Below are 55,970 nucleotides of genomic sequence, written 5' to 3'. Positions count from 1 at the left end.
TGGAGGAGGCGGGGCGCACGTTCAGGACGTTCAGCACCGAGCCCGCCCCGGTCTGCAGGCCGCACCCCAGCGGGCCGAGCAGCTCCAGCGGCAGCGACGGATCGACGCGGACCAGGTTGCGCTCGGTGGCGACGGCGTGGGTGGCGAACGCGGACTGGCCGAACCAGCGGGCCGCGACCGGCGCTCCGGTCGGGTCGGTGGCGCCGCTCGTCCCGTCCGTCCGCAGGCCCGAGGCGTTGCGCATCAGGAACTCGTCGCAGTAGGAGGGGGCGCCGGCCTGACACTGGCGGCACCAGCCGCAGGAGTCGAAGCTCATCACGACGTGGTCGCCGGGCGCGACGCGGGTCACGCCGGGACCGACCGCCTCGACGACGCCCGACCCCTCGTGCCCGAAGATCATCGGCATCGGCAGCTCCGGGAACATCCGGAAGAGCACGTCCGTGTGGCACATGCCCACGCCGACCACGCGGACGAGCGCCTCACCGGGCCCGGGGTCGCTGAGCGAGACGTCCTCGACGGTGAAGGGCTTGCCGGGGTCGCGCAGGATCGCGGCTCGGACTCTCATGGCTGTCAGCCTCCGATCTGGGATGGAGCGCTCGGCGCCGGGCCGGCTGCCGGGCGGAGGCCACGCTTTTTGGACGAATATCGTCTGTTTGAAGCGAAGCTAGAGTCGTTCCGTTCGCGTGTCAAGGTCATCGGCGGGCCGGGCGCCCGCCGGCGTGCGGGCCGTTTTCCGGACATCGCCGGCGCGCCCCTACCATGCAGCGGTGGAAGTTCTGGAGCCGGAGGTGTGGCGGGCGCGGGCGGAGGCCCACCGCCGACGAGTCGAGGCGTGGACGGCGCCGCACCTGGAGCGCAGGCTGCGCGGCGAGACCCATCCCGTCGAGGACTTCTTGTTCAGCTACTACGGGCACCGCCCGGCGCGGCTCCGGCAGTGGCACCCGGGCGCCGGGGTGGTGCTGGCGGGGGCGCGCGACTTCGGCCGCGGCTACGTCGACACCCCCGAGGGGGCCACGCTCGACACCGCGGCGCTGCTGGACCGGCGCGGGGCCACCGTCGAGTGGATCGCCCGCCTGCTGTCCGCCACCGCGGCGCGTCCGGCCCACTTCGGCTGCTTCGGCCTCCACGAGTGGGCGATGGTCTACCGGGCCGCCGAGGTACGGCACGGCGCCTGGCCGCTGCGGCTCGGCGGCGAGGAGATCGCCCGGGTCGTGGAGGAGCGCGGCGTGCGGTGCAGCCACTTCGACGCCTTCCGCTTCTTCACCCCCGAGGCGCGCCCGCTCAACGTGCTGCAGCCGACGCGGGAGCGGCAGCGGGAGCTGGAGCAGCCGGGCTGCCTGCACGCCAACATGGACCTGTACAAGTGGGCGTACAAGTTGTCGCCGCTGGTCAGCGGCGAGCTGGTCGCCGACTGCTTCGCGCTGGCCCGCGACATCCGCGCCGTGGACATGCGGGCCAGCCCGTACGACCTGAGCCCGCTCGGCTACCGGCCGATCCGGATCGAGACACCCGAGGGGCGGGCCGAGTACGCCGCCGAGCAGCGCGGTTTCGCCGAGCGCGCGCGGCTGCAGCGGCGGCGCCTGCTCGACGCCTGCGAACGGCTGCCCGCCGCCTCCGGGTGATCGGCGGGGGCCGGTCCGCTCCTGCCGGTGCTCAATCCGGAGGGCCGGCCGGTTCCAGCATGGGCACGAGGAACCGCCGGGCCACCGCGGCCAGTTGCTCGTCGTCGTCGAGGTCGACGATGTGGCTGGGGATCGCCAGGAAGGAGGCGGAGATCCGGACCATCAGCTCGGCCACGAGGTCGGTGTCCAGGTCGCCGGAGACGGTGCCCGCGCGCTGCTCGTGGCGGAGCTGGCCCGCGACGAACTGCCGTACGGTGGCGAGGGTCCGGCCCTCATCGTTGATCATGGAAGGCACGATCAGGTCCGGTTCCGCGGCGATCAGGCCGCCGATCAGCGGGTTGCGCCGGATGGCGCGCAGCGAGCTCACGAAGCCCAGGACCACCCGGTCGGCGGCGGTGCGGGCCTGCTCGATGTCGATGAGGAACCGGTCGAAATATCTGCGGAACTCTCGGCGCACCACGTGTTCGACCAGCGCGTCCTTCGTGGCGAACCGCCGGTAGACCGTGATCCGCGAGACCCCGGACCGGCGGGCCACGTCCTCCATGGTGGATCGCCGGATGCCCATGCGGCAGAACTGCTCATAGGCCGCGTCGAGGATGCGGGCGCGGGTGCCGTCGGTGTCGTCGACCCGTTCGACGGCATCGGTGTACGCGCGCTCCAGCAGCGACTCCGAGTCCGGCGGGCCCATGAGCGCGGACAGCGCAGCTTCCACGATCACCTCCTGTTCTTGATTCTGCCTCAATCGCCAACAGTCGCTGTCGCGGTCTTGTGATGCCCGACACGGTGTGCTGTATTGATGATACGCAGATTCGTTATTTGTTTCACCGTACCAGCACTGCTCTCGACCTCACGAGGAGAAGGGACGAAGGCATGGGCGAACTCAGCAGGCGCGACATGCTGAAGGCGGGCGGGGCCCTGGGCACCCTGGGCGCGCTGGGCATCGCGGCGCCCGCGCAGGCGCGCGTGTGGACGTGGTCGCCGAGCGGCTCGGTGGCCGGCGCGGGGGCCGGCCTCGATCCCCGGTGGGTGTGGGACGAGGAGGCAGACCCGCTGGTCGCCTCGCTGATCGACCGGGGGGACGTGCCCAGGGTCAACGCGCTGTTGCGCACCTGGACCAAGAACGGCCAGCCGCTGCCCGACGGGCTCCCGGCGGACCTGCGGGACTTCATGGAGCGGGCCCGCCGGCTGCCGCCGTGGGCCGACCGGGGGAAGCTCGCCACCGCGGTCGCGTTCAACGACAAGCGGGGACTCTACCTCGGCGTGCTGTACGGCTTCGCCAGCGGCATGATGAGCACGGTCATCCCCAAGGAGGCGCGCGCGGTCTACTACTCCCAGGGCGGTGCGGACATGAAGGACCGCATCTCCAAGACCGCCAAACTCGGGTACGACATCGGGTCCCGGAAGGCCTACGACGCCGACGGCGAAATGATCGTGACGTGCGTCAAGACCCGGCTGGTGCACGCGGCCGTGCGCCACCTGCTGCCGAAGTCCCCGTACTGGCAGAAGTCCGCCGACGAGGAGATCCCGATCAGCCAGGCGGACATGATGGTCACCTGGCACAGCCTGCCCACGACCGTCATGAAGAACCTGACCGCGTGGAAGGTGCCGATCCCCGCCGGAGAGTCCGCGGCCTTCCTGCACTCCTGGCAGCTGGCCGCGCACCTGCTCGGCATCAAGGACGAGTACATCCCCGCGTCGTGGGAGGAGGCCGACTCCCAGGCCCGGCAGGTCCTGGACCCGGTGCTGGCCCCGACGCCCGAGGGCGTCAAACTGGCCGACATCCTCCTCAACCTCGGCGCCGCGATCGACGCCGGCATCCTCAGCAAGCGCGTGCTCGGCGCGTTCACGCGCTTCCTGCTCGGCGACCAGATCGCCGAGTGGCTGAAGATCTCCAGGTACCCGTTCTGGGACGGGATCCTCGACACGTTCTGGGAGCCCTTCATCGCCGTCCGCGAAGGCGTGCTCGAGAGGTTCCCGGGGGCGGGCAACACCTACTGGCTCTTCGACGAGCTCCTGCGCAAGGTGGTCCTGGTCTACCTGTCCGAAGCGCGGCGGATCAGCATCGAGATCCCGCTGACCAACAACCCGGAGCACTGATCGCGGCCCGGCTCCCGCACCCGCGACGCCGCCGGAGCCGGTGCCGGTGCCGGGAACACGTGAGACCCGTGTGCGCCCGGGACGACGTCACGGTCATCGCGGAGGTCACCGCGCGGTGTACTCGAGGGCGATCTTGTCCATCTCGGCTGCGGGGCCCTCGGCGAGGACGCGTACGGCACGGCCCCGGAGGTCGAGCATGACCACTTCCTTCTCCTTCCCCCCGGATTCCTTCCTCTTCCCGGATTCCTTCTCCTTCCCCCCGGACCTGACCGCGAGCAGGTTGCGCTCGCCCAGCCAGCCGGCGAAGGCCGTTCCCCCGGGCATGGGCACCGTGGCCTTCTTCACGCCGGTGACGTAGTCCCATAGGCAGATGTTTCCTGATTTATCGGGACAGACTGTGGTGACGACCGTGCCCAGCGGGCTGACCGCGACGTCGTCCCATGTCATCGTGCCGACCGAGGACAGCGTGCGGACGAGTGTGCCGTCCAGGTTCCTGACCCGGACCGCGCCGCCGGGAGCCTGCTGGATCACGGTGGTCCCGTCGGGGCCCCAGGCGTATACGTGCGGTCCGTCGTTGTCGTCGGCGACGGCGACGAACCGCCCCCTGCGCTCCGCCGCGTCCACGATCGTGAAGCCCGTGCTCCGCCCGATCAGCTGCTCCGCCCCGACCGACTCGAAGACGGTCAGCAGCACCCGGGAGCCGTCGGGCGACCAGCGCGGGTAGCGGCTCTGCGCCGGTCGCCCGACGGTCCGCACGACGGACTGCCGCCCGGTGGCCCGATCGACGACGCGGACCTGGTCGAAGTCGAAGAAATCGGTCTTGAACTGAGGGCTGGCCACGAAGAACGAGCCTCCCGGGGACACGACGAGGTCGTGCCGGCCCTCGAACTCCTCGAAGGCGTCCCCGTCGGCGGCCCTGACGGACGAGGGGCCCGACGCCATGACGTTCCGGTTGTCCTCATAGGAGGTGACCCGCCAGGAATCCGCGGGGTTCTCCCGCAAGGTGATCCCCGTTCCCGGGATCCGCACCGACGTGGTCGACTCGGGGGCCATGGTCCCGCCGGTCCTGCGCCGCGCGAGGGGGGTCGCCGTACCGCCATCCGCCGTACCGCGACCCGCCGCGCTGTCGCCCGTGCCGCTGCCCGCGCCCTCCGGCCGTTCGCCCGAGGTCCGCGCCAGATGGATCCCCACCCCGGCGGAGAGCGCGAGAGCCACCGCGGCGAGGCCCGCCACGGCCGCGCGGCGGGTCCGCGCCGGCGGGCCGGAGCCCGGCGCGGGAAGCGTGTCCTGGAGCCCGGAGGGGTTCCCCCGCACGCCGGTCTCCGGCCCGGCGCGATCCGGTCCGGCGCGATCCGGTCCGGCGCGATCCGGTCTGCCGTCGTCCGGCCCGCCGGTCTCATGCCCTCCCGCCCGGGCGCGCCCCTCGGCCAGCAGGCGCGGCGGCGGCACGGAATGGCCCAGCAGCCGCAGCAGCGCGGTCGTGGCGCTCGGCCGCGCCGCCGGATCCTTGGCCAGGCACTGCAGGACCAGCTCCCGCAGCTCTCCCTCCAGATCGCCCAGCTTCGGCTCGCCGGACAGGATCCGGTGGATGGTCGCCGGCATCGGCCCCGTGCCGAACGGGGGTGTCCCGGTCGCCGCGCAGGTCACCGTGGCGGCCCAGGCGAACATGTCGGAGGCCGGTCCGGCCGGCGCCCCGTTGAACTGCTCGGGCGCCATGTAGGGCGGAGTGCCGACGAGGTGCTCGGTGGTCGCCTCGGAGTCCGCCGCCCGGGCGATCCCGAAGTCGATGACGCGGGGCCCGTCCCTGGCCAGCAGCACGTTGGCGGGCTTCAGGTCCCGGTGGACCACGCCCGCCTGGTGGATCGCCGACAGCGCGGTGAGCGTCCCGATCGCCAGCCTGCGCAGTTCGGTGCCGCGCAGGGCCCCGCGCTCGGAGATCACTTGCGCGAGGCTGGGGCCGTCGACGTACTCGCTCACGATGTACGGCGCGCCGCCGAACTCGCCGTGCTCCAGCACCTGCGCCGTGCAGAAGGCCTTCACCCGCAGCGCCAGCTCGATCTCCCGGTCGAGCTCCGCGAGCTCCGCGAGCTCCGCGCGCTTCGCCGGCTCCGCGAGCGCGCGGGATCCGGCTGCGGCGGAGTCGACGGCGTCGGCGCGCAGCAGCTTGACCGCGACCCGCTCACCCGAAGGCGACTCGGCCAGGTAGACCACGCCCTGCCCGCCCGCGCCCAGCCTGCCGACGATGCGGTGGCCGCCGATCCGCACGGGATCGGCGGCGCGCAGAGGATCGACCGGCATCAGGGGGCCGACCTTCGGGTGAAGCTCAGGATCGCGGCGATGTCCTTGCCCTCGGCCTCGGCGTCGACCCTGCCCTTGATGTCGGCGAGCACCCGCTGCGTCCCCCCGACGAAGTCGATCACCTGGGCCTGGCGGTTCTTCCCGACGTTCTTCACCACCAGCAGGTGGTTCTCGTTGAACCAGCCGAGGAGCTCGTCCACGTCGGTGATGGGGACGGTGTGGCGGCGGTTGCCGGTCGCCGTGTCCCACACGCAGATGCCCTTCTCCCTGGGGCAGACGGTGGTGAAGAGCTTCCCGGACGGGGAGAACCAGTTCACGCTGCGGGGGGAGCCGACCCAGTGCATGGTCCGGACGACCTGCCCCTGGAGGTTGTAGAAGTCGGCGCCGGAGGTCTTGCCGTCGAAGTAGCGCCGGGCGACCGATCCGTCGGGGGCGAAGGTGAAGGGGTCGGTGGAGGAGCCGACGACCTCGGTCACCACGAGGGTGGACTTCCTGGCGGTCACGTCCACGACCACGAAGCCGCCGCTCACCGCCTTGTCCTTCTGGATGACCGTGAGCAGCACCTTGGTACCGTCCTTCGACCACACCGGGAAGGCGGTCTCGAACGGCTTCTTCACGGTCGGCACCGTGAAGGCCTCGCCGGTCGCGACCTCAGTGATCTTCAGGTAGTCCATGTCCGACTGGGTGAACTTCAGAGTGGGGCTGAGGGCCACCCGCCCCTCGTCCGGCGACAGCGCCGGGGACATCAGGGCGTCCACCTGGCGGTAGGCGTCCTTGCCCTTCTCCCGGACGAAGGTGTTGAAGGGCTTCTTCACCCACGTGTAGCCGCTGAGCCTGACCGGGTCCTCCGGATGCTCGTGCAGGGTGATGCCGATGTCGGGCAGGGCGACGTCCTCGGACGCCTTCTCCACCTCCTCCAGCGGGGAGAGCACGACCTCCGGCCCGGTGGCGGCGGGGGCGGCGGAGGGCAGGAGCTCCCCGGCCGGGGACGGCGTGCTCGCGGCGACGGGCGCCGAGGCCGCCGACGGGGACGTGAACAGGTACACGGAGCTCCCGGAGAGCAGGGCGATGGCCACCGCTGCCGCGCCGAGCAGCAGCGGCCGGCCGCGCCGTACCGGGCGGGTGGCGGCGGGTGGCGGGCCGAGGTCGGTGGTGAGCAGCTCGCCGACCAGCTTGAGCAGGACGTCGCTCGCCGCGGGGCGGGCGTGCGGGTCCTTGGACAGGCACGCCGCGACGACGCCGCGCAGGTCGTCCTCCACCGCCTCCAGATCCGGTCCGTCGTTGAGGATGCGGTTGACGGTCCCGGCCATCGAGCCGCCGTCGAAGGGGGAGCGGCCCGTCGCGGCGAACGCCAGGGTCGCGGCCCAGCCGAACAGGTCGGCCGCGGGCGCGGGCTCCTCGCCCCGGAGCAGTTCCGGGGCGGTGAAGGCCGGGACGCCGACGCTGCGGGTGTCGGCGGCGTCGGTCGTGGAGAGGGCCCTGGCCACCCCGAAGTTGATCACTCGCGGCCCGTCGGGTCCCAGCACCACGTTGTCGGGACGGATGTCGCCGTGCGTCATCCCGGCCTGGTGGACGGCGACCAGCGCCGTCATCATGCCGACCGCGAGCCGGTGCAGCGCCGCGCCCCGCAGGACGCCCCCGGAGGCGACGGCCTCCTTGAGACTGGGGCCGTCGATGTACTCGCTCACGATGTACGGCCGGCCGTCCGCCACCCCGGTGTCCAGGACCTCGGCGGTGCAGAACGCCGAGATCTCCCGCAGCGGCCCGGCCGCGGCGAGGAAGCGCTCCGGATCGAGATCGGCCGGGAGCAGCCTGACGACGACCCGGGCCCCGGCGGGCGAGCGTCCCAGATAGACCGCGTCCCCCATCCGGCCGACGATCTCGTACCCGTCCACGCGTCCGGGATCCCCCGGGCCGATCGGTCTGACATCCGGCATGATGGCTCCCCCTGCGGCGGTCATTGCGGATCACCAATTATGGGGATCAAGGCTGACAGAGAGCAGTCTTCCGGCCAATATGACCGAAATCACCAGCCGGCCAGCCGTCCGAATGCCCGAGGGAGGTCCAGGGACGAGACAGCACGCTCGAAGGTGAGACGGCGCCGCGAGCCGGGACATCCTGAGGCGGAGATCCCCCACTTCCTCGGAGAGGCCATGAGGCATGCCGTCGTCATCGGGGCCAGCATGTCCGGGCTGCTGGCCGCCGCCGCGCTCAGCAGGATCGCGGAGCGGGTCACCGTACTGGACCGGGACGAGCTGCCCGAGGAGGACGTCCACCGTCGCGGCACGGCGCAGAGCAAGCACGCCCACGGCCTTCTGGCCCGGGGCCTGGAGGTCATGGAACTGCTGCTGCCCGGGCTCACCGCCGACCTGACGGCCCGCGGGGCGTTCGGCGGGGATCTCCAGGCGGACTGCCGGTGGATCAACGAGGGGCGCCGCCTGGCGCCGGCGCCGGGTGACATGCCCGGACTCCTGGTCAGCCGTCTTCTCCTGGAGGGCCAGGTCCGGCGACGGGTGGCCGCGCTCCCCGGAGTGACCGTGATCGGCGGGAGCCAGGTCTCCGGTCTCACCCACAGCGGCGACCGGGTCACCGGCGTCCGGCTCGTCTCCGACGAGACGATCACTGCTGACCTGGTCGTCGACGCGTCGGGCAGGGGGTCGCGCACTCCCGCCTGGCTCGGCGAGATCGGTTTCCCCGCGCCCGAGGAGGAGCGGGTCGAAATCGACCTGACCTACACCACCTGGGTCCTTCGCCGGCGTGCCGACGACCTCGCGGGGGACCCGGTGGTCATCATGGCCGCCACCCGGGCGATCCCCCGCGCCGGGGTGGCGCTGGCGATGGAGGGCGACCGGTGGATCGTCACCGTCGGCGGATACGGCGACAGCCCGCCGTCCGACTACGAGGGCTTCGTCTCTTACACGAAGACTCTGCCCGCGCCGGACATCCACGAACTGGTCTCCTCCGCCGAGCCGGTGGAGGAGGGGCGCCACCACCGCACGCCGGCCAGCGTGCGGCGGCGTTACGAGCGGCTGTCCCGCTTCCCCCGTGGTCTGGCGGTCGTCGGCGACGCGGTGTGCGCCTTCAACCCGATCTACGGCCAGGGCATGAGCGTGGCCGCGGTCGAGGCGTTGCGGCTGGGCGAGTGGGCCGGCCGCGGGAGGCCGGCCGGTGAGCTGTTCCGGTCGATCGCCCGGGTCGTCGACGGGCCGTGGGACATCGTGGTCAGCGGTGACCTCCGGCTGCCCGGGGTCCGCGGGCGGCGGACGCCCAAGATCAAGTTGATCAACGCCTATCTGGAGCGCTTCCACCGCGCCGCGGAGCACGACGCCGAACTCGGCCGCCGTTTCCTGCGCGTGGCCAATCTCATCGATCCGCCCTCCGCCCTCCTGCGACCGGCCTGCCTGTTCCGCGTGTTCCGCGGCTCCGGCCGCGGCGCCGCCGTGACTCCCGCCGCGAACACCCGGGAAAGGGTCGCCTCATAGGCGGGTGATCCCGCCCGGTCCGAGCGATTCCGCATCACCCGTGTCCCGGAGGGGGCCGATACTCCCCTCCGGATACGGGGCCGATACCCCCTCCGGCTACTTCGTGGGCACGCTCCCATATCCCGAGAGAGCGCTTCCTCCTATCCTTGCCCAATGGAGCTAGCGGAGATCCGCACCTACCCCCTCAAGTCCACCAAAGGCATCTCCCGCCCGTCCGCCCAGGTCCTGCCCTGGGGGCTGGAAGGCGACCGCCGCTGGGCCGTGGTGGATCCGCTGGGTGAAGTGTTCTGGGTGGGCGAACACCCCCGGCTCCTCTCGGTCTCGGCCGCCGAAACCCCCGAAGGCGGCCTCCACCTGTCGGCCAAGGGCATGGGCGAGCTCAAAGTCCCCCCGGCCACCGGTGACACGATCCCGTCGGGCCCCTCCGGCCTCGACCGGGCCGTGCTCGCCCACGCCGACGCCCACGAATGGTTCACCCGCCTGCTCGGCAGGCCCGCCCGCCTCATCCGGCGGGACGACCCCGCAGGCCGGACCGTCACCGAGGAGAGCCGCGGCCTCTGGGACGGCCCCCTCCTGCTCGTCTCCAGGAGTTCGCTCCGGCGCCTGGACGACTGGATCGCCGAAGGCGCCATGGAACGCCGGGAGCGCCCCCCGGCCCCCCTCGACATCGCCCGCTTCCGGCCCAACGCCGTCATCGACGGCGCGGAACCCTTCGCGGAGGACGCCTGGACGTCGGTCCGAATCGGCGGGATCGACTTCCGCGTCTCGGAGCTGTGCGACCGCTGCGCCGCCACCGTCTGGGACCCGTCCACCCAGGACCGCGGCAAGGAACCCCTGAGAACTCTGGCCGGACACCGCCGCTGGGACGGGAAGACCTGGTTCGGCCTCCGCCTGGCGCCCGAGAACCTCGGCGAGCTGAGAGTCGGCGACGAAGTCCGGCCGGGCTGACCGCTCACACCCTGGCCGCGTCGCGACGGTAGAGGCCGATCACCAAGGTCAGGGCGACCAGGAACCACGCCGCCATCACCCCGACGCCCAGCAGGTCGAGCGCCGTCCCGGTGAGCCGGTCGCGGGTGATCTCCGCGAGCCAGTAGCTCGGCAGCGCCTTGGCCAGCGAGGCCATGAAGCCCGGCAGGATGTCCACCGGCATCCACAGCCCGCCGAGCATGGCCATCGGCAGATAGACCGCCAGGCCGAGCGGCTGCGCCGACTCCGGCTTGACGGCCATCCCGATGAGCAGGCCGAGCACGGCGAACGGCAGCGAACTGATCCAGCAGGAGAGGACGATCGCCAGCCACTGCCCGGCGGTGAGTTCGATGCCCTTGACCAGCAGCCCGGCCAGGAAGACGAGCAGCACGGCCGGAAGCGCCAGGATCATCGCCACTGTGATCTTGACGGCGACGTAGCCCCAGCCCGGCAGGGGGGTGAGCCGCAGTTGCCTGTTCCACCCGGCCTGTCGCTCCAGGCCGACCCGGGGTCCCACGGCGAACGCCACCGACATGGCGCCGAACGCCGCCATGCTGATCATCATGTAGGTGTTCATGTCCAGTCCGCCGGCTCGATCCGAGCCGAAGACCTCCGACATGACGAGGAAGAACACCATCGGGAACGCGATGGTGACGACGAGGAACTCGACCGACCGGGAAAGGACCTTGAGCTCGGTCCAGATCAACGCGCCCACGGTCACACCTCTTCCATGGCCGGCTCGTCGGCGGTCAGCGCCACGAACGCGTCCTCCAGCGACATCGCCGTCACCGAGATGTCACGCGCGTGGGGATGCTCCGCCAGCAGCGCGCGCAGCGCGGCGTCGGAGTCGGAGCAGTGCAACTCGACGTGCTCGCCGCGGAGCTGGGCGGTGCCCACTCCCGGCAGGGCGGCCAGCGCTTCGACGCCGGCCCCCTCGACCGTCGCCCTGATGGTGCGCCCGTCGACCTTGGCGACGATCGCGTCCACCGAGCCGTCGGCGACGATCTTTCCGTGCCGCATCAGCACCACGCGGTCGGCGAAGTCCTGAGCCTCGGCCAGGTAGTGGGTGGCGAACACGACAGTGCGCCCGCCGGTCGTGTAGTCACGCATCGCCGCCCAGAACTCCTGGCGGCTCTGCACGTCCATCGCCACGGTCGGCTCGTCCAGCACCAGCAGGTCGGGGTCGCACACCAGGGCCGCGGCGAACCGCGTCCGCTGCTTCTGGCCGCCGGACAGCCCGCTGTATTTGAGCCTGGCGTACTTCGTCACCCCCGCCCGGGCGATGGCATCGTCCACCTTCATCGCCTTCGGGTATTGCGCGGCCATCACCTGGACGATCTCCCGGCTGGTCATCTCACCCAGGAAACCGCCCGACTGGAGCATCGCACCGACCAGCCCGTCGGCCGCGGCCCGGCGGGCGGGCCTGCCGAACAGCTCGATCTCCCCGCTGTCCGGAGTGGTCAGACCGAGCAGCATCTCCATCGTGGTGGTCTTGCCCGCCGCGTTCGGCCCCAGCAGGGCGACGACTTCGCCCGGTGCGATGCGCAGGTTCAGATCGTCGACCGCCCGCACTTCCCCGAAGGTCTTACGTAAGCCTCTCAGGCTCACTGCCGCATCTATTGTCACCGTTTCAGCCATGACTCCGACTATCGCAAAAACGCCGGATCATGTCTGCCGCCGTATGTCTCGATAAAGAAACACTGAGCCATTTTCATTCGCCCCGTCGATCCCCGCCGCCGCGTTCAGGAGCCCTTCCGGTGTATCAATTATGTATCCGTCGCCGCCGAGACGGGCGGCCACCTGTTCGGGTGCGGCACGGATGTGGATGAAGCCTTAGCGCTCCTCGGTGTATTCGCCGCAGAGCAAAATATATCGAGGACTGCATATTCATGTCGCGTGCTGTCGGCCGTCACCGGCTTCGGCGTCTCGTGGGCCACGGCGTGGCGGCATGAGGAGGAGACGATGGAGCCGCCTAATCAGACAGAGAACCTCAAACGCCTGACGGAGGCCGTTCCTGTGTTTAAGCGCCCCTCCGTCATGTGTTTTGACCTGTCCTTACAGTTCGGGCTGACATGAGAGACCGGACAAACCGAAAATAGATAAAGTCAGCACCGGGAAACCGCCCCGACCGTGAGCCCCGATCGTCCGGGAACTCCGACCCCGCGCAGAACCGAGAACGGCCGGCCGATCCAGAACTACGTCAGCACCGGGGAATGGCTTCCCCGGCAGACAGCAAGTGAAGTCCGACTGGGAAAGCACCGTTACGGGCCTCGCTGCGCCGTCATTCACACCAGGCGACATCCGACCGTGCGGATCCGTCCGACTCAGTTCATGATCGTCCGTTCGGATGGCTTCCACGAGGTGAGTGGATCGTCTGTTGAGGGCGGGCTCAGATGTGGGTGACCGAGTAGTAGAACCAGTAAGCGAGGAGCGCCATCAGGCCCACGCTGGCGATGAAGATCCCCAATGCGATTCCGAAGAATCCGCCGCCCGGTCCGCGGACTCTCAGGAAGGCTCCGAGGAGCGCCCCGAGCGCAGGAAGACCGATCAGGGTCAGGGCCGGAACGAGAAGCTGCCGCAGGCCGTGCTCGTTCACCTCAATCACAAGGCGGCGTACCGGCATGACCATGAGGGTCATACTCAAGAGAAGGAGGAGGGCTGCCACGGGTCTGTAACTGTGCCGGTCCGGATCGGAGGAGTCGGCGGTCATAGCGCTGGATGCTGGCATTGCTACGGCGCAGCGTCAAGATCGACCACTGTTGGGACAGGCTCAACCGGTGGAATGCTCGCCTGTCAGCCTGGGAATCATCGACTGACCTCGCTGCTCCGAGCCGGGAGCACGCGGGGGCAGGTCAGGATGGGGTGAGTTCCCGTGGCCCCCTATGAGTGACCGTATTCCCCCCGCTTGTCCTGGCACGGATCTGGCACACGATCATGGACATGGCCTTTTCCTCATCAGCACCTGCCCCCGATCCACGATCGGGCAAGAGGGACAGCTTCTCCGGCAGGCTGTGTCGCTGAGTTCTGCCATGATCGCTGCATGATCACACCTCCTGACGACTACGCCTGGTTCACCGGCTCGGGCCTCGCGGAGGCTTACAGCTTCATCTTCGTCCGCGGGCTCACACCAGAGCAGCTCGTAGCCCGGATGGGGGGCCGGGCAGAAGACTTCTCCCGGATGACGCTCGATGACTCGATCAATGCCGGTGCCTCCTACGACTACAAGACTCAGTTCGTCGGGGTCACGGCCGTCGGCGACTGGGCGTTCGTCGCGCAGTACAACAGTTGGCTCGGCGCCGATGACAAGTTCATCGTGCCGTTGTCGGCGGGCACCCGCCTGGTTTTCCTCTACCGCCTCGACATCAAGGGGCTGGAGGACTTCCGCTGGGTGGAGGACGGGGAGGTCCGGTTCGGTTTCTGGGCCCAGGAAGGCTATTCCGAGGAGGTTCCCGACGAGCTCGTGGAGACCATGCAGCAGATCGATCACGACTATGGGGAGGACAAGTATGAGCTCTACCGAGGGCCGGGGCTTGTCCTGATCGAGCGCCTCACCGGAATCAAGCTGACCCCCCAGATCCTGGAGGGGTCCGCTTACCTGTCCGGAGTCATCTCCACGCCGCCGACCACCACGTAAGCGTTCCGGTTAGGACTGCGAAAAGTCCTGGAAATGACTAGGACACAGGCCGGGAATCCATCTCCGACCTGGGCCTCGATGTGTGAAGCGGGTGACGGGAATCGAATCCGCGCTCTCGGCATGGGAAGTGTGCGGACTTCACCCCAGTCACCTACGGTCCCGCCCACCGCGCGGCGATCATTCCGGAGTCCCCGCCGGAGATCCGTTCTTCAGGGGTGATGAGTGCTGTGTCTGACCTGCTATGGGATGACGTGAAGGTCCTTTTCGACTCTGAGGTCAACGGGGCGTTGCCTGACGTGGTTGTGGAGGGGACAACTGTCGAGGACCGGCGGGTGCTGCTGGTAGATCCGGCTGACCCGGGCGTGTGGCAACTGTTCAGGGATTGAGACGTACGTGGGACGCTCGCGCGGACCGATGCTGGCGGCCATGTTCGATGTCGGTCCGGACGGCAGGTCGTTCCGAACCCGTACGGGCGGGCTGATCTCCGGATCCGCCTACGCCAAGGCTTGGAAGGAGGTTCGAACCTATTCCTTCACACCCGAACAGGTCACCTCGCCACTGGCGGCCCGGCCGTACGACCTGCGCCATGCGGTGGTAGGGGATAGAAGGAGCGCTCGTAGCATAAATGGCCAGGCCAGGGATACTGATGGAGTGGAATTCTCAGCTGAGCTGAGGGGGCGTCTGGCCGCGCTAAGGGTGATCTCCTCTGGGAACGACGCTTGCAGGGGACCGTGCCGGAGGCCGGTTGGGTGGCTTGCGATCTGCTGGAGGCGGGTCTCGATACTCCTGCGGTTCAGGCTCCGATCGAGCAGACGCTTTCCATCGGACCGATGTCCGAGGTGGAGGCGCTGGTTCGCCAAGTGCTGGCTGACGCTGGTTTCCCGCCCATCGATGTTCAGGGCGATCCCTGGTCGTCGCCCGCGAGGTGGCGCAGGGCATCGTGGAAGGTTCGCTGCCCATCTCGCAGGGCGCGAGCTTTCTGATCTGGGAGTCGATGGGTGAATGCGGGCATCCGAGTGAGATCACGGAGTTCATGATCCTCATAGAGGATTGGCAGACATGGCGTCGTAAAGAGCCGCCGACCGACGACGAGCTTCGTGAACAAGCCGCGAAGATCGTTAAGGCGGCGAACAGGCACCTCCGTATGAGGGCCGGTGGTGAGGCGTAGCACGGTAATCCGGGTTGGGCACGAAGGGCCCCGGTTCGCAGCCGGGGCCCTCCGGCGCTCCCGGCCCCAATCACCGAGCGAACCTCTGAAACTCCCCGATTCACCTGGGCGAATGTGGCCAAGAGCATTCCGCGTATGTTCCGCCAACAGTGACATGCGGCTGCATCCGGCTGCAGGGGAGGGGAGCGGTGGCATGAAAAGACCAGGTCACAGCATGAATGGCCTGGTCTGAGAGGCGCGCCCTGCAGGATTCGAACCTGCGACCGTCGGATTAGAAGTCCGGTGCTCTATCCAGCTGAGCTAAGGGCGCTTGAATTTACTGCCTGACCAGCATTTTAACTGGCTATGTGAGACGGTAGCATAACAGCACACCGGTCGAACAGTATCGGATTTGGAGGGGGTCATGGCGCGATCCCGAAGACAGGTCCCGGCCTCGCCCCTCCTCGTCGACATGATCGTCTCTTGGGAGCTGTCCCTCCAGGCGGCGGGCAAGTCGCCGGGAACGGTCCGCAGCTACCTCGACAGCGTACGCGCCCTGATCTCGTTTCTCGCCGAGCATGAGTCGGCGGCCGACGTCGAGACGGTCGACTCCCGGAACGTCCAGGCGTTCCTCGCCGCCAGCCTGGAGGCGACCAGCGCGGGCAACGCGCACAAGCACTTCCGCAACCTGCGGGTGTTCTTCAACTGGCTGATCGCGGAGGGGGAACGGGCCGCCGCGACCCCGATGGGCGGCGTCGATCCGCCCAGGGCCGTCTCCCGCCCGGCCGATCCGCTGACCGAACGGGAACTCGGGGCACTGCTGGAGACCTGCTCCGGCAGCACGTGGGTGGACCGCCGGGACACCGCGATCATCCGCATCCTCATGGACAACGGCATGCGTGTGTCCGGCCTGGCCGGGCTCCGCTACAGCCCCGACGACGAGCAGGTCAACGATGTGTGGCTGGCCCGCCGGACGCTGAGGACCACCCTCAGGGACGGGGACGTGCACCTGGCGCCGATCGGCAGCGGGACCGCCGCGGCGATCGACCGTTATCTGCGCTCGCGCGTCCGGCACCCGCACGCCGCCTCGCCCTGGTTGTGGCTGCCGGTGCGCGGCATCACCGCTGAGGGGGGAGAGCGGCGGCTGACCGTCACCGGCATCCAGCAGATGCTGGAACGGCGCGGCCGGGAGGCCGGGATCGCGGGGCGGCTGCATCCGCACCGGTTCCGCCGCACCATGGCGGACGACTCCTGGAGGCGGGCGGCGATCCGCTGAGCCTGATGCGGGTCGTCGGCTGGAAGAGCGTGGAGACGGCGCGCCGCCGCACCGGAGCGCGCCGACGAGCGGGCGCGGGGGAGATGAAGGCGGCGGTACGGCATTCCGCCGACGGGTTGTGAGCCCGCCGCCTGACAACGGACGGTTCCTTCGGGACAATGAGGGAGCTTCTTCGCCTGGAACATTGTGCCGACTGTGCTCGATCGAGCGAACCCGTAGAACGGGGTGACACCGGGCCCCGTCTCGATCGGCAGGGAAGGGAACTCCCATGGACGCGGTGTCGGTCAACCCGGTGTCCGACGGCACGCTGCACGTGGTGCTGCGCGGTGAGATCGATTTCACCAAGTCGGCGTGGGTGAGGAAGGTGATCTGCGACGCGGTGATCGAGCAGCGTCCGTCGGCGGTGCGGGTGGAGATGGCCGAGGTGGCCTTCCTGGACTCCTCCGGCATCGGGGTGCTCGTCGAGGTGATGAGAGCGGCTTGGGAGGTGAACGCGGCCTTCCAGGTGGAGCGTCCCACCGCGAGGGTTTACGACCAGCTGCGCACGGCCGGGCTGCTGGCGGCGTTCGGGCTCACCTGAGCCGCGCCGGCGGGGCGGACGTGGGCCGTGCCCGTCACGGCGGGCAGGCGGGCGGGCGGGCGGGCGGGCGGGCGCAGGACGTTGACAGTGGTCAAGGGAGATGACTGGAGCGGCTGATGGAGCCACATCGGGACTATCTGAGCCGCCTGGCTGACATCGACGCCAAGGTCGAGCGGGCCCGCGTCGATCCCGAGGTCGTGCTCGGGCGGGCCGCCGGGCTGCTCGCCGGGCGGACCGGGTGCCGGGTGGACGAGGCCCATGCCCACCTGCTGCGGCTGGCGGCCGAGCGGGGAGACGACCCGGGGGAGACCGCCGCCGACGTGCTGGAGGCCCTGGAGGACTGTACGCCGCAGAAACCGGATCGGCTGGGCTCCCTGACGGAGACGGCCCTGCGCCCCCCGCCCCCCGCCGGCCGCCGGTCGTCCCCCGGCTCCTTCCCCTCCTCCGGACCGGCTGCTCCGTCCGGTGTGCCGTCCGTGGTGAGCGGGTGGGCGGACATCGTGCAGCAGGTGCTCGACGCCGTACCGGGCAGGCACATCGTGCTGATGCCGGTGCGGGACCGGAACGGGCGGATCGAGGACTACACATTCGCGGCCGCGAGCCCGTCGGTGGTGGACCTGTCCGGGCGCCGCGGCACGCAGATCGTGGGGCGGAGGGTGAGCGAGACCTACCCCACCCTCGTGAACGGACCGATATGGGAGGCGTGGGGGGAGTCGATCGCCGACGGTCTGTCACGGGAGGTCGGGCCGGTCCCCTACGCCAGCCCCGCCGAACGCGCGCCGGTGGACGTGACCCTCACCGTCCGGGTACGGCCGGTCGGCCTGGGGCTGCTCAACAGCTGGGTCCGCCACGACGAGGAGGACCGCCTCGCCGAGCGCATCGCCCAGACCGAGCAGCTGGGCAACCTCGGCTGGGGCGAATGGGACCTGCTCACCGGGAAGATCGTCTGGTCCGAGGGGCTGTACCGCATCTACGAACGCGACCCGGCTGAGGGGCCGCTGCCCAGCGAGGAGAGCGACGCGCTCACGGTGCCCGAGGACATCCCCCTGCGGCAGCAGGCGGTCGAGATCTTCGGTCGCGGGGAGACCGTCGACGTGAGCTACCGGATCCGCGTCGGCGACCGGATCAAGCACATCCGCACCATCGTGGACGCCGTGCGCGACACGGACGGCAGGCCGGTCAAGGTCTACGGGATCGTCCAGGACGTCACCGCCCGCGAGACCAGCCGCGTCAGGCTCGCCGAGGTCGAGCAGCAACTGCGCGAGCATCAGCGGAGCCTGGCCGCCGAGCACCGGCTCACCGTGCAACTGCAGCAGATCGTGCTGCCCATCCCGGCGGCCCCGTTCGATCTTCCGGGGCTGCGGGCCGCGGTGCGCTACCTGCCCGCCGAGACGGCCAGCCGGGTCGGCGGGGACTGGTACCACGCGGCGGCCGCCGACGACGGCAGCGTGGTGCTCGCCGTCGGCGACGTCGCCGGGCACGGGCTGCAGGCCGCCGCGGTCATGGCCCAGCTGCGCCACGCCCTGGCCGCGCTGTCCGTGACCACCACCAGCGACCCCGCCGCGCTTCTGACGCATCTCAACCAGCTGCTCTACGCCGGCCGCTCGGCGGCCGATCTGATGCCCCTGACCGCGACCGCGGTGGTGGCCCGTTACGACCCGCCCACCGGCACGCTGGTGTGGGCCCAGGCGGGGCATCCGGCCCCGCTGCGCGCCCGCGCCGGCGTCACCACCGAGCTGGACCGGCCGGAGGGGGCGCTGCTGGGCGCGTTCCCCGAAGTCCGCTACGGCACCGCCGCCGCCACCGTCGTCCCCGGCGACCTGCTGCTGTTCTACACCGACGGGCTCATCGAGCACCGCGACCGCACCTTGGAGGAGGGGCTGGCCCCGGTCCTGGTGACGCTCAACCGTCTCTCCGGCGAGCGGAACCAGCAACCCCTCGCCGAGCTCCTGGCGCAGCTGCGCCATGCGAACCCCGACGACGACGCCTGTATTCTCGCCGTCCGCCCGTTGCCCGTCGCGTCCGACCCGGGAGGCGACGATGGCTGAATCTTCCGATCCCGCCCCCAAGGCCGAGACCGAGCTCGGGTCCGGGTCCGGGTCCGGGGCTGATCCCGTGACCGAGGCCGGGTCTGATTCCGGGGTCGAGGCTGATCCCGTGACCGAGGCCGGGTCTGATTCCGGGCCCGAGGACGAGGCCGAGCGGGGGCCCGGTCCCGGTCACGCCCCGGTCGACGGGACCGGTCCCGGCTCCGACCTTGACGACGACTGCCAGGATCCGCCCGCCGACGACCACGTGGACCTGCTGGTCCGCGACTTCGACCTGGACACGCTGGTCGCCGTCCGGCACGAGGTGGAACACTGCGCCGAGCAGCACGGTCTGACCGGCCTGACGCTGTACCGCTTCGTCGTCGCGATCAACGAGATCACCACCAACGCGGTGCGGCACGGCGGCGGGACCGGACGGCTGAGGCTCTGGCGCGCCGGTGACCGGATCTACTGCGAGGTCACCGATCGGGGACCCGGCCTGTCCGTCTCGGCCGGCAACCGGGCCGCGCCGGTGGAGAGCGCCAACGGCCGCGGGCTCTGGCTCGCCCGGCGCGGCGTCAGGCGCTTCACCATGCGCACCGGTGCCGGGGGTACCAGCATCACCCTGGAAGCCACCTGATCATCGTTCTCCCGCCCAGCGACACATCCCGCCCCGTGGCCGACCGTTCCGCCGCCTCGCCCTGCGACCCGACCGTTCCGCCACCTCGCCGCCCCGCCGCCCTCCGCTTCTCCGCGAGGGTTTCCCGGCCGGGCCTTGCGATGCATCTCATTTAGCCGAACACTCGGATTCGGATATCCGACAGGAGGCGGCTCATGACGCGCGGGCGCGGCAACCCCTTGGCGCTGGCGGTGCTGGCGCTCCTGTTCGAGCGGCCGATGCATCCGTACGAGATGGCCTCCACCATGCGCGCCCGGCGCAAGCAGGAGAGCATCAAGCTCAACTACGGCTCGCTGTACTCGGTCGTGGAGAGCCTGGTGAAGCGCGGCCTGATCGAGGTGGCGGAGGTCATCCGCGAGGGCAGGCGGCCCGAGCGGACGGTGTACGCGATCACCGAGCCGGGCAGGCTGGAGCTGTTCGACTGGCTCAGCGAGCTGATCAGCACGCCGACGAGGGAGTACACCTCCTTCGAGGCGGGGCTGTCCCTGCTCGCCGTGCTTCCGCCCGAGGAGGCGATCCGGCTGCTGGAGGAGCGTGTGCTCCGGCTGGAGGAGAACCTCCACATGGAGGGGGCGCTGGAGGAGTTCACGGCCAAGCAGGGGCTGCCCCGGCTGGTCCTCGTCGAGTGGGAGTACACGATGATGCTCCGGCGGGCCGAACGCGACTGGGTGAACGCGCTGATCGGCGAGCTCCGCGAGGGCACGTTCGACGGCCTGGACCACTGGCGGGTCTGGCACGAGCGGTGCGCCGCCGGTCTCGATCCGCTCCTCCCGGGAGAGCCGGTCCGCGATCCGGCCGGCCCGGGGCCGCGCGACTGAGCGTCTGGGCGTCTGGGCGTCTGGGCGTCTGGGCGTCTGGGCGTCTGGGCGTCTGGGCCGTCAGCGTGTACCAGAAATCCGTGTAATTCATGTAATAGATCTCATAAAGGGTGAACCGGTCCGCCCGAAACGGTCCCGACCACCGGGCGGATCGGTTTAGGCTCACGTGGCATGTTCGTCACCACGCTCCACGAGGAGATCCCCTTGCTGGGCGGTGACGTGACGGACGGGGTGGTGCGCGTGGGCGACACCGTGCGCAGGCCGACCCGTCCGTCCACGCCGTCCGTCCACGCGCTGCTCCGCCACCTGGAGGCGGCGGGCTTCGAGGGCGCCCCCCGAGTAGTGGGCATCGACGAGCGGGGCCGGGAGATCCTGACCTATCTGGAGGGGGAGTCGGGCCTGCGCCCGCTGCCGCCGTACGCGGTGACCGACGAGGCCCTGGCCGCCCTCGCGGGGCTGCTGCGGCGCTTCCACGACGCCGCCGCGACCTTCCGCCCGCCCCGCCACGCGGTCTGGGAGAACGGCTCCAACGACGACCTGGCGCCCGAGCTGGTCGGCCACTGCGACGTCAACCTCGACAACGTGGTCTTCCGGGACGGCCTGCCGTACGCGCTGATCGACTTCGACCTGGCCCGGCCGACGACCCGGCTCTTCGACGTGGTGACCACGTTGCGCCACTGGGCCCCGCTCGCCGACCCGGTGGACCTGGACCCGGTCCAGCGCGAGCTGGAGCCCGGCCCGCGCCTGCGCCTGTTCTGCGACGCGTACGGCCTGCGCCCCCGCGACCGGCGCCGCCTGCTCGATCTGGCCCGCCTGCGCTTCAGCCGCTCCTACGTCGCCATGCGCGCCAGGGCGGCCACCGGGGGCGGCTGGGCCCGCATGTGGGCCGAGGGGGCGGGCACGCGCATCCGCCGGGCCGGAGCGTGGCTCGACACCCACCATGATGAACTTCATGCCCATTTGGTCTAGGAAAGCTTGGTCGCGGAAAGCCTGGTCGAGGAGAGTCCCCCACGGAGGAACGCCCTCAACGGTGATCTCTCCCGCGATCTCTCCCGGGGTGTCCCCCGCGATCTCTCCGGGGGTCTCCCCGGGTGCCGCCGACGCGCTCGGAATGCTCGCCGGGGTCGCCCTCGACGCGATCTTCGCCGACCCGCGCCGGGGACATCCCGTCGCGCTGTTCGGCCGGGCCGCCGCCGCGCTGGAGAAGCGGCTGTACGGCGACGCCCGCGCCAACGGCGCCGCCCACGTCGCGATCTGCGTCGGCTCCGCGGCCCTGCTCGGCGTCGCGGCCACCCGGGGGCGCAACCCGCTGGCCCGGGGCGCGGTGAGCGCCGCGGCGACCTGGTCGGTGCTCGGCGGGACGACCCTCGGGCGCGAGGGCGCCGCCATGGCGGCCTTCCTGGAGGCCGGGGACCTGGCCGGGGCGCGCGGGCGGCTGTCCCACCTGTGCGGGCGGGACCCGTCCGAGCTGCAGGAGGCCGAACTGGCCAGGGCCACCGTCGAGTCGATCGCGGAGAACACCTCCGACGCCGTGGTGGCCCCGCTGGTGTGGGGGGCGGTGGCCGGGGTGCCGGGGCTGCTGGCCTACCGGGCGGTCAACACGCTGGACGCGATGATCGGCCACCGGAACGCCCGCTACGGGCGCTTCGGCTGGGCCGCCGCCCGGCTCGACGACGTGGCCAACGCCGTACCGGCCCGGATCACCGGGCTGCTCACGGTCCTGGCCGCCCCGCTCGCGGGCGGCTCGGCCGGGCGGGCGGCGGCCGTGCTGCGCCGGGACGGTCACCGGCACCCCAGCCCCAACGCGGGCCGGTGCGAGGCGGCGTTCGCCGGGGCGCTGGACGTCACGCTCGGCGGGACGAACGTCTACGGCGGCCGGGTCGAGCACCGGCCGGAGATGGGCGACGGGCGCAAACCGGAGGTGCGGGACATCCGCCGCTCGGTACGGCTGGCCCGCGCGGTGGGTCTCGCCGCCGCGGGTCTCGCCGTCCTCACCGCCCTCCGCGTGGGCAGGGGCCGGGCATGAGGGGATCGCTGCTGGTCGCCGGGACCACCTCCGACGCGGGCAAGAGCGTCGTCACCGCGGGGATCTGCCGCTGGCTGGCCCGGCGGGGGGTGAAGGTCGCGCCGTACAAGGCGCAGAACATGTCGCTCAACTCCTTCGTCACCGCCGACGGCGCCGAGATCGGCCGGGCCCAGGCGATGCAGGCCGCCGCCTGCGGGCTGGAGCCGAGCGCCGACATGAACCCGATCCTGCTCAAGCCGGGCAGCGACCGGCGCAGCCAGGTCGTGGTCATGGGCAGGCCGCTGGCCGACGTCGACGCGATGGAGTACTGGCAGGTCAAGGAGCACCTGCGCGAGATCGCCGCCGGCGCGCTGGAGCGGCTGCGGGACCGCTACGACGTGGTGGTCTGCGAGGGCGCGGGCAGCCCCGCGGAGATCAACCTGCGCCGGGGCGACATCGCCAACATGGGCCTGGCGCGCGCCGCGGACCTGCCCGTCGTCGTGGTCGGCGACATCGACCGGGGCGGGGTCTTCGCCTCGCTGTACGGGACGGTGGCCCTGCTGGAGCCCGCCGACCAGGCGCTGATCGCCGGGTTCGTGATCAACAAGTTCCGCGGCGCCCGGGAGCTCCTCGAACCGGGCCTCGACATGATCAGGAACCTGACCGGCCGCGAGGTGTACGGCGTGCTGCCCTGGCTGGACGGCCTCTGGCTCGACGTCGAGGACTCCCTCGCCCTGGACAACCGGCCCGCCGCCCCGGCGCGCACGCCGTACGGCCGGCAGACCCTGCGCGTGGCGGTGGTCAGGCTGCCGCGCATCTCCAACTTCACCGACGTCGACGCCCTCGCCTCCGAGCCCGGCGTGGTCGTGCGGTTCGTGACCTCCCCGGCCGAGCTGGACGACGCCGACCTGGTGGTCCTGCCCGGCTCGCGCGCCACGGTCGCCGACCTGGCCTGGCTGCGCGCCACCGGCCTGGCCGAGGCCCTGCCCGGCCGGGTCGTGCTGGGCGTCTGCGGCGGCTACCAGATGCTCGCCCGCACCATCGACGACGACGTCGAGTCGGGGGCCGGGCGGGTCGAGGGGCTCGGGCTGCTGCCCGCCACGGTGCGCTTCGCCCCGGACAAGACGCTGGGCCGCCCGGTCGGCGTCGCGTACGGCTGCCGCGTCGCCGCCTACGAGATCCACCACGGGGTGGTGACCGCCGAGGGCGGCACCCCCTTCCTGGACGGCTGCCAGGTCGGGACCGTCTGGGGGACCACCTGGCACGGGGCCCTGGAGAACGACGACTTCCGCCGCGCGTTCCTGCGCGAGGTGGCCGCCGCCTCCGGCCGCGACTTCACCCCCGCGCCGGACACCTGCTTCGCCGCGCTGCGCGAGGAGCGCCTGGACGCCCTGGGCGACCTGATCGAACGGAACGTCGACACCGCCGCCCTGCTCCGCCTCCTGGAGAGCGGCGCCCCGCGAGACCTTCCGGTTCTGCCGCCGGGCGGACCCCTGCACGGGGCTCCCGATTTTTCGCAGAATGGGGGTATGGACGGTGAACGATGATCACCCGGATGCTCCTGGTCCTCCTCGTCATCGCCGTGCTCGCCGCGGTGATCCTCGGTGTCGCACTCGTGGTCCACACCTCCCGCAAGCGCGGACAGCTCCCGGACCCCGACGACCCCCGCGAGATCCTCAAGCGCCGCTACGCGGCCGGTGAGATCGACGAGGACGAATACCTCCGCCGCATGTCCGGCCTCTCCCAGGACTGGTAGGCCCCGGAGACCTCCGCGATCCGGGAAGCTGTGCCGCTCCGGGCGGGACACGGTTTCCCGGGTCGGAGACCTGCTCGTCCAGAGGCGTGGCGCTCAGTCGCTCAGGCGTCTGCACAGGTCCGGGGCGGGGCTCCACGCGTGACCACGGCCATGCGGCGACCGGATGAGCAGACCGCGATCCTCCAGGCCGCGCAGGTCGGTGCGGGCGGTCTGCGGGGTCACATTGTGACTGGTGGCGTGGGAGGTCACGGTGTAGAGAGCGCCGGGGTGTTTGATGGCGTGCTGGAGTACGGCCACCTGCCGGTGGTTGAGCTCGCTCGCCTTCCCGGAGAGTGCCTGATACATCTCCTGCGTTTCGGCGGCTTTGCGGTCAAGGTAGGTGTGAAGGTCCTCGATGGCCCGCTGCAGGATCTCCAGCTGGAAGATGATGAAGTAGGTGAGGTCGCCTTCGTCGTACTCGCTGTGCAGGAAGCTCCGGCCGTGGCGGGCGGGCGCGGGTTTGAGCAGGCGGGAGATCGAGAGGAACTCGGTGAGCCAGTAGCCCTGGTTGAGCATCGACCAGTAGAAGAGAGCGCGTGCCGTACGGCCGTTGCCGTCCTCGAAGGGGTGGTCGTAGGCCAGCATGAAGTGCACGATGATCGCGCGGATGACCGGTGGGACGTACGTGGTCTCCGAGACCGCGTTCGCGAAGTCGCAGAGCCGCGCCAGTCGTTCTGGGAGCTCCTCTGCGGGAGGCGGGGTGTGGAGGACGTCACCGTAGTTGTCCGAGACGAGCACGCGTTGCTCGCCAGGGAGTTGGAAGCGTCCGGCCGAGGCCGGGTTCGCCAGGGTATCCGCGGTGACGGTCCGGTGGATTTCGCAGACGAGTCCGGGACTGAGGGGGGTGTGGCGCAGCTCGCCGATCCGGCGCATGGCATGGAAGTTGTTGACGATCATGCGCTCGTCGTGCGTCCGCGGTTTCCGGCCGGTGCGCAGCATTTCTTTGGCCACCTGACGGGTGGTGGCCGCGCCTTCGAGTTGGCTGGAGGTGATCGCCTCCTCGATGAGCGAGCTCACGATGTAGCGGTCTCTGGTGTTTTCGTTGGTCACCAGCGCTGAGGCTCCGATCTGCCCGCTCAGATGCCTGTTCACCGTCTCGACGCCCCGGAGGACCTCATCGGGAAGTGCGTAGCCGAAGGATCGGCCCGTGACGTCCGTCAGGGGAAGGTCGCGGCGCATGCCGGCGCGTGCCAGTTTGACCGCAGCCCACCAGTCTTCGTGGCCGAGGCCCTCCGGTGGGATGCGCCAGCGCAGCTCGTCCCAGGGGAGGTATCGGTCGGCCGGGCTGAGTGTGCTCTGCATCCCGAGGATGAGCGGCAGGGACTCCGGACGAAGACGGTCTGTCCAGGCCGGTGGCTGACGAGGCTTCTTCATGCGGCACCTATAAATTTAGCAGTTGCTAGCAGCTAATTAGCTGCTAGCAACTGCTAATTTAGCAGCTAGGTCGGAAGGTGGACGGGAAGTCGGTCGTACGGCTCCCCTCGGTCCCGAGGGGACGAGATCCGGCTCGTCGTGCCGGAAACGCCGGGCTGCCGGGGATGGGTGGCTTCCGGAAGCGGGAAGCGAACGGGCGGGCAAGTGTCGTGATCGGGGCATGGCCCGGGTGATCGGTGCGGGAGCACCATCGGGGGCATGACAGCGGTAGTTGAGACCGAGGGACTGACCAAGTTCTACGGCAAGCGCCGGGGGCTCGAGGATCTCGATCTGGAGATCCGCCCCGGAGAGGTGTTCGGGTACCTCGGCCCGAACGGCGCGGGCAAGACGACGACCATCCGGCTCCTGCTCGACGTCATCCGCCCCACCCGGGGCCGGATGAGCGTGCTGGGCATGGACCCCCGCGACCCGGCCGTGCGCGGCCGGATCGGCTACCTGCCCGGGGAACTGGCCCTGGAGGGCCGGGAGAAGGCGATCGACTACCTCGACTTCCTGGGACGGGCCCGGGGAGGCGTGCCCAGGGACAGGATCACGGCGCTCGCCGAGCGGCTGGACGCCGACCTGTCGGTGCACATGGGCAAACTCTCCAAGGGCAACAAGCAGAAGGTCGGGCTGATCCAGGCGTTCATGCACGAGCCGGAGTTCCTGATCCTGGACGAGCCGACCGGCGGCCTGGACCCGCTGGTCCAGCAGGAGTTCCTGGCCATGGTCCGCGAGGTGCGGGCCGGTGGGCGGACCGTGCTGATGTCCTCCCACGTGCTGGCCGAGGTGGAGCACGTCTCCGACCGGGTCGGCATCGTCCGGAGCGGCCGGCTGGTCGCGGTCGAGGACGTCGCGGCCCTGCGGGAGAAGGCGGTGCGCCGGGTCGAGCTGCACTTCGACGCGCCGGTGCCCCGTGAGGCGTTCGAGGACCTGCCCGGCGTGCGGGACCTGCGGGTCGAGGGGGCGGCCGTGCGCTGCACGATCGACGGCCGCCCGGACGCCCTGGTCAAGGCGGCGGCGCGGTTCACCGTGGTGCACCTGGTCAGCGCCGAGCCCGACCTGGAAGAGATCTTCCTCACCTACTACAGCGAGAACGAAGAGCAGGAGGGGCGTCATGCCCGCACTGGTGTCCAAGAGCCTGCGTGACTACCGCAGGTCGCTGATCCGCTGGGCGATCGGCATCGGGGCGTTCTTCACCCTCTACCTGTCGCTCTACCCGAACATCTCCGAGAACAAGGAGATCTACGGCGCTCAGGCGCTGGCGAAGTATCCGGGAGCGCTGCGCGACTTCATGGGCGGCCTGGAGGACTTCACCTCCGGGGCCGGCTACCTGAGCGGCGTGGTCTACCAGCTGTTCGGGCCGATGCTGTTCGTGGTGTGCGCGATGATCCTCGGCAACCGGGCGATCGCCCAGCCGGAGGAGGCGGGCACGCTGGAACTGACCGTCACGCTCCCGATCGACCGCAGGAGACTGGTCTTCGAGCGGTTCACGGCCCTGGCCCTCGGCCTGCTCGCCGTCGCGGCGGCGACCTTCCTGCTCGTCTGGCTGCTGTCGATCTCCTCCGACATGGGCGTCCCCGCCGACCGGATCCTCGCCGCGCACACCGGCGTCTTCCTGCTCGCGCTGCTCTTCGGCGTGCTGTCTCTGGCGGTCGGCGCGGCCACCGGGCGCAAGGGAGTGGCGACGGCGGTCGTCGGAGTGGTCGCGGTCGGCGGCTACATCGTGGAGACCATGGGCAAGGGCGTGGACTGGATCTCCTGGCTGCGCTGGGTGTCGCCGTTCCACTACTACCTGGACGGCCGGCCCGTCTACGAGGGGTTCCCGGTGGGGGACTACCTCGTGCTGGCCGGGGCGGCCGTCGTGCTGCTGCTCACCGCGATCCTCGCCTTCGACCGGCGTGACGTGGGAGTCTGATGGACCGGATCGCGGCAGCGGGCGGCACGCGATTGAGTGAGGGCACGGTCGGACGAGGACACGGAGATCGCAGGAGCCGACATGCGGTCGAGCGAAGGGACAGCGGTGACGACGGTGCCCGCTGATCTGCTCGGCGGGCACCGCCGGGTGCTGGACGAGGCGGCCGCCACCGGGCGGCTGCCCGGCCGGGAGGCGCTCGACGCCTACCGGGTGGTGGGGGCGCGGGCCGCCGAGCTGGGAGTGCCGCTGCGAGACCTGATCGACACCGCCCTGGCCATGGCCGAGCCGATCGGGAACGGCGGGTCCGGGCGGGCCGGAGGCACCGGTACGGCGCCGCTCCCGGTGCTGAGGCGAGCGGTGTCCGCCCTGATGGAGGGCTACGAGAACGCCCAGCGGCTGGCCATCCGTCAGGAGGAGGCGGTCCGCAGGGAGTTCGTGGACGACCTGCTGCAGGGCCGCTCCGACCGGCTGGCCGAGCGCGCCGAGCACTTCGGCCTCCGGCTCGCCGAGTCGTACGTGGTCGCGGTCGCCCGCCCGCCCGGACCGGTGACCGGCGGCACGGCGCCGCCGCGGGACGGCGACCCGCTGGCCCGGCGGATCGAGGATGCGCTGATCACCCGGTTCGGGTCGCACAACGTGCTGATCGCCGTCCGGGACGGGCTGCTGGTCTGCGTCGCGCCGGGCAGTCTCACCGCGGCGACCGGGGAGTTCACCCACCATGTGCGGCAGGCGTTCGAGCCGGGCTGGCGGGTCGGGGTGGGACGCCCGCACCGGGGGCCCGGCGGGGTCGTCGCCTCCTACCGGGAGGCGGGGAACGCGATCGAGCTGGGCGACCGGCTGGGGTTGCGGGCCCCCGTGCTCAAAGCCGCCGACCTGCTGGTCTTCCCGGTGCTGCTGCGGGACAGGGAGGCCATCGACGACCTGGTCACGACCGTGCTGAGCCCGTTGCTGGAGGCGCGGGGCGGTCCGGAGCCGCTGCTCCACACGCTGGAGGCCGTCTTCGCCGCGCAGGGGAACCAGACCGCGGCCGCGCGCAAGCTGGGCGTCAGCACCCGGGCGGTGACCTACCGCCTGGAGCGGATCCGCCGCCTCACCGGCTTCTCGCCCGACGATCCCACCCAGCGTTTCACGCTGGAGACCGCGGTCCTGGGCGCCCGCCTCCTCGACTGGCCCGCCCAGCCCCTCTCCGCGGAGCCCCGCCGCTGACGCCTCTCAGCCGGTCGTGGGCCGGATTCCGGCGGCGGCCTCTCCCGCGATCCCGCCTCCGGCCTCGTCCCCGCCTCCGGGCTCGTCCGGGGTGAGGGCTCCGGCCTCGGCGGCGGCCACCGAGCGGGACGTGACCGATCGGGAGACGAGGAGGATGGTGACGACGCACAGGGCCGCGGCGGCGCAGAACACGGCGGGCAGCCCGGCCGCCGTGGCGAGGATCCCGCCGGCCGCCGCCCCCAGGGGCCTGGCCCCCATGCCGACGAGGCGGACGGCCGCGTGGACGCGGCCCATCAGCTCCTCCGGGATGATCCGCTGGCGCAGCGAGACCAGCAGGACGTTGGAGACGGCGTTGGTCACGCCGAGGAGGACGGCGGCGGCGCCGATGCCGGCGACGGTGGGGACGAGGACGGGCACGAGCAGCAGGAGCCCGTTGATCACATTGACCGCGATCAGCGCTCTCGCCTGCCCGGCGCGCCGGGCCAGCCGCTCGGCCGCCAGCGAGCCCGCGATCGCGCCGACGGCGAGGGCCGCCCCGAGGAGGCTGTACTCGGCGGGGGTGAGCCCGACCCGGGACTCCTCGCCGACGACCCACAGGACGAAGACCGCGAAGTAGGCGTCGTTGGCGAAGTTGAACATCCCTCCGAAGACCGCCAGGCTCCGCAGCACGCGGTGGTTCCACAGGTAACGCAGTCCCGTGGCGATGTCGGTGCGGAGCGGGCCGGTGGAGGGGGCCTCGACGCGGAAACGTCCCCGCATGCCGATCAGGGCGAGCCCCGCCGCCGCGTAGAGCAGGGCGGGCGCCCCGAGCGTGGCCGCGGCGCCGAGCGCGGCGGTGCCGCCGGCCCCGACCAGGACCCCGGCGAGCGGGGCGCCCAGGAAGTTGTTGCCCACCGTCTGCGCGGCGACGAGCTTGCCGTTGGCGTCGGTGAGCCGGTCGCGCGGCACGGCCATCGGCACCACCGCCTGCGCCGCGCTGTCGGCGAAGACCTCGCCGACGCCGAGCAGCAGGACCCCGGCCAGCAGCACGGGCAGGTTCAGCATCCCCAGCCAGGCCGCCACGGCCAGTACGGCCAGCGCGCCCGCCCGGGCCCAGGTGGCGGTGACCATCATCCGCCGCCGGTCGCGCCGGTCGGTGAACGCCCCCGCGTGCAGGGAGAACAGCAGCCACGGAAGCGTCACCGCCATGCTGGCCAGGGAGACCAGGAACGGCGAGCGGGTCAGCGTGACCGTGATCAGCGGCACCCCCACGAGGACGATGCCGTCGGCGGTGTTGGAGAGGGCGGCGGAAGCCCACAACCAGCGGAAGGGTCGTCCGGGCACGGGGGCCTCCGGTAGTGTGTAAAGGAAAGTATGCAAACTTCTCTTTGCAAAGATATGGCTGCAAGTGATGGATGACAAGACTCCCGTTTCCGACGCCCTGGCGCTCGGCGGGCGCGACGTCCGCGAGCTCGACGCCTCGGCGCTCAAAGGACTCGCCCATCCGGTACGGCTCCGCCTGCTGGAACTGCTGGAGCGCGACGGCCCCGCGACCGCGACCCAGCTCGCCGCGAAGAGCGGGGAGAACACCGGCTCGACCAGCTACCACCTGCGTCAACTGGCCCGCCACGGCCTCATCGAGGACGCGCCCGGCCGGGGCAGGGGAAAGGAACGCTGGTGGCGTGCCTGTTCGTTCGGGTTCGACGGGGATCGCTTCCGCCGCGACCCCGACACCGCCCAGGCGGCGGAGATCCTGCTCGCCGATCTGCTCCGGCAGCGGACCGCCGAACTCGGCCGCTGGCTGGAGGAGTCGCGGAACGCCCCTCGCGAATGGGTCGAGGTCACCCTCAACTCGCGCGCGATCATGCGGCTCACCCGGGAGGAGACCGCCGACCTCGTCCGGGAGGTCTCGCGCGTCATCGACGCCCATCAGGCGAAGGTCAGGGACCGGGAGGAGGACACCCCGGACACCGCGCGCGTCATCGTCACCTTCGACGCCTTCCCCGTCGGCCTCGGCGCCCCGCAACCCGCCGAATGACGTACGGCCGCCGCCTCACGGGCGAGGCGGCGGCCGTACGGGAACGCGGGCCGGGGAGCCGGGGCCGGGACAGGGCTTCACCGGTGACACGGCGGGCTCAGCGGAGCGGCGGGCCCGGGCCGGTGACACGGCGGGCTCAGGGGATGAGCAGGACCTTGCCGGTGGTGCGGCGGGCCTCCAGGTCCTCGTGGGCCCGGGCCGCCTCGGTCATGGGATAGCGGCGGGAGATGTGCACCCGCAGGTCGCCGGAGGCCACCCAGCCGAAGATGTCGGAGGCCCGCCAGGCCAGCTCGTCGCGCGTGGCGATGTAGGCCCCCAGCGTGGGCCGGGTCAGGAACAGCGACCCCTCCTTGGCCAGGACCTGGGGGTCGACCGGCGGGACCGGGCCGCTGGCCTGGCCGTACAGGGCCATCATGCCGCGCGGGCGCAGGGAGGCCAGGCTCTCGTCGAAGGTGGTGGCCCCCACGCCGTCGTAGACGACGTGCACACCCGAGCCGGTCAGGTCGCGCACCGCGTCGGCGAAGCCCCGGTAGCGCAGGACCTCGTCGGCGCCCGCCTGCCGGGCCAGCTCCTCCTTCTCCTCGGTGGAGACCGTGCCGATCACCCGGGCCCCGCGGAGCTTGGCGATCTGGACGAGCAGCAGGCCCATGCCCCCGGCCGCGGCGTGCACGAGCACGTCGTCGCCCGGCCGCACCTCGTGCACCGAGTGGGTCAGGTAGTGCGCGGTCAGCCCCTGCAGGGTGACGGCCGCCGCGACCTCCGGCTCCACTCCCTCGGGCAGCAGGAGCAGGTGGGAGACCGGCACCACGGCCTTCTCGGCGTAGCTGCCCATCACGTTCGCCCAGGCCACCTTGTCGCCGACGGAGACGCCCTCCACGTCCTCGCCGACCGCGGCGACCGTGCCCGCGCCCTCGTTGCCGGGGACGAAGGGGAGCGAGAGCGGGTAGCGGCCGATCCGGTGGTAGACGTCGATGAAGTTCACGCCGCTGGCGGTGACGTCGATCAGGACGTCACCGGGGTTCAGCTCGGGCTCCGGGCAGTCCGAGCAGGTGAGGACCTCGGGGCCGCCGGTGGCGGAGACGACTATGGCGCGCATCGTGCCGGGCTCCTTCGTTCGGGCGAGTGGTTCGGTCATCCCCAACTCAGATCCGATCATTCGTTGTTCCCCGGGAACCGGCCTCCGGCGGCCGTGCGGAGCCGGGCCGTCAGGGTTGTTTCTTCACGCCGGCCGGGCCGTGCATCGTGAAGTTGTCGTAGGACGTCTTCAGCACGGCGCCGCTCTTCTCCTCGACCCTGACGATCATGCCGACCTCACCGGTGGGCAGCGGGTTCTCGTCCAGGACGGAGTGCACCCGCTCACCGTTGACCCACATGCTGAGGCGCACGCCGTCCTGGCCGCCCGAGCACTCGGCCTGGAGCCGGACGGGCTTGCCCTTCTCCAGGTCCAGCTGGACGGGCGCGCTGAGGTCGCCCCCGGCGCTTTTGACGGCCCGCCGGACCCTGGCCTTGCCGGAGGTGTCCAGCAGGAACTCGTACCGGGTCGCCTCGGTGTCGTCGTCGCCCCGGCAGAAGAGCCCGTACTCACCGGCGCCGGAGCCGCCGCCGCGGACGGCGACGTCCACGCCGAGGAGGAGCCGCGCCGGGATGGCGGGGGTGGGGCTGACCGAGGGGGCGGGGGTGGGGACGGGCGTGGGAGACGGGTCGGTCAGGAAGGGGACGGGCGCGGTCACGCGCCGGACCCGGTCGTCGCCGACCACGTCGATCGCGTAGTAGCCCTCGGGCGCGGGGCCGTACTTGATCGTCTCCCCGTCGTACTTGCTGCCGGGCCAGTCGCTGCTCTGGGTGAAGTCGTCCTGGTAGAGCAGGGTCAGATCCGTCGGCGGGCCGCCGGAGGTGAGCGCGAGATAGCCGCCGACCCCCAGGGCCGCCGCGACCAGGGCCGCGACCGCCGACCCGATGACGATCTTCTTCCGCCTGGCGTCCGCGGCGGGGGAACCGGCGGCGGGCTGTCCGGGGCCGGAGGCGCGCGTCTCGCCGGGCGGCCACGCGGCGGTCGGCCCGGTCTGCCCGGGGCCGCCGGGATGGGGGGCCTGCCCCCCGTGGAAGGTCTGTCCCGCGTGAAGCGTCTGCCCCGCGTGGGTCTGCCCGGTCGGGGACGCGGGTCCGTGCTGCGCCGGTCCGGCCTGTACGGCCCCCGCCCACGGGAGGGTCCCGTGCGGCGCGGACGGACTCTGCGGCATCGGGGACCCCTGTGGCACTGGGGACCCCTGGGGCGCGGAAGGGCTCTGCGGCGTGGAAGGGCTCTGCTGCCACACCGCCTGCACGGAGTGGGCCGTCTGCTCGGGAGCGGCCGAGCGGCCGACCAGGTGGTCGAGGACCTGCTGGGCGGTGGGACGGTGCGCCGGCTCCTTGGCCATGGCGTAGGTGACCAGCTCGCGCAGGCCGGACTCCATGCCCTCCAGCACGGGGTCGCTGTTGAGCACCTGGTAGAGGACCGCGTGCAGCGCCTCGCCGCCGAACGGCGGCCGGCCGCTCGCGGCGAAGGCCACCAGGCAGCCCCAGGAGAACACGTCGCAGGCGGGGGAGACCGGCTCGCCGCGGAGCACCTCGGGAGCCATGTACCGCGGGGTCCCGATGACCTCGCCCGTCCCGGTCACCCCGCTGAGGGTGTCGAGGGCGCGGGCGATGCCGAAGTCGATCACCCGGGGGCCGACCGGGGAGAGCAGCACGTTGGACGGCTTGAGGTCGCGGTGCACGACCCCCGCGCCGTGGATCGCGGTCAGCGCGGTGGCCACGCCGACCGCCAGCGCGTCGAGGCTGGAACCGCGGAGCGGGCCGCCCGAGCGGACGGCCTCCTCCAGGTTGGGGCCGGGCACGAACTCGGTGACGACGTAGAGTTGGTCGCCGTCGAGCGCCGCGTCCAGCACCGCGGCGGTGCAGAACCGCCGGACCCGCCGGGCGGCGTCGGCCTCGCGGCGGAAGCGCATCCGGAACTGCTCGTGCTGGCTGTACTCCGAATTGATCACCTTGATGGCGACCTGCTGCTGGTCGGAGGACTGGCCGAGGTAGACGGTGCCCATGCCGCCCCGGCCCAGCCGGCCGAGCACTCGGTACTGTCCGATCTGGGGGGGATCACCCGGACTGAGGTTGTTCACCGTCATACCTGTCGCTTGTGCCGTCACGTGAGTGGTGGCTCAGCCTACCGAGGTCTGCTCCGCCGCCAGGAGTCGCAGCATCGACAGGTCCACCTGCTCCAGGTTTTCCACGGTCGTGACCACGCCGTACGGCGCCGCTCCGCCCTCCGGCGCCGTAGCCGTAGCCGAAGTCGCAGCCGTCCGAGGCTCGCCCGAGGCCGCCGCGGAACCGCCGGGGAAGGGTGCCGCCGTCCCGGGACAGCCCGGGGGCACCGCCACCACCCGGCACCCGGCCGCCAGGGCCGCCGCGATGCCGGTGGGGCTGTCCTCCACGGCCACGCAGTCCCCGGGGTCCACGCCCAGCCCGGCCGCCGCCCGCAGGTAGGGATCGGGGGCGGGCTTGCCGCGCTCGGCGTCCTCGGCGGCCACCACCAGGCGGAACCTGCCGGCTCCGACCGTGCGGAGCACGACGTCCACGATCCGCCGGGGAGAGGCGCTGACCAGGGCGATCGGCACGCCCGCCGCGCTCAGTCCGTCCAGGAGCCGGAACGCTCCCGGCAGGGGGGTCACCCCGCCCGAGACCCGCTCGGCGAAGGCGTCGGTGAGCCGGGCGGCGACCGCCCCCACCGTCACCGCCGCCCCCGCCGGACGCTCCGTTCCGCGTCCGGCCTCGGGTGCGGGCGCGGGTCCGCTGCCGGGCGAGGGCCCGCGCCCGAGACCGGAGCCGGCACGCCGTACCAGGTGGGCGGCGGTGTGCTCGACCGGGCGGCCCAGTACGGCGTCGTCGTCCGCTCCGGTCAGTTCCACGCCCATCTCCCCGGCGACCGCCGCGCACGCCTCCCGCCACAATCCCTCGGTGTCCACGAGCGTTCCGTCCATGTCGAACAGGACGGCCCGCAGGCTCACCTGGCGTCTCGCCGTACGGCGGCGCCGGACGCCTCCGTCGTGGCGCCCGCCGTACCGGCGCCGTCGGGGGAGCCGGGCCGGGAGCCGGGTGCGGCCGATTCCGGGGCGGCGGAGCCGGGGGTGGCGGCGGGCGTCTTCGGTGTGGCGCCCGCCGCATCGGCGCCGTCGGGGGAGGAGGTGCCGGGGGTGGTGACGGCCGTGGGGCGGGTGGAGGGGGCGACCAGGACGGGGCGGTGGACGAGGTCGACCGTCACCGGGGTGCCGGGGGCGAGCCGTACCGCGTCGTGGCCCGGGACGTCGGCGAGGAGCTCCAGGTCGCCGAGCCGGATCCGGAGCCGGGCGGAGGAGCCGCGGAACGACGAGGCCACGACGAGCGCCCGGTCGCCGGCCGCGGAGGGGGACCGCTCCGCGGCGGAGGCGCCGGGGACGGCCAGGGGCGTGACGACCACGGCCTCCGGCCGGACCAGCACGTCCACCTCGGGCCCCTGCGGGATCGGCCCGTCCACGGGCAGGAACCCGCCCAGGACCGTGACCTCGTCGCCGGACAGGCGGCCGGGGATGTGGTTCATGGCGCCGACGAACTCCGCCACGAACGGCGTCGCGGGCCGGTCGTAGACCTCGGCGGGCGGCCCGACCTGCTCCAGCCGTCCGGCACGCAGGACCGCGACGCGGTCGGCGATCGACAGGGCCTCCTCCTGGTCGTGCGTCACGAAGATCGTGGTGATGCCGAGGTCGAGCTGGAGCCGGCGGATCTCCTCCCGCAGTGTGACGCGGACCTTGGCGTCCAGCGCCGACAGCGGCTCGTCGAGCAGGAGCACGCGCGGCTCCAGCGCCAGCGCCCGGGCCAGGGCGACGCGCTGCTGCTGGCCGCCGGAGAGCTCGTGCGGGTAGCGCCCGCCGTGCTCGGGCAGGCCGACCAGCTCCAGCAGCTCGGCCGCGCGGGCGTGCCGCCGGGCGGCGGGGACCTTGCGCACCCGCAGGCCGAACGCCACGTTGTCGCGGGCGTTCAGGTTGGGGAAGAGCGAGTAGGACTGGAAGACCATGCCCGCGTCCCTGCGGTTGGCGGGCAGGCGGGTGATGTCCTTGCCGTCGATCAGCACCGCGCCCGCGTCGGGGTGCTCGAAGCCCGCGACGCAGCGCAGCGCCGTGGTCTTGCCGCAGCCCGAGGGGCCGAGCAGCGCCATCAGCTCACCGGGCTCGACGGCGAGGTCCAGCCCGTCCAGGGCGACCGTGGAGCCGAACACCCGGCGCAGTCCCCGGAACTCGACGCCGGAGGTCTTCATCGTGAGTCCTTTCGCTTGGTCCCCGCGCCGGACAGGACCAGCAGCAGCAACCAGGTGATGAGCAGGCTGAGGATCGAGACGGCCACCGAGAGCCGGCCGTTCGCCCCGGAGATCGTCACGATCCAGACCGGGAAGGTCTGGTAGCCCAGCAGCGCCGCGACGGTGTACTCGCCCAGCACCAGAGCGAGGGTGAGGAACGAGGCGGAGGCGATGGCCGGGCGCAGGTTGGGGACGATCACGCGGAACATCACGTGCGGCCACGAAGCGCCCAGGTTGCGGGCGGCCTCCACGAGCGTGCGCACGTCGATGGCGCGCAGCCCGGCGTCCAGCGACCGGTAGACGAACGGCAGGCCCAGCACCACGTAGGCCATGACGAGCACCACGGGGAACGTCTCGTTCTGGATCGCGATCAGCGTCGCCCAGAACGGCGTGGTGGCCAGGTACTCCGGGCCCCAGCGGAGCACGGTGCTGATCCCGGTCACGAAGGTGATCGGCGGGACGACCAGAGGGAGCGTGCAGAGCACCTCCAGCACCGGCCCGAGCCGGGGCGCGCCGAGCCGTACGGCGAGCATCGCCGGCAGGGTGAGCGCCAGCACCACCGCGATCGTGGTCGCGGCCAGGGCGAGGGAGAGCAGCATGCTCGTCGCGAAGCCCTGGGCGGTGAGGATCTCCGCGTAGGTGGACAGGGAGAATCCCTGCCGCTCGTTGTGGACGGTGAACCAGAACGAGGCGCCCATGGGGACCAGGAAGTAGACCGCCGCGACGATCAGGACGACTCCGCGCCAGGCGCGCCTGCGCGCCGGACGTCCCGCCCGGCCCGGGGGGCCCGCGGTCGCGGGGGCCTCGCCGGTGTCTCCCGGAAGGATCGGGGTCACCGCAGCCATCGGCCGCTCCTCCTCTGCAGGGGCAGGTAGACCGCCATCACGAGCACCGCCACGACGATCATGTCGAGGCTGAGCGCGAGCGCGATGTTCTCGTGGCCGATCAGCACGTCACCGGTGAGCGCGTCGGCGATCTGCAGGGTGACCAGCGGGATCGTGCTGCCGACCATCGCCTTGGCGGTGGCGTAGGCCGCGAAGGCGCCGCCGAACAGCAGCACCGTGCCGCCGAGCAGCGAGGGGGCCAGAACGGGCACGCCGACGTGCCGCCAGTACTGCCAGGCGGTGGCGCCGTTGTTGCTGGCCGCCTCCCGCCACTGCGCCTTCAGCCCGTCCAGCGCGGGCACCATGACCAGCACCATCAGCGGGATCGAGAAGTACAGGTAGACCAGGGCCAGGCCCCAGAAGGTGTAGAGGCTCCAGCCGTAGGCGTCCAGGCCGAGGGCCTGGGTGAGCACGCCCGAGTTGCCCAGCGTGGCGACCCAGGTGAACGCCAGCGGCACGCCCCCGAAGTTGGCCAGCACGCCCGAGGCGGTCAGCACCGTCTCGCGCAGCGCCCGGAACCGGGCGGTGACCACCGCCTGGGCGAGGAAGGTGCCCAGGAGCGCGCCGAGCAGCGCGACCACGGCGGACAGCTGCACGCTGCTGAGCAGGGTGCTCAGGTAGGCGCCCTGGAGGCTCTCGGTCAGGTTGGCGGCGCTGAAGGACGAGAGGCGGGTCTGCGGGTCGCGGACGGTGAAGGCGCCCAGCACCAGCGCGACCGCGGGGATCCCGAACGCCAGCGCGGTGAAGGCGAGCAGGGGGACGGCCGCCGGCCAGCTCCCGGAGCGGGCGCGGCGGCCGCGGGCCCGGGGGCGGCCGCCGTCCGCGGCGGCCGCGTGCCCGGGCTCACCGGGGTCTCCGGCGTTTCCGGAACCCCCGGCGTTTCCGGAACCCCCGGTGTTCCCGGCGCCCCCGGTGTTCCCGGCGAGCGTGACCATCATCCGGCGACCGCGGCGCCCCAGCCGGTGGCCAGGACTTCCTTGGCCTTGTTGATCTGGGCCTCGGTGGGGAAGGACGGCTCGCCCTCGACCGGGGGCAGATTGGCCTCGGCGGTCTTGTCCACCGAGCCGTCGGCCTGCATCGCGGGCAGCAGCACCGGGCGGGCGAAGCCGCCGAGGTAGAGGTTCTGGCCCTCGGGGCTGTAGAGGAACTCCTGCCACAGGCGGGCGGCGGCCGGGTGCGGGGCGTCCTTGTTGATCGCCTGGGCGTAGAGCTGGAAGTACTTGCCGTCGGTGGGGACGACGGTCTTCCACTCGATGCCCTTGTCGGCCATCACGGGGGCGTAGGCGGCGTTGTTGTAGTCCCAGTCGATGCTGATCTGGGTCTCGCCCTTCTCGATGGTGGCCGGGGTGGTCTCCACCGGGTTGAAGTTGCCCGCCTCCTTCAGCTTCTTGAAGAAGTCCAGGCCGGGCTGGATGTCGTCGAAGGAGCCCTCGTTGGCCAGGGCCGCGGCGAAGACGCCGCCGAAGGCCGAGCCCGACTGCGTCGGGTTGCCGTTCAGCGCGACCTTGCCCTTGTACTCCGGCTTGAGCAGGTCGGCGAAGGTCTCCGGGCACTTGGCGATCTTCTTGGCGTCGCAGCCGATCGAGATGTAACCGCCGTAGTCGTTGGTCCAGAGGCCGTTCGGGTCCTTCTGGTTGGCGGGAATCTTGTCCCAGGTCTGCACCTTGTAGGGGGCGAACAGGCCCTCGGCCGCGCCGCTGATGGCGAAGGACTGGCCGATGTCCAGCACGTCGGGGGCGCGGTCCTGGCCCTTGCGGGTCTTCACCGCGTTGATCTCGTCGGCGCTGGAGGCGTCGGGGGTCTCCTCCTCGATCTCGATGCCGTACTTCGCCTTGAAGGCCTCGATGATCTTTCCGTAGTTGGCCCAGTCGTGCGGCAGGGCGATGACGTGGAGCTTGCCCTCCTTCTTGGCGGCCTCGACGAGCTTGTCCAGCCCGCCGAAGTCGGCGGCGGAGGCGGCGGTCCTGGCGTTCACCCCGGGGGCGGACCCGCTGCCGGCGGCGCCTTCGGGAGTGTCGGTCTGCGGGGCGGCCCCGCACGCCGCGACCCCCGCCAGGAGGAGCGCGGCCAGGCCGGTCGTACGGATTCGGGAAGCGATCACGATGTCTCCCAGAGGGGGTGTCGCGCGATATGTCACGAAACTAAGCGAACTTGTCTGAACAAGCTAGGCCCAGCACCTCGGCCCTCGGTTTCCGGCGGATGAACAGCCGAGGTACATGCGTGGAATGCGAGAACCGTCCCTTTGTCGATGATCGATCCTTGCTTACTGTGGAGGCGGAGTCGACGGGTCGGTGCGCACAGGGAGGGAGCCATGGTCGCCCGGTACGCGCAGATCGCCGGAGAGCTGCGTGACGCGATCACGCGCGGCGAGTACGCCGTGGGCGCCCAGCTGCCCTCCGAGGCCGAGCTCGCCGTCCGGTTCGCGGTCTCGCGCGGCACCATCCGCCAGGCGGTGGCCGTGCTCGGCGCCGAGGGGCTGGTCGGCTCCCGGCAGGGGGCCAGGCGCATCGTGCTCGGACGCGAGCGCAGCCAGAGCTTCGCCGAGCTGCACAGTTTCGCCCAGTGGGCGTGGTCGATGGGCTACGAGGTCGGCGGCCGGGTGCTCCGGCAGCGCCGCCGGGCCGCGAGCGCCGCCGAGGCCGCCCGGCTGGCCCTGCGGCCCGGCGAGCCGGTCCTGGCGGTGCTCCGGCTCCGCTCGCTGGAGGGCGAGCCGGTGATGCTGGAGCGCACGGTCTACGCGGGGTGGATCGCCCCGGCCGTCGAGCGCCTCGACGCCGACTGCGCGTCCGTCACCCAGGCCCTCCACGAGAGCGTGGGGCTGGTCTTCGCCTACGGGGAGCATCTCCTGGACGCCGTCGCGGCGGGGAGCGAGGACTCCCGGCTGCTGGCCGTACGGCGGGGCGGCCCGCTGCTGCGGCAGCGGCGGGTCACCACCACCCCCGAGGGCCGGCCGGTCGAGTGGTCCGACGACCGCTACCGGGCGGGCAGCGTGGCCTTCGGCATCCGCAACTCGGTGGACGTCAACCCCCTCGTCCGGCAGGTGGGGGAGCTGCGCCCGTCCCCGTGAGGCGAGGGGAGGGCCGTCCGCCCGGCGATCGGCCGGGACTTGCGCCGGCACCCCGTGTGAACGTATGTTCGATAGGCGAAGGCCCGTCTTCCCCCGGGCGATCGTCTCGGAACAGCAGGGGGAAGATCCACCTTGAGCAGACTCTACGGCGACCCGATCGAGGTCTGGACCCGTGAGGGGGAGCCGATCCAGTTCGTCTGGCAGGACCGGCTCTACGCCGTCCGCCGGGTGGTCGACCACTGGGTGGTCGCCCGTGAGTGGTGGAAGATCTCCGAGGACGACCCGGGAGAGCGCCGCTTCTGGCGGGTCGAGGCCAGCCCCGGCCGCCGCCTGGGCACCTACGAGCTCCGCTTCGACACCGCGGGCGACGGCTGGCTGCTGGTCAGGGCGTGGGAGCGCTGAAGCGCGGCGCCGCCCGCGGGCCGAGGCGCGGGCGACGGCTCACGGACGGTTCGCAGGTCAAGGCGTGGGAGCGCTGAGATCCGGGACGGCCTGCGCGATGGCGTGCGACTCCTTGATCCGGCGCCGGTGCCGGGCGCCGGACGTCTGAGCCGCGGTGATCTGCTGGACGGTCGCCGCGCACAACACCGCCGCCAGGGCCACCGCCGCCAGCTCGGCCGGGCCGAGACCGGTCAGGCCCGCCTCCGCCCGCGGGCTGAACGGCAACCGCACGATCAGGGCGGCCGCGGTCAGCCAGCTCGTCCACCAGGCGGCGAGCAGGACCAGCCAGTGACTGCGACGGCCCTCGGCCGGGCGGCAGCCCTGCCAGAGGCGGTCCAGCAGCACCGGCGGGGCGGCCAGGTTGAGCACCGGCACGAACCAGCCCGCCAGCAGCGACCTCATCGACGGGGCGGCGGAGCCGGAGCCCGGTCTGATCCGGACGAGCCAGAGCAGGTAGGTGGTGATCACGAAGATCGTGGTCACCGCGGCGAACAGGATCAGGAGAGCGAAGACGGTCGCGGCCCCGGCGACGGCCCGGGCCCCGGATGCCTGGGCGTCGGAGCCGAACGCCGATATCTCCAACGCCAGCCGTACACCCCGGACCTGTTCGAACACGACGAGGGCGGCGACGGAGAGTACTTGGGCGGCCAGAGCCGCGTAGACCGCCGAAGCGGATCTCCGGCGTGAGGGCGAGACAGGGCGCATGGTGAATCTCCCCCCGGCATGCGCTGAAGGACCTGCCCTTCTTCTATCCCTCCGGGAGCTTTTCCAATCAACTCACCACGCCGGACTCCCACGCCCAGGCGGCGACCTCCACGCGGTTCCTTAACCCCAGCTTGGCCTGGACACTGCCCAGGTGCGTCTTGACCGTCGACAGCGAGACGAACAGCTCCGCGGCGACCTCCTGGTTGGTCCGCCCCCGGGCCACCAGCCGGACCACGTCGAGCTCCCGCTCCGTCAGCGGGTCGGGGAGCGGCCGGACGGCCCGGCCGGCCGGGGGACGGGCCAGGTGCTCCAGCAGCCGTACGGTCACCGACGGCGAGACCAGCGCGTCCCCGGCCGCCGCCGCCCGGATCGCCTCGACCAGCAGCGCCGGGCCGCTGTCCTTGAGCAGGAACCCGGTCGCCCCCGAGCGCAGCGCCCCGTAGACGTACTCGTCGAGGTCGAAGGTGGTGACGATGACCACCCGCAGCGGATCGGGGACCCCGGGCCCGGCGAGGATCCGGGTGGCCTCCAGCCCGTCCAGCCTCGGCATCCGGATGTCGAGCAGGCACACGTCGGGTCGGAGCCGCCGCGCCTGCTCGATCGCCTCGGCGCCGTCCGCTGCGGTCGCCACGACCTCCATGTCCGGCTGGGCGTCCAGGATCATGCGGAAGCCGGTCCGCACGAGCTCCTGGTCGTCGGCGATGAGAACCCGAATCGTCACGTGATCGATTCTGCCAGCCGCGGGGTGGCACGGGACCATCGGCCGTTCGGACGAGGCCGCCGCCGGGGGATCGGACGCCCGGCCGATCCGCGACGGCGCCTCCGGACGGGAGAGTCGTCACCATGACGAACGTTGTTCTTGAGGGGTTCGATCTGGTGAAACGGTTCGGCTCGACCGTGGCGCTGGACGGCGTCGGGCTGGCGGTCGGGCGCGGCGAGGCCGTGGCGATCATGGGGCCGAGCGGGTCGGGGAAGTCCACCCTGCTGCACTGCCTGGCGGGGATCACCCGGCCGGACACGGGCGAGGTGCGGCTGCTCGGGCAGCGGGTGGACGCGATGGGGGAGCGGCAGCGCAGCGCCCTGCGCCGGACCCGCTTCGGGTTCGTGTTCCAGTTCGGCCAGCTCCTGCCCGAGCTTCCGGCCGAGGAGAACGTCGCGCTGCCCCTCATGCTCGGCGGGGTGTCCCGGGGCGAGGCCGTGCGGCGGGCGCGGGGCTGGTTCGGCCCGCTCGGCCTGGGCGGCATGGAGGGGCGGCGGCCCGGCGAGCTGTCCGGCGGGCAGGCCCAGCGGGTGGCGATCGCCCGCGCGCTGGTCACCCGGCCCGCGGTGGTCTTCGCCGACGAGCCGACCGGCGCGCTCGACCAGACCACCGGCCACGACACGATGCGCCTGCTGGTGGAGGCGACCCGGGGCAACGACGCCTCGCTGGTGGTGGTGACCCACGATCCGCAGGTGGCGCGCTGGTGCGACCGCACGGTGGAGGTCCGCGACGGCCGCGTCCTCCCGGGCACGGGCAGGGGCATGGCCGCCGGGCCGTACTCCGGGCACGACGTGCAGGGGCACTCCGGGCATGACGTGCAGGGGCGCCCCGGCCATGACGGACCGGGGTCCCTGACCCGGATCCTCCCCGGGGGGAACGGATGAGCGGGCCGCTGGGACTGAGCTGGCGGCTGCTGCGCGGCGGCGGCCGCCGGGGGCTGCTGGGCGCGGGACTGACCGCGGTGGCGGTGGCGGTCAGCACCGCGCTTCTGATCTTCTCCGTCTCCGCCAACGTGGCTTTCCAGGGCAGGGCCGAGCGGGAGGCGTGGCGCAATCCGGTCGCCGTGGGCACGGCGGCCGTGGCCGTGCAGGCGGTGCACAAGGACTACGTGCGCGACCGGACCGTCACGGTCGTGGATCTGGCCGTGCTGAAGCCCGGGGCGGCCCCGCCGCCCGGCCTGGACCGGCTTCCCGCCCCGGGGGAGGTCTGGTTCTCCCCGGCGCTGGCGGAACTCGCCCGCGAGCTCCCGGCCGGCGAGCTCGCCGGCCGGTTCCCGGAGAAGGTCGCCGGGACCGTCGGGGACGAGGCGCTGGTCCACCCCGGCGAGCTGGTCGCGGTCCGCGGCCAGGCGCCGGACTCTCCGATCATGACCGCCGCGGTCGCCGGAGACCCGCGCGACGGGTTCCCGCCGACGCGGGTGGCGGACTTCACCGGCGCGCCCTCGCCCGACGCGCAGGCGTACCAGGCGCTCGCGCTGATCGCGACCGTGCTCATGGCCGTGCCGCTGCTGGTGTTCGGGGGCGCGGCGGCCCGGCTCACCGTGGCCCGACGCGACCAGCGGCTGGCCGCGCTCCGGCTGGTCGGCGCCACCCCCGGGCAGGTGGTGACGATGACCGTCGCCGAGGCGATGATCACCGCGGCCGCCGGCGCGGTCGCGGGCACGGTCCTGTACGGCCTGCTCACCCCGTTGCTGGCCGGGATCGAGATCGGGGGCGGCGCCTGGTTCGCCGCGGACCTGTGGCCGGGCGTGCCGTACACGCTCGCCGTCCTGGGGGCCGTGCCGCTGCTCGTCGGCCTGTCCGCCGTCGTCGGGCTGCGCCGGGTGGTGGTCAGCCCGCTGGGCGTGGCCCGGCGGGAGACCCCGCCGGCCATGCGGTTCGTCCGGATCGTCGCGCTGCTGGCCGTCCTGGCGGTGGTGCCCACGCTCGGCGCCGGCTCCGCGGCCGGGGTGGTCGCCGTCGTGCTCGGCCTGGCCTTCCTCGCCATCAACCTGGCCGGGCCCTGGGTGGTCGGTGTGATCGGCAGGATCACGGCCGGGACGGCGCGCGGACCCGCCCGCCTGCTGGCCGGGCGCCGCCTGGTCGACGACCCGAAGGCGGCCTGGCGGACCGTGAGCGGTGTGGCCATGACGGGGTTCGTGGCGGGCTTCATCGGGTTCCTGAGCCCCGCGAGCGACCTTCTGGGGGACGCGGACCCCGCCACCCTGCGCGTCACGGTCCCCGCCGCCCAGGCGTCCCGGTTCACCGCCGAGGCGCGCGAGCGCCTGACGGCGGCGGGCGTTCCGGCGCGGGTGGAGGTCACCGGCAAGGGCGAGGACAAACTGCTCACCGTCGAGGTCGGGAGGACGGCGGGGGACGGCGGGACGGAGAGCGGAGGCGGCTCCGCCACCGGGAAACCCGCCGCCGAGAAAGCCGCCACCGGGAAACCCACCGGTGAGGAGACCGTCGCTGAGAAGAGCGCCGGTCCGGGGACGGGGCGGGCGGACGAGGCGGTGATCGACCGGGCCAGGACGGCGCTCGACGGGCTGGTGCCCGGCCGCACGGCCACCTCCGCCGCCGACGAGGAGCGCTTCGGCGTCCTGCTGCTGAAGGACGTCGGCACCGGCACCGTCGTCGTGCTCACCGTCTCCTTCCTGGTCGCCGTCGTCAGCGCCGGGATCACCGCGGCCTCCTCGATCCTCGACCGCAGGCAGACCTACGCCCTGCTCCGGCTGGCGGGCACTCCGCTGGAGGTCCTCAACCGGGCGCGCCGCGCCGAGACGCTCGTCCCGCTGGCGGTCATGGGCGGCGGCTCCATCGTGATCGGGATGTTCTGCGCCGTGCCGTTCTCGATCTCCTCGGTGAACGTCGGCGGGATGACCATCCTGCTGATCTGCGTGACCCTCGGCTTCGCCGGGGTGATCGGCGCGGGCGCGGCGAGCGCCCCGCTGCTCCGCTCGGTCACCGCCGACCCCGCCCCGCGCCCGGACTGAGGACTTCGCCCCGCGTCCGGGACTGAGGACTTCGCCCCGCGCCCGGAGCGGAGGACCCGGCCCGTGTCCGGAGCGGGGGACCGGTCCGGGAGGATTTCTCGCCCGGACCGGTAATCGAGGGCGCCGGGGAGGGACTACTGGATGTGGACGATCCCGAAGCGCGGTTCACCGCGCTGTACGACCGGCATTACCGGAGCGTGCTCGGCTACGCGCTGCTGCGGGCCGAGCGGCAGGCGGCCGAGGACGTCGCCAGCGAGACCTTCCTGATCGCCTGGCGGCGGCTGGACGGCGTGCCGGACCAGCCGCTGCCCTGGCTGCTGGGCGTGGCCCGCAACCTGCTGCGCAAGCACCACGAGCGCGGACGGCGGTGGGTGACCCCCGCCGAGCGGCTCGCCGCGCTGACCCAGGAGAACGATGTGGCGGACGAGGTCTCCGAACGGCGGATGGCGCTGGAGGCGCTCGCCGTACTCCCCGAGCACGAGGTCGAGGCGGTGATCCTGGCCAGCTGGCACGGCCTGGGCCCGGCCGAGGCCGCCAAGGTCGCGGGCTGCTCGGCCCGCGCGTTCTCGGTCCGTCTGCACCGCGCCCGCCGCCGCCTGGCCGACGCGATGAACCTCGCCCGCACGACCCTTCAGGAGCAGAGATGACGACCGACGACGACCTGATCGTGGCCCTGCGTCCCGACGACGTCCTGGACGAGACCTACCGGCGCCGCCGCGAGGCCGACCTCGCCCGCGCCCTGGCCGAGCCCCGGCGTCGCGCCTTCCTCCGCGTCCGTCCGCTGCCGCGGGTGACGCGCCTGACGCTGGCGGGCACGGCCGTCGCGGGACTGGTCGCGGCCGTGGCCGTCCCGGCGGCCGTGAGCGGCACGGCGGCCTCCGGCGGGCCGGGCGGGGGCCGGCCCGCCGAGCCCGCCGGGCAGGTCACGGCGGCCCAGCCCCGCCTCCCCGAACCCTCCACCGCGCCCACCGCCGTGCCCACCGTGACGCTCGACGCCCGCTCGCTCCTGCTGGCGGGGGCGGAGCGGGTGGCGGACGAGGGCGCGGCGCGGGGCCGCTACTGGTTCGAGCGGACCCGGACCTTCGAGCCGGTGGAGTCCGGCGCGGTGGTCGCGCGATCCGACGAGTTCTGGTACGACGGGCGCGACGGCCGGGGGCTGCTCAACCAGGACGTCGAGGTCGCCTTCGCCGACCGGGCCGACGAGGCCGCCTGGAAGGAGAAGGGCTCCCCGTCCCTGTGGCCGGGGCCGCGGCGGCGGGACTTCTCCCGGATCTCGCTGCGGTGGCAGGTCGGCGGCCGGACCCTGACCATGGACGAGGTCCGGCGGCTGCCCGGCGAGGCCGGGGAGCTCGAAGGGTGGCTGCGCTCGGCGCACCGGGACGGCGGGAGCGGATCCTTCACGTCCTTCGCGTTCACGGCGGCGCGCTACCTGCTGTCCTCACCCGCGTCCCCGGCCACCCGCGCCGCGGTGCTGCGGATCCTCGCCGACCAGCCGGGCCTCGCCCTGGAGCGGGACGTCACCGACCCGCTCGGCCGCCCCGGCGCGGCGATCACCACGGCCGGCGGCGACGTCCGGCTGGTCGTCGACGAGTCCGGGGCGCGCCTGCTGGCCTTCGAGTACCGCGGTCCGGACGAGGACCCGCGGGGGAGGCCGGACGAGGACCCGCGGGGGAGGCCGGACGGGGACGGGGAGGACGGCGCGGGCGAGAAGGCCCGCGGCGACCGTGCCGTGCGCATCCCCTTCCGCAGGGGGCTCACGGTCGCCTACGAGTCCTCCGGCTGGGTCGCCGCCCCCGGCGTCCGCCCCGGGACGGAGTGACCCGCGTCCGCAGGCCGGGGGCGCTCACCGCCGCGTCTCCAGGCCCTCCACGTAGCGGCGCATGTCGTCCAGGTACCCCTCGACGGCCAGGGAGCGGGGGGCCGCGAGGGCGAGGACGAGCGCCCGGAGCTCCGAGTCCTCGACGTCCTTGGGCACCATGGAGTGGGTGGCGTCCGGATAACGCCTGACCTGGAGCTGGCCGGGCCGGGTCAGGAGCCTGCGGTAGGTGTCCTCGGTCTCGCCGGTGTCGACGTTGACGTCATGCCCGCCCAGCATCAGCAGGACCGGGGTCCGCATCTCGGCCAGGTCGTCGGAGGCGTCGGAGGTGTGGTTGGCCGTGATGAACCGCCAGCGGTCGGCCGTCATGCCGTCCACGTCGCCGACGGCGGCCCGGTACCGCTCGAAGGTGGAGCCCTCGCGCAGGTGCTCCAGCGTCTCGTCGCTGCGGGCCACCGCGGCCCTGGTCTCCTCCGGCGAGGCGCCGCGCTCCTTCAGCTCGGCCAGCAGGTTGTAGCGTCCCTGCCGGAGCCAGTTGATCGCCGGGGAGACGGCGATGACGAACTTCAGCTCGGGCATGCGCGCGGCGACCTTGGGCAGCACCCAGCCGGCCTGGCTGGCGCCCCACAGCCCGATCCGCGCCGGGTCGATGTCCGGCAGCTTCTTCGCCCAGGCGATGGCGGCCATGGTCTCCTCCGCCCGGTCCTCCATGCTCTGGTGCAGCCAGTTGCCCGGAGCGCCGCCCAGTCCCGGCTTGTTCCACGACAGCGACGCGTAGCCCGCCCGTGCGAGCGCCTCCCACGCCGGGCGGTAGAAGGTCTCGTGCGTGGCGTCGATCGGACCGTCCCCGTGGACGAAGACCACCAGCCCGTACGGCCCCCGCCCCCCGGTCGGCCGGGCGAGCACCCCCTTCAGCGGCTGCGCGCCGCCGGTGACGGTCACCTGCTCCTCCCGGATGTCGTAGGTGTTCTGGTACGCCACCCACCCTCCGCCCGCCAGGAGCAGCGTCGCGACGGCCACCAGGGAGGACAGCAGCCGACGCGGCCACCGGCGGCGCCGTCCGGCCGCCGGAGTGGATGAGGATGGTCCGGGACTCATTGCGTCTCCATCGTTCAAAAGAAAAACTATCGTTACGAAAACGACCGTAACATATTTGATAGATACGAGAGGCGGGGAGATGTCCGGCAGGCGTGAGGAAGAGCGGGAGGACGGGCGCGGCGACGGTGGCGTGGAGGTCCCGACCCGGATCCTGGTGGAGGGGATGGTCCGCGAGGACGGGACCGTCGACGCCGGAGAGCTCTACGCCGTGGCGGGCGCCCTGGGGATGACCGACCAGCAGGTGCGGCTGTGCGTCAAGCGGCTCGTCGCCGAAGGACGGCTCACCCAGGAGGGGCGGGGTCGCAGGGCGCTGCTGCGGGCGGCCGACGACGTCCGGCGGTCGATCGCCCCCAACGCCGAGTTCATGCGGCACATGTACCGCCAGGACCGCGGGCGGGCCCCCTGGGACGGAGTGTGGCACCTGGCGGGGTTCGCGGTGCCGGAGGCGGCCAGGTCAGCCCGGGACGCGTTGCGGGAGGTCATCGTCGGCCTCGGCGGCGCGCCCGTGCACGGCGGCCTGTACGTCTCGCCGAACGACTGGGGGGAACTCGTCGAGGCCGAGGCCGGCCGGCTCGGCGTCGCCGGGTACGTCACCCTCCTCACCAGCGGCGACCTGAGTGTCGGCGGCGAGCGCGACCCGCGCGCGCTGGCCGCCCGCCTCTGGCCCCTGGACCGGATCGCCCGGGCCCACGAACGGCTCCGCGAGGTCGCCGAGTCCCGCCTGGCCCGGCTGCGCGGTCCTGAGCCCCTGCCGCGGGAGGAGGTGCTCACCATCGCGATCGAGCTCGCCGCGGAGTTCACCCGCGCGGTCGAGCCCGATCCGCTCCTGCCTCCCGAGCTGCTCCCCCGCCCCTGGCCGGGTGTGCGGGCACGGGCCCTGGTCGCCCGGTGCTGGGAGGAACTGCGGCGGGCCGATCCCGCCGGCGCGCCGAGTCTGTTCCGCGTCTACGGCGACGTCGTGCGAGAGATCGTCGAAGGTGCGGGGGAGGAGTCGTGGCCGGGCGACGCTAGCCCAGGACGAGATCCCGGATGATCTTCAGGGAGGGCTCGTCGTGGGGGCCCATGACGAGCAGGGTGCTCACCGGGCTCTTGCGCCACGGCTCCAGGCGCTCGCGGATGCGGCCGGGCGGGCCGACCAGGGAGATGCCGTCGGCCAGCTCGTCGGGGATCGCGGCGAACGCCTCGTCTCTGCGCCCGGCCAGGTAGAGCGCCTGGATCTCCTCGGCGGCCTCGGCGTAGCCCATCCTGCCGATGATGTCGGCGTGGAAGTTGCGGCTCTTGGCCCCCATGCCGCCGATGTAGAGGGTGAGCATCATCTTCACCCCGTCCAGGGCGGCCCGCACGTCGTCGGTGATCACGGTCATGACCATCGCCGCGATGTCGAAGTCCGGGCCGGCCCCGGCCAGGGACGGCCCGTACATCTGCTCGACCTTCTCGGGGAAGACGAAGAGCGGGAGCCAGCCGTCGGCGATCTCGGCGGCGAGGGCGACGTTCTTCGGCCCCTCGGCGCCCAGGTAGAGGGGGATCTCCGGGCGCAGGGGATGGGTGATGAGCTTCAGCGGCTTGCCGAGACCGGTGGCGCGCCCGCGCCCGGGGCCCGACCCCGCGCCCTCCGCGGGCAGCGGGAGCGGGTAGTGCTCGCCGTCGCTGGTCACCGGCTCCTCGCGGCGCCACACCTTGCGCATGATCTCGACGTACTCGCGGGTGCGAGCCAGCGGTCTGCCGAACGGCATGCCGTACCAGCCCTCGACCACCTGCGGCCCGGACGCGCCGACGCCGAGCAGCAGCCGTCCGCCGGTCAGGTGGTCCAGCGTCATCGCGGTCATCGCGGTCGCCGCCGGGGTCCTGGCCGACAGCTGCACCACCGAGGTGCCCAGCTTGATGCGCGAGGTCCGCGCGCCGTACCAGGCCAGGGGGGTGAAGGCGTCGCTGCCGTAGGCCTCCGCGGTCCAGACGGACCCGTATCCCAGGCGTTCGGCGGCCTGGACGAGCTCGGTGGCGTCGACGGCGTTCCGCTGCCAGTAGCCGAGGTTCAGACCGAGGTTCAAGTCGGTGGTCATATCGGGCCTTCCGGTCGGGTACGGCTCCGTAATTAGAACACGTTCTAGCTTCGCGGTCGAGAGGGGAGTGTCGGGGGTCAACCTTTGGGGAAACGTGAACGTGTGCTGAACGCCGCTCGCAAGGTGCTGTGCCTGATACTGCTGTTCATGCTGGGTGCCTCCGGGGGGCTCCCCGCGGTGGCGCAGGTGCGGGACCGGCCGAACATCGTGCTCATCCTGACCGACGACCTGGGCACCGGCGATCTGGAGAGATTTCCGAATATCTGGAACGAGTTCATTCACGCGGGCGCCGGGTTCGAGCGGTTCTTCGTCCCCAACTCCTGGTGCTGCCCGTCCCGCGCCTCCATCCTCCGCTCCCAGTACGTCCACAGCCACGGCGTGCTGACCAACACCGCGCCGGAGGGGGGATTCACCCGCTTTCACGACTCAGGTCTGGAACGTTCCACCATCGGGACGTGGATGCGGCAGGCCGGATACCGCACCGCGCTGATGGGCAAATACCTCAACCACTATCCGGGCGAGGCCGATCCCGCCCACGTGCCGCCGGGATGGGACGAATGGCACGTGCCGGTGCGCCGCCTCTATGAGGAGTACGGCTACACGCTCAACGAGAACGGCGTGCTGAAGGGGTACGGCTCCGCGCCCGAGGACTACCTGACCGACGTCCTGAGCGCGAAGGCCAACGCGTTCGTCTCCCAGGGCGACGAGCCGTTCTTCCTCTACCTCGCCCCGGTCGCCCCCCACCTGCCCGCCAACCACGCCCCCCGGCACCGCGACGCCTTCGCCGGCGTCACCGCCCCCCGGGGCCCCTCCTTCGACCAGGCGGACGTGTCCGCCGAGCCCGAGTGGCTCCGCTCGCGCGAGCGCTTCACGGCGAGGGAACTGGCGAAGATCGACCGCGTCCACCGCGACCGGCTCCGGGCCATGCTCGGCGTGGACGACATGGTGGGCGCCCTGGTGGAGACGTTGCGCGCGGCCGGGAAGCTGGAGGACACCTACCTGTTCTTCGGCTCCGACAACGGATTCCACCTGGGCGAGCACCGGCTGTCCCAGGGCAAGACGACGCCGTACGACGAGGCGATCAGGGTGCCGATGTTCGTCCGGGGGCCCGGGATCGAGCAGGGGCGGGTCATCGAGGAGGTCGGCTCGACCGTGGATCTCGCCCCCACCTTCGCCCACCTCGCCGGGGCCGCGCTGCCCCCGTTCGTGGAGGGCCGCTCCCTGCTGCCGCTGCTGCGCGGCTGGGTCCCCGCCTCCTGGCGGCAGAACGTGCTGGTGGAGTTCCACCGTCCGGCGGACGAGGCGTCGGGCCGCCAGACCCCGGTCCCGGCGTATCGGGCGATGCGCACCGCCCGGCACACCTTCGTCCGCTACGAGACCGGCGAGTACCAGCTCTACGATCTCGACAGCGATCCCTACCAGCTCCGCAACCTCGCCGGGGTCGTCCCGCGGGAGGTGATCGCCGAGTTCGACCGCCGGCTCGACGCGCTGGCCGCCTGCTCCGGCGCGGGCTGCCGGGAGGCCGACGCCGTCCCCTCCCCGGACTTCGTCGTCCTGCCGCAGGGCTGGAACCTGACCGTGAGCTGATCGGCGGCCGAACCGTACTGTGGTCGCACCACCGGACGGAAGGAGCGCCGTGCGCGTCGCCCTGTTCATCACGTGTGTCAACGACACGCTGTTCCCCGGAACCGGGAGGGCGGTCGTGACGCTGCTGCGCCGCCTCGGATGCGAGGTCGGGTTCCCCCGGGCCCAGACCTGCTGCGGCCAGATGCACCTCACCACCGGATACCCGCGGGAGGCGGCCCGGCTGGCCCGGCGTCTCACGGACGTCTTCGCCGGCTACGACGCGGTCGTCACCCCCTCCGGGTCCTGCGCGGCCATGGTCCGCGAGCAGTACCCCCGGCTGGCCCGCACCGCGCCGGGGCCGTCCTTCGCCGAGGCGGTGGCGGAGACGGCGCCGAAGGTCCACGACCTGTCGGAGTTCCTGGTCGACGTCCTCGGGGTGACCGACGTCGGCGCCTCCTTCCCGCACCGGGTGGTCTACCACCCGACCTGCCACTCCCTGCGCGGGCTCCATCTCGGCGACCGCCCCGCCCGGCTGCTGCGGAGCGTCCGGGGCCTGGAGCTGGTCCCGCTCCCGGGCGCGGAGGAGTGCTGCGGCTTCGGCGGCACCTTCGCCGTCAAGAACCCGGCCGTCTCCGCCGCCATGTGCGCCGACAAGGTGCACAACGTCATGGCCGCCGGCGCCGAGGTGCTCTGCGCCGCCGACAACTCCTGCCTGATGCACATCGGCGGAGCCCTGCGCCGCCAGCGCGCGGGGGTGCGGATCATGCACCTGGCCGAGATCCTCGCCGCGACCGGTGACGACCCCCCGCCGGGACCCGGGGCCGGGACGGGGAAGGGCGCCGAGGCGGGGAAGGGCGAGGGCGTGGGGAAGGGAGCCGTCCGGTGAGCGGGACCTTCCTCGGCATGCCCGCCTTCCCGCGGAACGCCGCGGCGGCCGTACAGGACTCCCAGCTCCGCTTCAACCTGCGCAAGGCCACGCGCACCATCCGCGGCAAACGGGCCGCGGTGGTCGGCGAGCTGCCCGACTGGGCCGCGCTCCGGGAGGCGGGCAAGCAGATCAAGGACCACACCCTGCGCAACCTGGACCGCTACCTCCTCCAGCTGGAGGAGGCCGTCACGCGGGCCGGCGGCCACGTCCACTGGGCGGCCGACGCCGCCGAAGCCAACCGGATCGTCGCCGGCCTGGTGGAGGCCACCGGCGAGACCAGCGTGGTCAAGGTCAAGTCGATGGCCACCCAGGAGATCGGCCTCAACGAGGCCCTCGCCGAGCGGGGGATCACCGCCTACGAGACCGATCTGGCCGAGCTGATCGTGCAGCTCGGCGACGACTGGCCCTCGCACATCCTCGTGCCCGCGATCCACCGCAACCGCTCCGAGATCCGCGAGATCTTCCGGGAGAGGATGGGGGAGTGGGGACGGCCCGCGCCTGAGGACCTGAGCGACGACCCCCGGGCCCTGGCCGAGGCCGCCCGGCTCCACCTGCGGGAACGCTTCCTCGCCAGCGAGGTCGCGATCTCCGGCGCCAACTTCATGATCGCTGAGACGGGCACGCTGGTGGTCCTGGAGTCCGAGGGCAACGGCCGGATGTGCCTGACCCTGCCGCGGACGCTCATCAGCGTGGTCGGCATCGAGAAGCTGCTGCCGGCCTGGCGCGACCTGGAGGTCTTCCTCCAGCTCCTGCCGCGCTCCTCCACCGGCGAGCGGATGAACCCCTACACCTCCACCTGGACCGGGGCCGTCGAGGGCCAGGAGTTCCACCTCGTCCTGCTGGACAACGGCCGCACCGCCGTCCTCGCCGACGAGGTCGGCCGCCAGGCGCTGCGCTGCATCCGCTGCTCGGCCTGCCTGAACGTCTGCCCGGTCTACGAGCGCGCGGGCGGCCACGCCTACGGCTCGGTCTATCCCGGCCCCATCGGCGCCATCCTCACCCCGCAGCTGCGCGCCTCCGGCACCGTCGCCTCGCGCGACCGCCTGCCCCCGTCCGCGACCGGGGACCTGGACGCCTCGCTGCCCTACGCGTCCTCTCTGTGCGGGGCCTGCTTCGAGGTCTGCCCCGTCGCCATCGACATCCCCGAGGTGCTCGTCCACCTGCGCGCCAGGACCCCGCACCCGCGTGCCGAGCGGCTGGGCATGCGGGCCGCCGGGTGGGTGTTCGACCGCCCTGTACGGCTGGCGCGCGCCCAGCGCCTCGGCGGCCGGCTGCGCCGCTTCCTGCCCCGGCGCCTGCCCGGCCCGCTGTCCGCCTGGACCGACACGCGCGACATCCCCGACGTCCCCGCCGAGTCCTTCCGCGACTGGTGGGACCGGACCGAAGGAGGCACCCGATGAGCTCCCGCGAGCCTGCCGACGAGGCTCCCACCGGGAGTGCGCCGGGAGGCACCGGGAGTGCGCCGGGAGGCATCGGGAGTGCGCCGGAGGGACCGACGACCAGCTCGCGTGACCGCGTCCTGGCCAGGATCCGCGCGGCGGTCGCCGGGGCGCCGGAGGCCCGGATCACCCGGTCCTACCGGATCGCCTCTCCGGCCTCGGCCCCGTCCTCGGCCCCGTCCTCGGCCCCGTCCTCGGCCCCGTCCTCGGCCCCGTCCTCGGCCCCGTCCTCGGCCTCGGCCTCGGCCGGAAAGGTGATCGAGCTGTTCGCCGAGCGGGTGGCCGACTACCGGGCCGTCGTGCACGTGGTGGACGCCGCCCGGGCGGGCGAGGTGATCGCCGGGGCTCTCGCCCGTCGCGGAGCCCGCCGCGTCGCCGTGCCCGGCGGCCTGCCGCAGGAGTGGGCGCGGGCCGTACGGGCGCATCCGGGCGGCGAGGCCGTACCGGACGACCCGCCCCTGTCGGCCGCGGAGCTGGACGGCCTCGACGGCGTCGTCACCGGATGCGCCGCGGGCATCGCCGAGACCGGCACGATCGTCCTGGACGCGGGCCCCGACCAGGGGCGCAGGGCGCTGACGCTGGTGCCCGACTACCACCTCTGCCTGGTGTGGGCCGGGCAGATCGTGACGGGCGTGCCCGAGGCGGTCGCCGCGCTCGACCCGGCCAGGCCGCTGACCTGGATCAGCGGGCCCTCGGCGACCAGCGACATCGAGCTCGACCGGGTCGAGGGCGTGCACGGCCCCCGCACGCTGGAGGTCGTCGTCCTGCGCTGACCGGACACCGGGCCGGAAGACGGCGCAGGCGGGGTACGGCCCGCGGACGGGGCCGTACCCCGCCTGGGATGGCCGGGCGGGACGGTACGCCTCAGAAACGCAGCAGAGCCGCGACCTCGTCGGGCGCCTCGAGCCTGGGCACGAAGGCCAGCTCGGCGTTGGTCATGGCGACGGCCCTGGCCAGCGCGGCGTCGGCGCGCTCCTCCACGGGGTCGCTCACGCCCCACTCGCGCAGCTCCTCCCGGTCGGTGGCCAGCTGGCCGCCTTCCGGGCCGATCCACACCGTGCCGTCGGCGTCCGAGTGGTCGACGATGAGCAGGGTGTCCACCCGCCCCTCCCGGAACGCCTTGGTGACGGCCGGCAGGCCTTCGACCGCCAGTCCCCTGGGGAGAGCCTCCCCGTAACGCTCCATCAGCGCGCCCTGCCGCTGGTCGAGCCAGTCGTCGATGGCCGCCTCGACCTCCTTGTGGAACGGGAAGGGATCGCTTCCGGCGGCCCGGTTGCCGTGCTCCACCAGAACGACGCGCTCGGAGGCCTCGTGGCCCAGGTGGGACTGGAGCAGGCTCACCGACTTCGGGTCGCCCGCCACGACCACCAGCACGATGTCCATGCGGCGGACCTCCTTGTCCACCGCCTCGGCCACCGCCTTGGCGTTCTGCTCCCAGGCCTCCTCCACGCTGCTCTCGTAGCGCCGCTGGGACCAGCCGCCCTTGCCGGTCTTCTGCAGCGGCCAGTCCTGGGCCTGCACCGTCGATCGGCGCGGCGAGCCCGCGCCCACCACGATCACGTCCGCGCCCGCGTGGTCGACGAGCACCTGGATGTGCGGGACGTTCTCGCCGCGCTGGGCCAGCAGCGGCATGACGTGCGGCAGCGGCGACCAGCGCGCGATCTCCCTGCGGGGCTTGTCGGGCAGCGCCTCGGTGTAGAGGACCTCACCGCCGCAGGCGAAGGCCGCCCGTCCCGACGCCGCCAGGTTCACGTCGGTGAACACGTCTCCGAGCGCTTCCAGGGTCGCCTGGTCAGCCCCCTCCAGCTGCTCGGCCCTCCCCTTGAAACGCAGCTCGATCCGCTGCTCGCCCTGCGGGACGGCGCGGCCGGTGTCGAGGTACACCGACGCGAA

At 72.2% G+C, this 55,970-nt stretch carries 51 protein-coding genes and 1 tRNA gene (2 of these 52 only partly in view); 30 read left to right on the top strand and 22 right to left on the bottom strand.

Annotated elements, in window-relative coordinates; all coding sequences use genetic code 11:
• Positions 1–565, bottom strand: partial view of an NAD(P)-dependent alcohol dehydrogenase gene (locus Plo01_RS26310; RefSeq protein ID WP_203893367.1) — the 5' portion only. 512 nt of this gene lie to the left of the window's left edge; the window shows 565 of its 1,077 coding nt (coding positions 1–565); the start codon lies at positions 563–565; its stop codon lies beyond the left edge, outside the window.
• 202 nt (positions 566–767) lie between these two features.
• On the opposite strand from Plo01_RS26310, the gene Plo01_RS26305 reads away from it, so the two are divergent.
• A complete protein-coding gene (locus Plo01_RS26305; RefSeq protein WP_203893366.1) occupies positions 768–1,622 on the top strand; it encodes a 3-methyladenine DNA glycosylase in 855 nt (284 codons plus the stop codon).
• Positions 1,623–1,653: 31 nt separating this feature from the next.
• Here Plo01_RS26305 and Plo01_RS26300 read toward each other — a convergent pair whose 3' ends face one another.
• The gene (locus Plo01_RS26300) at positions 1,654–2,334 is read right to left on the bottom strand and encodes a TetR/AcrR family transcriptional regulator (RefSeq protein WP_373871717.1); all 681 of its coding nucleotides are present in this window, start codon (positions 2,332–2,334) and stop codon (positions 1,654–1,656) included.
• A 158-nt stretch (positions 2,335–2,492) separates the two neighbouring features.
• Here Plo01_RS26300 and Plo01_RS26295 point away from each other — a divergent pair, with 158 nt between their 5' ends.
• On the top strand, positions 2,493–3,719 hold the full coding sequence (locus Plo01_RS26295) for an oxygenase MpaB family protein (RefSeq protein WP_203893365.1): 1,227 nt from the start codon (positions 2,493–2,495) through the stop codon (positions 3,717–3,719).
• A 105-nt stretch (positions 3,720–3,824) separates the two neighbouring features.
• On the opposite strand, the gene Plo01_RS26290 is transcribed toward Plo01_RS26295, so the two are convergent.
• A complete protein-coding gene (locus Plo01_RS26290) occupies positions 3,825–6,017 on the bottom strand; it encodes a protein kinase domain-containing protein (protein WP_203893364.1) in 2,193 nt (730 codons plus the stop codon).
• A complete protein-coding gene (locus Plo01_RS26285; protein WP_203893363.1) occupies positions 6,017–7,954 on the bottom strand; it encodes a WD40 repeat domain-containing serine/threonine protein kinase in 1,938 nt (645 codons plus the stop codon). The genes Plo01_RS26290 and Plo01_RS26285 overlap by 1 nt, the downstream gene beginning before the upstream one ends.
• A 216-nt stretch (positions 7,955–8,170) precedes the next feature.
• Between Plo01_RS26285 and Plo01_RS26280 the strand changes: the two genes are divergently transcribed.
• Both Plo01_RS26280 and Plo01_RS26275 read left to right on the top strand, forming a co-directional pair.
• Positions 8,171–9,499, top strand: a complete 1,329-nt coding sequence (locus Plo01_RS26280) for an FAD-dependent oxidoreductase (protein WP_203893362.1) — start codon at positions 8,171–8,173, stop codon at positions 9,497–9,499.
• A 153-nt stretch (positions 9,500–9,652) separates the two neighbouring features.
• Complete coding sequence (locus Plo01_RS26275; RefSeq protein WP_203893361.1) at positions 9,653–10,447, top strand: MOSC domain-containing protein; 795 nt, start codon at positions 9,653–9,655, stop codon at positions 10,445–10,447.
• Between the two features lie 4 nt (positions 10,448–10,451).
• Here Plo01_RS26275 and Plo01_RS26270 read toward each other — a convergent pair whose 3' ends face one another.
• The 3 genes from Plo01_RS26270 to Plo01_RS26260 form a co-directional block, all read right to left on the bottom strand.
• Positions 10,452–11,180 (bottom strand): ABC transporter permease, encoded by a 729-nt coding sequence (locus Plo01_RS26270; RefSeq protein ID WP_203893360.1) that lies wholly within the window; start codon positions 11,178–11,180, stop codon positions 10,452–10,454.
• A 2-nt stretch (positions 11,181–11,182) separates the two neighbouring features.
• Positions 11,183–12,037 (bottom strand): ABC transporter ATP-binding protein, encoded by an 855-nt coding sequence (locus Plo01_RS26265; protein ID WP_239317091.1) that lies wholly within the window; start codon positions 12,035–12,037, stop codon positions 11,183–11,185.
• Positions 12,038–12,854: 817 nt separating this feature from the next.
• Positions 12,855–13,175 carry a hypothetical protein gene (locus Plo01_RS26260; RefSeq protein ID WP_203893358.1) on the bottom strand — a complete coding sequence of 107 codons (321 nt, stop codon included), beginning with the start codon at positions 13,173–13,175 and terminating at the stop codon, positions 12,855–12,857.
• Positions 13,176–13,505: 330 nt separating this feature from the next.
• Between Plo01_RS26260 and Plo01_RS26255 the strand changes: the two genes are divergently transcribed.
• Both Plo01_RS26255 and Plo01_RS26250 read left to right on the top strand, forming a co-directional pair.
• Positions 13,506–14,099: a DUF6461 domain-containing protein gene (locus tag Plo01_RS26255; RefSeq protein WP_203893357.1), complete on the top strand. Its 594-nt coding sequence runs from the start codon at positions 13,506–13,508 to the stop codon at positions 14,097–14,099.
• Positions 14,100–15,039: 940 nt separating this feature from the next.
• Positions 15,040–15,267 (top strand): hypothetical protein, encoded by a 228-nt coding sequence (locus Plo01_RS26250; protein WP_203893356.1) that lies wholly within the window; start codon positions 15,040–15,042, stop codon positions 15,265–15,267.
• A 236-nt stretch (positions 15,268–15,503) separates the two neighbouring features.
• On the opposite strand, the gene Plo01_RS26245 is transcribed toward Plo01_RS26250, so the two are convergent.
• Positions 15,504–15,577: transfer RNA gene (locus Plo01_RS26245), tRNA-Arg, on the bottom strand.
• A 93-nt stretch (positions 15,578–15,670) separates the two neighbouring features.
• On the opposite strand from Plo01_RS26245, the gene Plo01_RS26240 reads away from it, so the two are divergent.
• From Plo01_RS26240 to Plo01_RS26200, 9 genes are all read left to right on the top strand, one after another.
• Positions 15,671–16,522: a tyrosine-type recombinase/integrase gene (locus Plo01_RS26240; RefSeq protein WP_203893355.1), complete on the top strand. Its 852-nt coding sequence runs from the start codon at positions 15,671–15,673 to the stop codon at positions 16,520–16,522.
• Between the two features lie 268 nt (positions 16,523–16,790).
• Positions 16,791–17,102: an STAS domain-containing protein gene (locus Plo01_RS26235; protein ID WP_203893354.1), complete on the top strand. Its 312-nt coding sequence runs from the start codon at positions 16,791–16,793 to the stop codon at positions 17,100–17,102.
• Positions 17,103–17,218: 116 nt separating this feature from the next.
• Entirely contained in the window at positions 17,219–19,150 is a 1,932-nt protein-coding gene (locus tag Plo01_RS41085; protein ID WP_203893353.1) for a PP2C family protein-serine/threonine phosphatase, read from the top strand.
• Positions 19,143–19,769, top strand: a complete 627-nt coding sequence (locus Plo01_RS26225) for an ATP-binding protein (RefSeq protein WP_203893352.1) — start codon at positions 19,143–19,145, stop codon at positions 19,767–19,769. The genes Plo01_RS41085 and Plo01_RS26225 overlap by 8 nt, the downstream gene beginning before the upstream one ends.
• 194 nt (positions 19,770–19,963) lie before the next feature.
• A complete protein-coding gene (locus Plo01_RS26220) occupies positions 19,964–20,626 on the top strand; it encodes a PadR family transcriptional regulator (protein ID WP_203893351.1) in 663 nt (220 codons plus the stop codon).
• 171 nt (positions 20,627–20,797) lie between these two features.
• Positions 20,798–21,595 carry a phosphotransferase gene (locus tag Plo01_RS26215; RefSeq protein ID WP_203893350.1) on the top strand — a complete coding sequence of 266 codons (798 nt, stop codon included), beginning with the start codon at positions 20,798–20,800 and terminating at the stop codon, positions 21,593–21,595.
• Positions 21,596–21,737: 142 nt separating this feature from the next.
• Entirely contained in the window at positions 21,738–22,652 is a 915-nt protein-coding gene (locus Plo01_RS26210) for a cobalamin biosynthesis protein (RefSeq protein WP_239317110.1), read from the top strand.
• Entirely contained in the window at positions 22,649–24,178 is a 1,530-nt protein-coding gene (locus tag Plo01_RS26205) for a cobyric acid synthase (RefSeq protein ID WP_203893349.1), read from the top strand. The genes Plo01_RS26210 and Plo01_RS26205 overlap by 4 nt, the downstream gene beginning before the upstream one ends.
• A gap of 8 nt (positions 24,179–24,186) precedes the next feature.
• On the top strand, positions 24,187–24,387 hold the full coding sequence (locus Plo01_RS26200; RefSeq protein WP_203893348.1) for an SHOCT domain-containing protein: 201 nt from the start codon (positions 24,187–24,189) through the stop codon (positions 24,385–24,387).
• A 93-nt stretch (positions 24,388–24,480) separates the two neighbouring features.
• On the opposite strand, the gene Plo01_RS26195 is transcribed toward Plo01_RS26200, so the two are convergent.
• On the bottom strand, positions 24,481–25,728 hold the full coding sequence (locus Plo01_RS26195) for a Fic family protein (protein WP_203893347.1): 1,248 nt from the start codon (positions 25,726–25,728) through the stop codon (positions 24,481–24,483).
• A 330-nt stretch (positions 25,729–26,058) separates the two neighbouring features.
• Here Plo01_RS26195 and Plo01_RS26190 point away from each other — a divergent pair, with 330 nt between their 5' ends.
• The 3 genes from Plo01_RS26190 (at position 26,059) to Plo01_RS26180 (ending at position 28,963) form a co-directional block, all read left to right on the top strand.
• A complete protein-coding gene (locus Plo01_RS26190) occupies positions 26,059–26,988 on the top strand; it encodes an ABC transporter ATP-binding protein (RefSeq protein WP_203893346.1) in 930 nt (309 codons plus the stop codon).
• Positions 26,957–27,757 carry an ABC transporter permease subunit gene (locus tag Plo01_RS26185; protein ID WP_203893345.1) on the top strand — a complete coding sequence of 267 codons (801 nt, stop codon included), beginning with the start codon at positions 26,957–26,959 and terminating at the stop codon, positions 27,755–27,757. The genes Plo01_RS26190 and Plo01_RS26185 overlap by 32 nt, the downstream gene beginning before the upstream one ends.
• Before the next feature lie 81 nt (positions 27,758–27,838).
• Entirely contained in the window at positions 27,839–28,963 is a 1,125-nt protein-coding gene (locus tag Plo01_RS26180) for a PucR family transcriptional regulator (RefSeq protein ID WP_203893344.1), read from the top strand.
• Positions 28,964–28,969: 6 nt separating this feature from the next.
• On the opposite strand, the gene Plo01_RS26175 is transcribed toward Plo01_RS26180, so the two are convergent.
• The gene (locus tag Plo01_RS26175) at positions 28,970–30,286 is read right to left on the bottom strand and encodes an MFS transporter (protein ID WP_239317089.1); all 1,317 of its coding nucleotides are present in this window, start codon (positions 30,284–30,286) and stop codon (positions 28,970–28,972) included.
• Positions 30,287–30,353: 67 nt separating this feature from the next.
• Between Plo01_RS26175 and Plo01_RS26170 the strand changes: the two genes are divergently transcribed.
• Positions 30,354–30,980, top strand: a complete 627-nt coding sequence (locus Plo01_RS26170) for a helix-turn-helix domain-containing protein (RefSeq protein ID WP_203893343.1) — start codon at positions 30,354–30,356, stop codon at positions 30,978–30,980.
• A gap of 136 nt (positions 30,981–31,116) precedes the next feature.
• Here Plo01_RS26170 and Plo01_RS26165 read toward each other — a convergent pair whose 3' ends face one another.
• The 7 genes from Plo01_RS26165 to Plo01_RS26135 all read right to left on the bottom strand — a co-directional run bounded on the left by Plo01_RS26165 (position 31,117) and on the right by Plo01_RS26135 (position 39,327).
• Positions 31,117–32,076: a quinone oxidoreductase family protein gene (locus tag Plo01_RS26165; RefSeq protein WP_203893342.1), complete on the bottom strand. Its 960-nt coding sequence runs from the start codon at positions 32,074–32,076 to the stop codon at positions 31,117–31,119.
• A 109-nt stretch (positions 32,077–32,185) separates the two neighbouring features.
• Entirely contained in the window at positions 32,186–34,141 is a 1,956-nt protein-coding gene (locus tag Plo01_RS40545; protein WP_239317087.1) for a serine/threonine-protein kinase, read from the bottom strand.
• A gap of 33 nt (positions 34,142–34,174) precedes the next feature.
• On the bottom strand, positions 34,175–35,020 hold the full coding sequence (locus tag Plo01_RS26155; protein ID WP_239317085.1) for an HAD family hydrolase: 846 nt from the start codon (positions 35,018–35,020) through the stop codon (positions 34,175–34,177).
• Positions 35,017–36,303: an ABC transporter ATP-binding protein gene (locus Plo01_RS26150; protein ID WP_239317083.1), complete on the bottom strand. Its 1,287-nt coding sequence runs from the start codon at positions 36,301–36,303 to the stop codon at positions 35,017–35,019. Before Plo01_RS26150 ends, Plo01_RS26155 begins: the two co-directional genes overlap by 4 nt.
• Positions 36,300–37,187 carry an ABC transporter permease gene (locus tag Plo01_RS26145; protein ID WP_203893341.1) on the bottom strand — a complete coding sequence of 296 codons (888 nt, stop codon included), beginning with the start codon at positions 37,185–37,187 and terminating at the stop codon, positions 36,300–36,302. Before Plo01_RS26145 ends, Plo01_RS26150 begins: the two co-directional genes overlap by 4 nt.
• Positions 37,175–38,164, bottom strand: a complete 990-nt coding sequence (locus Plo01_RS26140; protein ID WP_239317081.1) for an ABC transporter permease — start codon at positions 38,162–38,164, stop codon at positions 37,175–37,177. Before Plo01_RS26140 ends, Plo01_RS26145 begins: the two co-directional genes overlap by 13 nt.
• On the bottom strand, positions 38,161–39,327 hold the full coding sequence (locus Plo01_RS26135) for an ABC transporter substrate-binding protein (protein WP_203893340.1): 1,167 nt from the start codon (positions 39,325–39,327) through the stop codon (positions 38,161–38,163). Before Plo01_RS26135 ends, Plo01_RS26140 begins: the two co-directional genes overlap by 4 nt.
• Positions 39,328–39,537: 210 nt before the next feature.
• Between Plo01_RS26135 and Plo01_RS26130 the strand changes: the two genes are divergently transcribed.
• Positions 39,538–40,293 carry a GntR family transcriptional regulator gene (locus tag Plo01_RS26130; RefSeq protein WP_203893339.1) on the top strand — a complete coding sequence of 252 codons (756 nt, stop codon included), beginning with the start codon at positions 39,538–39,540 and terminating at the stop codon, positions 40,291–40,293.
• A 132-nt stretch (positions 40,294–40,425) separates the two neighbouring features.
• Positions 40,426–40,695 (top strand): DUF6504 family protein, encoded by a 270-nt coding sequence (locus tag Plo01_RS26125; protein WP_203893338.1) that lies wholly within the window; start codon positions 40,426–40,428, stop codon positions 40,693–40,695.
• Between the two features lie 57 nt (positions 40,696–40,752).
• Here the strand turns inward: Plo01_RS26125 and Plo01_RS26120 are convergent, their stop codons facing one another.
• Positions 40,753–41,439 (bottom strand): DUF4328 domain-containing protein, encoded by a 687-nt coding sequence (locus Plo01_RS26120; RefSeq protein WP_203893337.1) that lies wholly within the window; start codon positions 41,437–41,439, stop codon positions 40,753–40,755.
• A gap of 67 nt (positions 41,440–41,506) precedes the next feature.
• Positions 41,507–42,160: a response regulator gene (locus Plo01_RS26115; protein ID WP_203893336.1), complete on the bottom strand. Its 654-nt coding sequence runs from the start codon at positions 42,158–42,160 to the stop codon at positions 41,507–41,509.
• 122 nt (positions 42,161–42,282) lie between these two features.
• On the opposite strand from Plo01_RS26115, the gene Plo01_RS26110 reads away from it, so the two are divergent.
• From Plo01_RS26110 to Plo01_RS26095, 4 genes are all read left to right on the top strand, one after another.
• Positions 42,283–43,083: an ABC transporter ATP-binding protein gene (locus tag Plo01_RS26110; RefSeq protein ID WP_203893335.1), complete on the top strand. Its 801-nt coding sequence runs from the start codon at positions 42,283–42,285 to the stop codon at positions 43,081–43,083.
• Complete coding sequence (locus tag Plo01_RS26105; protein ID WP_239317079.1) at positions 43,080–45,170, top strand: FtsX-like permease family protein; 2,091 nt, start codon at positions 43,080–43,082, stop codon at positions 45,168–45,170. The genes Plo01_RS26110 and Plo01_RS26105 overlap by 4 nt, the downstream gene beginning before the upstream one ends.
• 143 nt (positions 45,171–45,313) lie before the next feature.
• A complete protein-coding gene (locus Plo01_RS26100; protein ID WP_203893334.1) occupies positions 45,314–45,817 on the top strand; it encodes an RNA polymerase sigma factor in 504 nt (167 codons plus the stop codon).
• Positions 45,814–46,989: a hypothetical protein gene (locus tag Plo01_RS26095; RefSeq protein ID WP_203893333.1), complete on the top strand. Its 1,176-nt coding sequence runs from the start codon at positions 45,814–45,816 to the stop codon at positions 46,987–46,989. Before Plo01_RS26100 ends, Plo01_RS26095 begins: the two co-directional genes overlap by 4 nt.
• Positions 46,990–47,013: 24 nt before the next feature.
• On the opposite strand, the gene Plo01_RS26090 is transcribed toward Plo01_RS26095, so the two are convergent.
• Positions 47,014–48,084 carry an alpha/beta hydrolase family protein gene (locus Plo01_RS26090; protein ID WP_203893332.1) on the bottom strand — a complete coding sequence of 357 codons (1,071 nt, stop codon included), beginning with the start codon at positions 48,082–48,084 and terminating at the stop codon, positions 47,014–47,016.
• A 79-nt stretch (positions 48,085–48,163) separates the two neighbouring features.
• Here Plo01_RS26090 and Plo01_RS26085 point away from each other — a divergent pair, with 79 nt between their 5' ends.
• On the top strand, positions 48,164–49,117 hold the full coding sequence (locus tag Plo01_RS26085) for a PaaX family transcriptional regulator C-terminal domain-containing protein (protein WP_203893331.1): 954 nt from the start codon (positions 48,164–48,166) through the stop codon (positions 49,115–49,117).
• Here Plo01_RS26085 and Plo01_RS26080 read toward each other — a convergent pair.
• Entirely contained in the window at positions 49,092–50,144 is a 1,053-nt protein-coding gene (locus Plo01_RS26080; RefSeq protein WP_203893330.1) for an LLM class F420-dependent oxidoreductase, read from the bottom strand. The genes Plo01_RS26085 and Plo01_RS26080 overlap by 26 nt on opposite strands.
• Before the next feature lie 102 nt (positions 50,145–50,246).
• Between Plo01_RS26080 and Plo01_RS26075 the strand changes: the two genes are divergently transcribed.
• From Plo01_RS26075 to Plo01_RS26060, 4 genes are read left to right on the top strand one after another with little or no spacing between them, the layout of a single operon-like run.
• On the top strand, positions 50,247–51,731 hold the full coding sequence (locus Plo01_RS26075) for a sulfatase family protein (protein WP_203893329.1): 1,485 nt from the start codon (positions 50,247–50,249) through the stop codon (positions 51,729–51,731).
• A gap of 49 nt (positions 51,732–51,780) precedes the next feature.
• The gene (locus tag Plo01_RS26070; RefSeq protein WP_203893328.1) at positions 51,781–52,596 is read left to right on the top strand and encodes a (Fe-S)-binding protein; all 816 of its coding nucleotides are present in this window, start codon (positions 51,781–51,783) and stop codon (positions 52,594–52,596) included.
• Positions 52,593–54,038 carry a lactate utilization protein B gene (locus tag Plo01_RS26065; protein ID WP_203893327.1) on the top strand — a complete coding sequence of 482 codons (1,446 nt, stop codon included), beginning with the start codon at positions 52,593–52,595 and terminating at the stop codon, positions 54,036–54,038. The genes Plo01_RS26070 and Plo01_RS26065 overlap by 4 nt, the downstream gene beginning before the upstream one ends.
• Positions 54,035–54,850 carry a LutC/YkgG family protein gene (locus tag Plo01_RS26060; RefSeq protein ID WP_203893326.1) on the top strand — a complete coding sequence of 272 codons (816 nt, stop codon included), beginning with the start codon at positions 54,035–54,037 and terminating at the stop codon, positions 54,848–54,850. The genes Plo01_RS26065 and Plo01_RS26060 overlap by 4 nt, the downstream gene beginning before the upstream one ends.
• A 91-nt stretch (positions 54,851–54,941) precedes the next feature.
• Here Plo01_RS26060 and Plo01_RS26055 read toward each other — a convergent pair whose 3' ends face one another.
• On the bottom strand, positions 54,942–55,970 hold the 3' portion of the coding sequence (locus Plo01_RS26055; protein WP_203893325.1) for a baeRF2 domain-containing protein. 45 nt of this gene lie beyond the right edge of the window; 1,029 of the gene's 1,074 nt are visible here — the last part of the coding sequence; the start codon falls outside the window, past its right edge; it ends in the stop codon at positions 54,942–54,944.

This window comes from Planobispora longispora (assembly GCF_016863135.1).
Lineage (GTDB): Bacteria > Actinomycetota > Actinomycetes > Streptosporangiales > Streptosporangiaceae > Planobispora > Planobispora longispora.
This window is presented reverse-complemented; position numbering and strand designations above follow the sequence as displayed.

What these genes read in the sequence shown, in the direction of transcription:
- Plo01_RS26295 (WP_203893365.1), top strand. Translation starts at nt 2,493, where the DNA reads ATGGGCGAACTCAGCAGGCGCGACATGCTGAAGGCGGGCGGGGCCCTG.
- Plo01_RS26290 (WP_203893364.1), bottom strand. Translation starts at nt 6,017, where the DNA reads ATGCCGGTCGATCCTCTGCGCGCCGCCGATCCCGTGCGGATCGGCGGC.
- Plo01_RS26285 (WP_203893363.1), bottom strand. Translation starts at nt 7,954, where the DNA reads ATGCCGGATGTCAGACCGATCGGCCCGGGGGATCCCGGACGCGTGGAC.
- Plo01_RS26280 (WP_203893362.1), top strand. Translation starts at nt 8,171, where the DNA reads ATGAGGCATGCCGTCGTCATCGGGGCCAGCATGTCCGGGCTGCTGGCC.
- Plo01_RS26275 (WP_203893361.1), top strand. Translation starts at nt 9,653, where the DNA reads ATGGAGCTAGCGGAGATCCGCACCTACCCCCTCAAGTCCACCAAAGGC.
- Plo01_RS26260 (WP_203893358.1), bottom strand. Translation starts at nt 13,175, where the DNA reads ATGACCGCCGACTCCTCCGATCCGGACCGGCACAGTTACAGACCCGTG.
- Plo01_RS26255 (WP_203893357.1), top strand. Translation starts at nt 13,506, where the DNA reads ATGATCACACCTCCTGACGACTACGCCTGGTTCACCGGCTCGGGCCTC.
- Plo01_RS26240 (WP_203893355.1), top strand. Translation starts at nt 15,671, where the DNA reads ATGGCGCGATCCCGAAGACAGGTCCCGGCCTCGCCCCTCCTCGTCGAC.
- Plo01_RS26235 (WP_203893354.1), top strand. Translation starts at nt 16,791, where the DNA reads ATGGACGCGGTGTCGGTCAACCCGGTGTCCGACGGCACGCTGCACGTG.
- Plo01_RS41085 (WP_203893353.1), top strand. Translation starts at nt 17,219, where the DNA reads ATGGAGCCACATCGGGACTATCTGAGCCGCCTGGCTGACATCGACGCC.
- Plo01_RS26225 (WP_203893352.1), top strand. Translation starts at nt 19,143, where the DNA reads ATGGCTGAATCTTCCGATCCCGCCCCCAAGGCCGAGACCGAGCTCGGG.
- Plo01_RS26220 (WP_203893351.1), top strand. Translation starts at nt 19,964, where the DNA reads ATGACGCGCGGGCGCGGCAACCCCTTGGCGCTGGCGGTGCTGGCGCTC.
- Plo01_RS26215 (WP_203893350.1), top strand. Translation starts at nt 20,798, where the DNA reads ATGTTCGTCACCACGCTCCACGAGGAGATCCCCTTGCTGGGCGGTGAC.
- Plo01_RS26210 (WP_239317110.1), top strand. Translation starts at nt 21,738, where the DNA reads ATGCTCGCCGGGGTCGCCCTCGACGCGATCTTCGCCGACCCGCGCCGG.
- Plo01_RS26205 (WP_203893349.1), top strand. Translation starts at nt 22,649, where the DNA reads ATGAGGGGATCGCTGCTGGTCGCCGGGACCACCTCCGACGCGGGCAAG.
- Plo01_RS26200 (WP_203893348.1), top strand. Translation starts at nt 24,187, where the DNA reads ATGCTCCTGGTCCTCCTCGTCATCGCCGTGCTCGCCGCGGTGATCCTC.
- Plo01_RS26195 (WP_203893347.1), bottom strand. Translation starts at nt 25,728, where the DNA reads ATGCAGAGCACACTCAGCCCGGCCGACCGATACCTCCCCTGGGACGAG.
- Plo01_RS26190 (WP_203893346.1), top strand. Translation starts at nt 26,059, where the DNA reads ATGACAGCGGTAGTTGAGACCGAGGGACTGACCAAGTTCTACGGCAAG.
- Plo01_RS26185 (WP_203893345.1), top strand. Translation starts at nt 26,957, where the DNA reads ATGCCCGCACTGGTGTCCAAGAGCCTGCGTGACTACCGCAGGTCGCTG.
- Plo01_RS26180 (WP_203893344.1), top strand. Translation starts at nt 27,839, where the DNA reads ATGCGGTCGAGCGAAGGGACAGCGGTGACGACGGTGCCCGCTGATCTG.
- Plo01_RS26170 (WP_203893343.1), top strand. Translation starts at nt 30,354, where the DNA reads ATGGATGACAAGACTCCCGTTTCCGACGCCCTGGCGCTCGGCGGGCGC.
- Plo01_RS26165 (WP_203893342.1), bottom strand. Translation starts at nt 32,076, where the DNA reads ATGCGCGCCATAGTCGTCTCCGCCACCGGCGGCCCCGAGGTCCTCACC.
- Plo01_RS40545 (WP_239317087.1), bottom strand. Translation starts at nt 34,141, where the DNA reads ATGACGGTGAACAACCTCAGTCCGGGTGATCCCCCCCAGATCGGACAG.
- Plo01_RS26150 (WP_239317083.1), bottom strand. Translation starts at nt 36,303, where the DNA reads ATGAAGACCTCCGGCGTCGAGTTCCGGGGACTGCGCCGGGTGTTCGGC.
- Plo01_RS26145 (WP_203893341.1), bottom strand. Translation starts at nt 37,187, where the DNA reads ATGGCTGCGGTGACCCCGATCCTTCCGGGAGACACCGGCGAGGCCCCC.
- Plo01_RS26140 (WP_239317081.1), bottom strand. Translation starts at nt 38,164, where the DNA reads ATGATGGTCACGCTCGCCGGGAACACCGGGGGCGCCGGGAACACCGGG.
- Plo01_RS26130 (WP_203893339.1), top strand. Translation starts at nt 39,538, where the DNA reads ATGGTCGCCCGGTACGCGCAGATCGCCGGAGAGCTGCGTGACGCGATC.
- Plo01_RS26120 (WP_203893337.1), bottom strand. Translation starts at nt 41,439, where the DNA reads ATGCGCCCTGTCTCGCCCTCACGCCGGAGATCCGCTTCGGCGGTCTAC.
- Plo01_RS26110 (WP_203893335.1), top strand. Translation starts at nt 42,283, where the DNA reads ATGACGAACGTTGTTCTTGAGGGGTTCGATCTGGTGAAACGGTTCGGC.
- Plo01_RS26105 (WP_239317079.1), top strand. Translation starts at nt 43,080, where the DNA reads ATGAGCGGGCCGCTGGGACTGAGCTGGCGGCTGCTGCGCGGCGGCGGC.
- Plo01_RS26095 (WP_203893333.1), top strand. Translation starts at nt 45,814, where the DNA reads ATGACGACCGACGACGACCTGATCGTGGCCCTGCGTCCCGACGACGTC.
- Plo01_RS26090 (WP_203893332.1), bottom strand. Translation starts at nt 48,084, where the DNA reads ATGAGTCCCGGACCATCCTCATCCACTCCGGCGGCCGGACGGCGCCGC.
- Plo01_RS26085 (WP_203893331.1), top strand. Translation starts at nt 48,164, where the DNA reads ATGTCCGGCAGGCGTGAGGAAGAGCGGGAGGACGGGCGCGGCGACGGT.
- Plo01_RS26080 (WP_203893330.1), bottom strand. Translation starts at nt 50,144, where the DNA reads ATGACCACCGACTTGAACCTCGGTCTGAACCTCGGCTACTGGCAGCGG.
- Plo01_RS26060 (WP_203893326.1), top strand. Translation starts at nt 54,035, where the DNA reads ATGAGCTCCCGCGAGCCTGCCGACGAGGCTCCCACCGGGAGTGCGCCG.